The following is a 57,671-nucleotide window of genomic DNA, read 5'->3' as shown; positions in this document are numbered from 1 at the left end:
TCACCTCCTTAAAATATCCTATATTATTTTACCCCTTAGTTCATAAACATGCCACCATTTACGTGTAATGTCTGACCCGTGATATATTTTGCTTTATTACTAGCAAGGAAGCTCACTGCCTCGGCAATATCATTAACTTCACCAAGTGAACCAAGTGGAATTTGCTGTTTCATACTTTCAACTAAATCTGCACCTAATTTATCTGTCATATCACTTACAATAAAACCAGGAGCTACAGCATTGACACGTACACCACGACTGGCAAACTCACGTGCAAATGTTTTCGTTAAACCTTCAACACCTGCTTTACTTGCAACATAGTTCGCTTGTCCGGCATTCCCTAACGAACCAACCACACTACTCATATTGATAATGACGCCTGTTCGTTGTTTCAACATTTGACGTGTTACCGATTGCACAACGTTAAATACACCCTTTAAATTAGTAGCGATGACATCGTCAAAATCTTCAGCTTTCATACGCATTGTTAGATTGTCACGCGTTATACCTGCATTATTGACAACGACATCAATCGAACCAAAATTTTCAATTGCAATACGTATCATTTCTTTCACTTCTTCAGCATCACTGACATTCGCTTTTACAGCAATCGCTTTTTGTCCTATTGCTTCAATCTTAGCTACAACCGCTTCTGCACGTTCCTGATTACCTGAATAGTTTACGAGAACATCAAATCCATCCTCAGCAAGTTTAATTGCAGTTGCTTCACCTATTCCTCTTGAACTTCCTGTTACGATTGCTAATGCCATGACTTCACCTCATTGATTTGTTCAAGTGTATCCACTTGTATCGTATTTACATTTCGATCTATCTTACGCACTAATCCAGATAATACTTTTCCTGGACCTACCTCTATAAATGTATCTGCATTTTGAGCCACCAAATATGCTATAGAAGCGGTAAACTCAACTGGAGAATACAATTGTTTTACTAAATTTACTTTTATTTCATCTTTATCCGTCACAGGTAACGCTGTCACATTCTGGATAACTGGAATTGATGCATCACTAAAATCAAATGTATCTAAAAATGCACTAAACTCACTTTCAATAACTTTCATTAAGCTTGAGTGAAATGGACCTGTAACATTTAAAGGAATAATCTTCTTTATTTGATGTGCTGCTTTCGTTTCCACTAATTTATCAATCAATGTCTGATGACCTGCAACTACGATTTGACCTGGGCAATTTAAATTTGCAATATCTAGCTTTTCGCTGACATTTGATAATCTTTGACATGCTTTTTCGATAATATCTCGGTCAGTACCCATTATCGCTGCCATAGATCCTACGCCCGGAGGAAATGCTGACTGCATCAATTGACCACGTTTACGTACGATGCGCACAGCATCAATCGGTGAAATGACTTCTGCTGCAACAAGTGCTGCATATTCACCTAAACTATGTCCTATAACATAATCAGCGTTTAACTGCGCAAGTTTCATTGCTGCTATACTATGCATGACAATTGCAGGTTGTGTATTTTCTGTCTCAGCTAATTTTTCTCCACTTTCCATGATTGCAATAATATCCTCATCAAGAACTGCATTTAAGTCATTCAGTAATGACTTACCTGTATCATCATTATAAATATCTATCGCCATACCTGTGTACTGTGAGCCTTGTCCAGGGAACATCAATACTTTACTCATCTGTTCCCACCTCTTTCGCCAATGTTGATACGACATCTTCTTCAACGGCAAGTCGAGCCTGGCGCAGTGCATTGTAAATCGCAACTTTATCACTAGATCCATGCGCCTTTATTACAAGACCATTCACACCAAACAATACAGCTCCACCATACTCAGAATAATCCATCTTACCTTTTAGTTTTGCCAAATCGTTCTTTATAATTGCTGTTGCTAGTTTATTTTTAGTACTGCTTGTTAAAGTTTGTTTTAACATTTTAAAAATATTGTTAGCTGTACCTTCTAGTGTCTTTAATATAATATTTCCGGTAAAACCATCTGTTACGACGATATCTGCCGTACTATTCAATAGCGTTTTAGGCTCAACATTGCCGATAAAATTTATTGAAGTTTCTGCTTTTAATAATGCGAATGTTTCTTTCGTCAATGTATTTCCTTTTTTATCTTCAGTACCAATATTGGCTAATCCAATTGTCGGATTATCTATTTTACGATTTGCTTTCGCATAGATATTTGCCATCTTTGCATATTGTATTAGATGTTCAGGTTTTGCATCAGCATTTGCTCCCATATCAAGTAACATAAAGCCTTTATTATCAATCGTTGGCATAGTCATTGCTAAGGCTGGACGCTCTATACCTTTAATACGGCCGACAATAAATAATCCTGCTGACATTAATGCACCAGTATTACCTGCTGAAACACATGCATCAGCTGTTTTTAACTTAACGGCTTCTGCAGCACGTACCATCGATGCATCTTTCTTTCTGCGTACTGAACGTACCGGTTCATCGTCCATCGTAATTTGTTCTGAACAAGCAATAAATTTAAAATTATCATGTTTAATCGTGTTATATTCCGGTAAGCCATATCCCTGAATCTCAACATCACTAAACGCTTTTAAGAAAAGTTCAATACCCTCTAATACTACTTGAGGAGCATCGTCTCCACCCATCAAATCAACTGCTATTTTAATCATTTATCTCATCCTCACCTGTATAATACATTACAAATTGTCCAGTAAATACCGTCGTATGTTTAACTGTACTCACAACTTCGATTTTAGCACGTTTATTTACTTTCGAAATAACTGTAGCTTTCGTAATGACACGATCTCCTAGCTTTACAGGTTTCTTAAAATTAATTTCACTCTTAGCTGTAAGTGCTAATTCATCGTTAATAACAGCTACACATAGTGAATTAGCTTGTGCAAATAAGTAATGTCCACGTGCAATCTTATTTCTATAAAATACGTGTTCGTCTTTTATATCAAGTATAGAGATAGCAGATTTATCAAGTTCCAGATCAATGACTTCACCAATAATTTCATCTAATGGTAATGCACGTACCTCATCTCGCTGTTTTACTGCTACATCTTTAATACGTTCACGTAGTTCCGGAATATTTTGTTCTAATCGATCTAATCTGATTGTCTGGATACTCACATTGAGATCACGACTCAAGTCTTCATCGGTCAAAAAAGGATCTTCATTAAGTCGTTTCGTGAGTTCTGACTGACGTTCTTTTTTATTTAATTTTTTCATATATACAAATCCTTTTAGTAGTTGGTCTTAGTACTAGTAAATATAACATAATTGATATTTTAACTGCAACTTTTTATACAAAAAAGACCAGACTTGAATGTCTGGCCTACTTTAAGCTGCTTTTTGAGTCTTAGTTTTTTGAGGTGCTTTTACTTTTTCACCATTCTCTTCATATAACTTTGCTTTAAAAATCATACGTTCACTAAAAAGCATACGCTGTGGATCATAATTATCACACGTGATTAAAGTAAGTTCCTGTAGTGCGTTTTTCTTTTCATCTAACACACCAACTTGTGTCGGTTTTACGTTAAAGATTTTATAGATGCGGTACTTTTTAATTCCATCACGTGACTGCAAAATGACAGTATCTCCTACTTTTGCACGATCTAAATAATTGAATCGTATCCCTGCACCTTCCACTCTATGGCCAGCGATTGCGACATTTTGTTCAGATAGCTTTTCTCCTTCTTCAACAAGAGACACACCATTCTTCAAATTCTTTTGTGTTGCTGGCCCTTTAAGTAACGGTTCATTAATTTTAGCTGCCGGTACTTTTAAGTATCCTAACATATTTGACTTTAATTTTAATTTATCAGGTTCAGTTTTCGTAATCCATTTTTCCAATTCATTTACTTTAGGTTTATCTTCATTTTTTTCATATGCAGTAATAATTTTTTCGTTTACAATTTCAGTGTAATACTCACGGATATTCTGCCAGAAAAACATAACCAATGCAGCTACAATACATAGTACACCAATAACTCTCAGTAATATTCTTACCATCATGTTCTCCTTAATCAATTTCTTGTGAATGTATCTCGTCGGTTAAACGTTGTTTTAAAAACGATAATTCAGGTGAATCAATCATTCCGCTTAAAATAATTTCACTTGCTTCATCTCTTGCTACTTCTAACATTCTATAGTCTTCTACAATATTTGCGACTTTAAAATCTGGTAAACCACTTTGTTTCACCCCAAAGAAATCACCTGGTCCACGCATTTCCAGATCTTTTTCACTTAGAATAAAGCCATCTGTCGTCTGAGTCATTATTTGAAGACGTTCGATACCTGTTTCAGTTTCTGGATTACCTACTAGTATACAATAACTTTGATGACTACTTCTACCTACACGACCTCTTAATTGATGTAATGTTGATAATCCAAATCGCTCTGCATCATAGATAATCATCATTGTAGCATTCGGAACATTTACACCTACCTCAACTACGGTAGTTGATACGAGAACGTCAATTTCATGATTAGCAAACTGCTGCATAATGCTATCTTTATCTTCGGCTTTCATCTTACCATGCATGAGACCTACACGGTCTTTTCCAAAAATAGCTTGATAAGCCATATATATTTCAGTAGCATTCTTGACATCCAGATGCTCAGATGCTTCAATGAGTGGACATATGACATATACTTGATGTCCAATCTCTATCTGCCTTTTTGTTTTCTCATAGACAGTATCTATTGCTTCATGTTTTGCCCATTCAGTAATAATCGGTTTTCTACCTTTAGGCATTTGTTTAATCGTAGATACATCAAGTTGACCAAAGACAGAAATTGCTAACGTTCTAGGAATAGGTGTAGCTGTCATGAATAATACGTTAGCATTTTCACCTTTTTCGCGTAATAACTTCCTTTGATTCACACCGAAACGATGCTGTTCATCTGTAATAACGAGGCCAAGATGATTAAAATTTACCGGATCACTAATGAGTGCATGTGTACCGACTAAAACATCTATCTCACCTAAAGCTAATTGTTCAAGAATAATATTTCGACGTTTCCCTTTTATGGATGATGTTAATAGCGCAATATTAACCGTCTCACCGTATAATTCACTTAAACTTTCAGCATGTTGCTCTGCTAAAATTTCAGTTGGAACCATTAATGCACTTTGTAGACCACTTGTTTTAAGTGCATACATTGCTATTGCTGCAACAACCGTCTTCCCTGAACCAACATCTCCCTGCAATAACCGATTCATTCGCATCGATGATTTTAAATCACGGAATATTTCATTAACAACTTGTTTTTGAGCGTCAGTCAGTTCAAATGGCAACGTTTGAATAAATGTTTTGACTTCATCTATGTTATAGCGAATATCACTATTGCTTGATTGATGTTCCTTAAGATGCAACATACGCATCTTTAACTGGAACAATAATAATTCACAGAAAGCAAATGTTCGTTTTGCCTGTACCAGTCGGTCATGTGATCCTGGAAAATGAAGTTCAGCGACCGCTTCTTTAAAATCCCAAAGTTTATATTTTATTTTTAAATAATCCGGCAAGAATGGTGGCATATCCGCTGTTAATAATGCATTATGCAATATTTTCTGAAAAGTAGCGCGTTTAATAAGTCCTTTAAGACTATATTGAGGTACAAGATCATCATTTTGGTTGATCTCTGATAACTTCTTAAAACCAGTACCTTGAATAATTTGTTTACCTCTCATCCACTTACCTGTTATCTTTACTTGTTCACCGACGACAACCTGCGGCTTAATATATAGCTGATTGAAATATTCTACACGCACTGCAACATTATCAACCATAATATGAAAAGATACTTTAGATTTTTTTCTGCCGAAATGTGCAACAGTTGCCTGAGAATAAATTTCTCCGGCAACTGTTATCTTCTCACCATCAATAGCGTCATGAATATTAATAATCGTTTCATCATTGTATCGATAGGGTAAATATAATAATAAACTTTCCATATCATATATATTCAATGTATTTAAATGTTCAAGAGTTTTAGGTCCAACACCTTTTAATGTAGCAATCGACTGTTCTTTAAAGAGTTGTTGTTTTGCTTCCAAAAATTCTTTCCTTCATTTCCTGGCCAGTCTTAGTGCCTGCAAGACCACCTCTACCAGTCTCACGTAATGCACTTGGCATTGTTTGTCCAATTTTGTACATCGCTTCAATTACTTCATCTGTAGGAATTCTACTCTCAACACCTGCTAATGCCATATCTGCTGAAACGATAGCATTTGATGCACCCGCTGCATTACGTTTCACACAAGGCACTTCTACAAGACCTGCAACCGGATCACAAACAAGTCCTAACATATTTTTCAAACAGATACTAAATGCATGCGCACTCATTTCTGGTGTTCCACCAGCCATTTCAACAATCGCAGCGGCTGCCATTGCAGCGGCACTACCTACTTCGGCTTGACAACCACCAGCTGCACCAGAAATTGAAGCGTTATTAGCCACAATAAAACCAAATGCACCAGTAGTAAATAAAAACTCAATCATCTGTTCGCGAGTCGGATTCAGTCTCGTCTTCATAGCAAACAATGTACCCGGAACAACACCTGCACTACCAGCAGTAGGTGTCGCACAAATTAATCCCATCGCAGCGTTGACTTCATTTGTTGCAACAGCTTTACTTACAGCATCAAGTAATGTTTCACCACTTAATGTATTTCCTCGTGCTATATAATCACGTAATTTTACAGCATCCATTCCTGTAAGACCTGTCGGACTTTTTACACCATTTAATCCTCTTTCAACAGCTTGCTCCATAACAACAAGATTGCGTTCCATCTTTGCGAATACTTCTTCACGTGACGCACGAGATACTTCCATCTCCTGACGTATCATCGCTTCTGATATAGCAATATTTTCAGTTTTACACAGTTCTATTAATGCTTCTACACTATTAAACATATTATCCCCCTTAAGCTTCAGACATTAAAGTAACAGTAGAAATGCCATTACATTGTCTAATTTCTTCTATAATACTTTCATCAATTAAATCATCAAGTTCACATGTCATTAAGGCAATTTCACCTTTATTTTTTCGAGATACCTGCATTTGACCAACGTTTATCCTATTTGCCCCTAGAATTTGAGTCACATTTGCTATTGTACCAAATGAATCCTGATGGAAAACGAGTAATGCCGGATAATTACCTGAAATTGTAATCGGGAACCCGTTTAATGCAACGATTTCAATTTTCCCACCACCGATAGAAATACCTTCTATCGTTAATTCTTTTTCTCCATCTTTCATATGAATGATTGCAGTATTCGGATGACTTTTCTCTTCATCCTGCTCAATAAATGTTACGTTTAAACCAGATTGTTTAGCAAGTTCAAGACTTTCGGGAATACGACTGTCATCTGTATCAAAACCAAGCAATCCTGCAACTAATGCGACATCCGTACCATGACCTTTATATGTCTCCATAAATGAACCGTATAAATAGATGTCAGCTTGAGCAGGTGTTCCACCAAATAAATCTCTTGCAACTAGACCGATTCGAACAGCACCTGCAGTATGTGATGAGGATGGGCCAACCATAATCGGACCAATGATATCAAAAACACTTCTATATTTCATTTCCATTTCCCCTTTAATTTATATTCATGAATATTCAATGCTTCTTTATTGTGACAAAATCCGAACAAACTAATCATCCGCATGGATAAATAAGCTGCTCGGATTTTATTTTACAATATGATTTATTCTACAGCGAACATAAAGCTGTAAATCGGTTGTTTACCATCCTGAATTTCAACTTCAACATCTTCATAATGTTCTTCAAGAAATGACTCAATCACCTGAACATCCGCGTCAGAAGCATCTGTTCCTTTTATTACGGTAACAATTTCTGAATCTTCATCTAACATTGATTTTAATAATTCGATACAAACTTTTTGTTGATCTTTATCTGATACCGTAATTTTACTTTCATTGATTCCCATGAAAGCACCTTTTTCAATGTTCACACCATCAATTGAAGTATCTCTTACTGCATAAGTCACTGAACCAGATTTAACATTGGACAATGCTTCTGTCATATTTTGTGCATTTTCTTCAATTGTAGCATCAGTATTATATGATAACATTGCTGTTAAACCTTGTGGTATTGTTTTTGACGGTACAACTTTTACAGGTATATCTGTAACTTGAGCTGCTTGTTCAGCGGCCATGATGATATTCTTATTATTCGGTAAAACGATTGCTTCTTTACATCCGCTTTTCTCAATAATTTTAACGATATCCTCAGTCGATGGGTTCATTGTTTGTCCACCACTGATAACGTGTGTTGCACCAATTGATTTAAACAGTTCAGTGATACCGTCACCCATAGAAATAGTAATAATTGCTTTTTCTACTTTAACTGTTTCTTCCTGACGAATACCACGTTTACGCAATACTTCTCTGTGTTGTTCTCGCATATTTTCAATCTTAATCTTAATGATTTCACCATACTGACTACCATATGTTAACGCTTCACCAGGTGTTTCAGAATGGACATGCGTTTTAACAATTTCTTCATCAGAGATTACAAGTAATGAGTCACCGAATTCAGACATATCGTTTCTGAAATCATCTTCATTAAAGGGTTTCATACCTGGTTTGAAGCGAACCATAAATTCTGTACAGAATCCAGGAACGATGTCTTCAGTTTTTATAACATCACCAAAGTCATGGTCATCATTAATAAAATCATCATCCACTTTACGTGCAACAGGTGCGGCAATCGCTTCACCTTTCATTACGCTCAAGAAACCTTCATATACATACATTAATCCCTGACCACCACTATCTACAACGCCAACTTCTTTAAGTACTGGTAATAATTCAGGTGTACGTTGCAATGATGCATTACCTGCACGAACTACTTCTTCCATAACAGCGATACAATCGTCAGTTTCTTCAGCAACTTTCATTGCACCCTCACTTGCTTCACGCGCAACTGTTAAGATTGTACCTTCAACAGGTTTCATTACTGCTTTATAAGCAGTTTTCACGCCCGCTTTAAATGCCTTAGCAAATTTTTTCGCATCGATATCTTCATCTTGTTCAATATATTTTGAGAAGCCACGGAATAACTGTGAAAGAATTACACCTGAGTTTCCACGTGCTCCCATTAGTAAACCTTTAGAAAATGCGATCCCAACATTACCAATATGTGATTCAATATGTGCTTCAGTTTCTTGAGCACCTGATGTAATTGATAAATTCATATTTGTTCCTGTGTCACCATCTGGTACCGGGAAGACATTTAATGAATCTACATAATCTGCATTTTGAGATAAGTTATTTGCTCCTGTGATAATCATTTCAGCAAATAGCTTGCCGTCAATCGTTTTCATTATATTATCCTCCCTATTCTTCATCGTCCAGTTTAATAACACGTACACCTTGTATATAGATGTTTACTGAATTTACTTTTAAGTTTAATGTTTGTTCTAATGTATATTTAACAGATGATTGAACGTTATTTGCAATCTCAGAAATCTTTGTACCGTATGCAACGATGATATACATATCAACATCTAATACACCATCATTATTCGTTACAATGACACCTTTTGAATAATTATCTCTTCCAACGATATCTGCAATACCGTCTCTTACCTGATGTTTACTCGCCATTCCAATAATGCCATAGCATTCTACTGCAGTACCACCTGCAATTGTAGCAATGACATCACTTGAAATATCAATAGAGCCTAATTCGTTTGTTATCTCTAACGTCATAATCCATCCTCCTTATCGTTTTACATTCGTCACATTATTATAATCAATAATTTATGATAATTACAAGAATTCTATTGTATTCTGTGTAATTTATTATAAACGAATAGTAAATCATACACAAAATGACAAAATTATACTCAGAAATTTAACTTTTTGCTATAATTAATTTACTAAATATTCAAAAAATGAGGTAGATAAGATGAACACCGTAATACAGGAATGGGAAAAAGGATTTATCGGGTATACAGAAAGTTTAAAAATTATCTACTGTGCAATGCTCAGTAGAGGTCATATTTTACTGGAAGGTCCACCAGGTGTCGGAAAAACACAACTCGCGCATACAATCGCACAATCTTTAGGTCTACAATTTAATCGTATTCAGTTTACGCCTGATGTGCTACCGAGTGATGTTACAGGAATAAAGTTTTTCCACCCTGGATCGAAGCAATTTGAAATTAAATTTGGACCAGTATTTACAAATATATTACTTGCCGATGAAATTAACCGTGCGACACCGAGAACACAAAGTAGTTTGCTGGAAGCAATGCAGGAACATACTGTAACGATAGATGACACTACACACGTGTTGCCTGAACCTTTTTTTGTCGTCGGCACTCAAAATAATATTGAGACAAATCAAGGTACATACCCTTTACCGGAAGCACAATTAGATAGATTTATCGTCAAGATTAACGTAACTTATCCAGATATTGATGCAGAAAAAAATATATTGTTGAAACAATTTACCAATATACAAAATGTTCTGGATAAAGAAACGTTAATCGCTCATCAAAAAGAAATTGAAAAGATACATGTCGATGAAGATTTAACAACTTATATCGTACAAATATTGAATGAAACGAGAAATCACTATAATATCACTACAGGATTAAGTACCCGTGCAGGCATTCAAATAAGACAGATGGCACAAAGCTATGCTTATATGCATGACAGAAAATATGTCATACCTGACGATATACAGGCAGTACTACCTTATGTAGCACTTCATAAAATTCAGTTTAACAATCATGTTAGACATCATAATGAAAAGATTGATTGTCTTAATGAATGTTTAGGAAATATTCATGTTCCATTATAAAAATGATATCAATTTAAAGCCTGTATATAACCTTGCACCAGTCAATGCTTTACTAATGCTTGTATTAATTTCTAGTTTATTTTTAAGATTTTTCATCTTTTCTTATTTTATCGTATTAATCTATATTTTGTTTTTTTTAGATAGACGTTTCGCTTTAAAATACGCCATTTTAATTGAAGATGATCAGCAACACACTTTTCCATTCGTTGATTCAAACTTTAATTACAAAGTATTTATAACATCAAAATCATCACAAAAGTTAAAAATTCGCTTTGGGCTGGAACAAAATTATTTTGCAAATCAAAATCGCTCACAAATAATAAAAACTGTATTAAATCCTAATGAAATGACTGTTATTTCACTACCGATAACAGTCAATAAGCGCGGTAGATTCAAAGTTTATATATATGAAGTTGAAATAGAAGGATTCTTTAAATTATTGCGTTATAAAGTAGATCAACCATTCTCTTTATCAACATTATATGCAAGTTACGGTACCTATAATCAAAAAAATATTGAGCACGCACTTTCACTGGATGAAACAGGTCGTAAAGTCATAGGTCCTTCTAACGATAAATATAGTAATTCGCCTTATCAATATGACTTGCCTTTTCATCTTATTGACTTTAATGCATCATTAAAAGCTAATGAGCTGCTCGTTAAACAAACAGAAGTCTATGAAGCAAATCAAATTATGCTTAGCGCAAATGTATTAAGTAATCAGCACATCCATCATAAAACCGAAGAAATTCTAAAGTCACTTTCAGATTATGCCTATACTTATTTCGAACAGCACATCTCTTTTTTCATTGCGATTAATATAAAAACGAGTCTCATTTCAGATGAACCAGTTGTCATTGCAATAAAAAACACAGGTGATATGCATGCGATGCATCGGGCAATTGCTGAATTTAATCAGGATAGTTACACTTTTCAATTCAGCAACCTCGTTGATGAAGTGCTTCATTCTTATAAAGTAAACCGATGGATTCATTTCGGTGAAATAAAAGATAGTGAAGTTATGAAAATAAAGCATAATATGATTCATTTTGAGCGAGGTGAAATCGATGCAATATAAAAATATTTTTAATTATTTTATTTTCTTTATTGCTTTATCACCTTTAACGTTTATTCATTCTTCATTTTTTATCGTTCATGTTTTTTTGTTAATTATGCTGTATTATACGAAACATAATGTTTTATTAAGTTTTAGCATATCGATTATCATCGGAATCGTTGCAAGTATTTATCTTGATGTATCACATTTTTATTTGATGTTATTATACGGCTTAACTGCATTATATAATGTCACAGACGACATGCATCTAACATATTATGTTCAATCATTCTTTGTGGTGCATCTATTGTTATTTCTAAGTTATCATCAACATTTTTATGTGCTCGCTACAATCTATGCGTTATGTATGATTTTCATTTTATTCTTCCCGATATTTAACGATTATAAAAAGATTATCGCTTTGATAGGTATTATGATCACAACGTTTATAATCGGAACAGGTTTATTAATAGCATATCAAACGGTTGTGATGCATTTACCTTCTAATATTATGAAAAATATTGATTATAAGCAGATGAAAATCAATCCTAGGCAGATTGAGGATATAAAGCAGGAAGAATCACTTACAATAGAAACAAAATCGATGAGAAAAATTAAAAAGGAACCTGACAACTTCTTATGGTTTTATGCATTGGCAACGATAATACTTTCAATTATCGCGTTAATACTCTACAAAAGACGAAAAGTATTTCAAATACCACAAATGCAACAAGAGAGCAGAAGGATTCAATATGTCCATCAATTTAAAACTATAAATTCAGACTATAAACATCTACCACATTTTTATATGAAACATCTAAAAAAACTGGAATCATTTTATATTAAAAAGGGCTTTCCGATTAAGCCTAATAAAACCTTTGCTCAAAACTTCTGTCAGGTCAATGCTGCTGATCCATTAATAGATTTTATCTATGAAATGCGCTACTATAACCTGCAAGATACAAAAGTGAATAGAAAGCAATTTATAAGTCATTTAGAAGCAGTAAAAAATGTATTAATAGATAAATAAATCTTGCATTCAAAAGTCGATTGTGATAAATTGTTATAGTATGTAAGATCAAGTGTATCTCTATATTCTATTAAAGGAGGCAAAACAATGGCTAAAGTATGTCATGTTACAGGTCGTAAAGCAGTTTCAGGTAACAACCGTTCTCACGCAATGAACTACAGCAAACGTCGCTTTGGTGCTAACTTACAAAAAGTTAGAATCTTAGTTGATGGTAAGCCTAAACGTGTATGGGTTTCAGCTCGTGCATTAAAATCAGGTAAAGTGACTCGCGTTTAATTGAATATATAGATACAAAAAAGACCTTTGTGTGAAAGGTCTTTTTTTATTGAACTATTTAGCTTCACTACTTTGAATCATATAAACTATACCTTGTTCGACTGTTATTTCTGCTCGGTCCGTTATAAATTCATTGCTTACTGTACGGGTATACCCCATCTTTATCTCTAAACGGTCTGTCTCATATTTTAATCCTTCTATCGTTAACAGAACACCGTCGTTTACCGGAATAAACGATATATATTTTTTATCTTCGCTTCTTTCAATAATATGCGTTCCTGTTGATAATACCTGGATTTCATTATATGCATCTACAATAATAAATTCCGTTTCAGATAATAACAGATCTGGATGAACAAGAGTCTGTAAATTACCTAAAAAGTGATCCAGTCTTCCACCAGTTGCCCCATGAATATAAACTTTTTCATAACCTAATCCATTCGCATATTGTACGCCAACTTCAAGATCTGTTTCATTTTTCTCAGATGGTAGATATTCAATTTCAATTACTTCTTCAATCCTTAAACGTTCATCTTCAGACACAGAATCAAAATCACCAAATGCTGCGATAGGTCGAATACCTGCATCAACAAGCATAATTGTCCCGTAATCAATACCAATCCAATCTTCATCATGATATTTTTCTAAAAGGGAATCTGATACACCTAAATATGTACAAAGTATATGTAAGTCCATATTACTCACCTCTCAATACACTTGTTGGTATTGATAAATCTTTATGCTTAAAGAAGTATGATCCTGCTACTAATACATCAGCACCTGCATCAATACAAGTTTTAGCAGTAACTTCGTTTACCCCACCATCAACTTCGATCTCATAATTAAGATGATATTTTTCTTTATAATCTTTTAAGAATTTGACTTTCTCAATACCATTATCGATAAATTTCTGACCTCCAAAGCCTGGATTGACAGTCATAACAAGCACAAGGTCAACATCTTTTAGAACAGGTACAACGGATTCAATAGGTGTACCTGGATTTAATGTAACACCAGCTTTCTTCCCTGTGTCATGAATCATTTGTATTGCTCTATGAATATGATTTGTCGCTTCAACATGTACGGTAATAATATCGCTACCCGCTTCAGCAAAGGTTTGAATATATCGCTCAGGATCCTGAACCATTAAATGTGTATCGATCGTTAAATCAGTAACTTGTCTAATTTGATTTAAGATTGGAAAAGCAAAAGAAATATTTGGAACGAAATTGCCATCCATCACATCAAAATGTATATAATCTACTCCTGCTTCTTCCAGACGCTTGATTTCCTGCTGTATATTTAAAAAATTACAAGATAGTAAACTTGGTGCTACTTTCATCAGTATCTCACCTTTCTCGTGTCTATTTCATTTAGCATTTGCTGATAATGTAAATATCTTGTTTCTAAAATTTCTCCATTTTCAACACCAGCTTTAATTGCACAACCTGGTTCATTGATATGCATACATTCTCTGAATTTACATTCATCGGCACGTTCAGCAAATTCGATAAAGCAATATTTCAAAGTATTTCTATCAAGATTATCTAAATCAAGTGAACTAAAGCCCGGTGTATCAGCAATATAACCATAATCTAATGGAATTAATTCGACATGTCTTGTCGTATGTTTCCCACGATTAAGGGCATTACTGATGACTCCGGTATTCAAATTTGCATCTGGTATTAAAGCATTGATAAACGATGATTTACCTACGCCTGACTGTCCAGCAAGCACTGTGATACCTTTTATTAAATCATTAAAGTTTTGTTGTTCTAGATTTGAAACGAACATTACTCCATATCCAATACGTTCATAATAATCTAACTGCGTCGTAATAAAACTAATTTCCTGTTCATTTAATAAATCTTTCTTTGTCACGAGAAGGACAGGTTCTACATCATAAGATTCAATAATCGTAATAAATTTATCTACTAAATTTAAACTAAATTCAGGTTCTTTTGCACTCATCACAATTATTACGCGGTCTACATTTGCAACAGGCGGTCGCACCAGTGCATTTTTTCTTTCATGAACCTCAAGAATGTAACCATCGTTTTCGTTCTCTATTTGAAATGTCACGAAATCACCGACATATGGTGTTATACCTTTTTTTCTGAAATTTCCTCGTGCACGGCATTGATAAATTGCGCTATCATCTTCACTTTTCACATAATAAAAACCGCTTAATGCTTTAATAATTTGACCTTTAATAATATTCACCTCTTATATTAATGTCTTTTCGGAGCATTTAAATATGCATAGAATAAACCGATAAATAGACCTCCACCAACATAATTACCCAGTCCACTAAATAATAAATTTCTGAGCATAGGTAAGATGTTCTCCGAGTTAAATTGATAAAACAGGGAACAGATAAACATAACGCCATTAGCGATAACGTGTTCATATCCCATATATGCAAATATCGTCACACCGATAATCATAGCAACCATCTTTGGTAATGCTTCCTTAAAATGCATCGTTACGATTATAGAAATATTGATAAAAAAGTTGGCTAATATTCCGCGAATAAAAATATCAACACTTGATAAATGGAGCTTCTTATCAACAATCGTATGCATTAATCCAAGCATATCATTTGATACTACTGTACTAAATTTTAACAGACTAAACAACAATATACCACCTATCATATTACCAAGAAAACACAGCGTAAACACAAGCAATGCACGACGCACTGTCACTGATTTATAGAAAATACCAACTGTAAAATACATAAAATTACTCGTTAGCAGCTCCGAATAGGTAAATATAATAAAAATAAGTGCAAAACTAAAGGTGATCCCACCGATAAGACTTGCTAGTTCTGCGCCAATATAAGGCGTAAAATCAATGCGCGTTTTCCAGGTAAATATAATCATAAGTCCGATAATAAAACCTGCCATTATCGCTCTAAATATATATCTGGTAAAAAAATCTTTTACGAGGCTTTCTTTCGTTAATACTGTATCCTGTATCCCATCCATTAACTTTCTTCCGTAAAAAAATTTTTCAGTTTCCGGAAAGTTAAAATTATCTGGTTCAGATGATTGGTTATTATTCTTCATATCTTTTCTCCTTATGTGATATTTTTCACAAGATAATTTTAATGCATTATCACTAAATATACAATAACTATTTTTCATCAAAAAACAGCAAGACAATTTGTCTTACTGCTGTTCAAAATTATTAAATTAATCAATACGTTTCATCGGTATTGTTTTAGTCATTGGTGTAGTAAGTGGTATCGTTTCATACATCACTTCATTTGAAGGTAGTTCAAACCACTTCACCGGTGATGCGGTAAATCGTTTTATAGCAATCTTCCATTGAAGGATAAGACGCTCATACCATAACAGATCGCCATCCAGTAAAACTTCATCTTGAAGTACTACAAATTTAAAGTCACTTATAATACGCAAATTATTTGTACCATACGGTCTTCTTCATTCGTCGTTAAGTAAACTAAATTAGTCGCAAATTTTGGTACACTACGATCTTGTTTTAATGACTTTAATTGTCCTAAATATTCATCGATCGCAACATCATGTGACTGTTTGTCTTTTATCAGATAACCGTTATACCAAACAATCATGACAAAAATGATCAAACAAGAAATAAGTACTGCTACATAACCACCATGCATAAATTTTGCAAGGCTTGATATAAAGAATGCAAATTCTAAAATAAAGAAGAATCCAATCGTTAAAAATAATAACAATGTATTGACCTGTTTCTTTTTAAGATAATAAGAAAGTAAAATTGTTGTCATCATCATTGTGACTATAATACTTAGATCATAGGCTGCTTCCATATTTACACTTGTTTTAAAGTAGAGGACAACAAGTATACATAAAAACCAGATGACTGCTGTCACAGATGGAATATACATTTGACCTTTTACTGTCGAAGGATATTTAATATCCAGTTTAGGTATAAACTTTAAATGAATTGCCTCAGAAACTAAAGTGTATGCGCCGGTAATCAAAGCTTGCGATGCGCAATAAAATTTTTTATCACTTATAGATCACCCAGTTTCTCGTTTCTTCGTTCAATATTTTTATATGTTTTGCTAAGATTTTCTTTGTATTCCGACTTTATTTCTAAATCGTATTTTTTAAGTAACTCTCTTTCTACTTCCAGTTTTATTCTATCTAAATGTGACTGACTCGTTCGGCGATATATCTTATAGTTGAAGAATAATATCGATAACATCAAGATAACTAGACTAGAAAACCCTAGTATCATCATTAATTGAAGATGATCAATCATCGTCTGAAACTGATCCTGCTTTTCAATAATAAAATCTTCTAAGTTTTTAAATGGTTTCGTAAAATATATCATGAATAATCTCCCTTATTATTTTATAAATGTGCTAAATATATGTATGATATTACTATAAATGAGGAATGGAGTGAAACAAATGACAAAAACAATAACATTAGACGCAATACAAGATGCAATTAATACTGGAACAGATGCAGTTATACTAGATGTAAGAGAATTGGATGAATTTGTAGCCGGCCATATTCCGGAAGCGACTCATCTTCCACTATCAGATATTGAATCACAATCTGTTGGACTCGCTAAAGACGTAGAATATATTATTATTTGTAAAAAAGGTGGCCGAGCGATGCAAGCTGGTCAGTATTTGGAAGATAAAGGTTACAATGTCACTGTTGCAGAACAAGGTATGGATGACTGGACTGGCGAAGTAAAGATAGAAGATTAAAAATAACCGTGCTCAATCGAGCAGGTTTAAAATACTAATTTATTTAGTACGATCAATATTCAGACGAACATTATTTATCACCATACCTGATTTTACACGACCTGGTAACTTCGTACGGTCAACAGTAAAATCTTGTGGTGGCACATCATAATCAATTTCCTGAGCGAAGTATTTCATCGTTTCTTCCATAATGATGATTGTCATCCATTCCCCAGCACAGCGATGATTCGTATAATAATCTCCTCCACCTTGAGGAATCAAATCAAACGGACTACCATCCCAGTTATCAAAACGATATGGATTAAATCGTTCTGGTTCACTAAATGTATCTTCTCTATGCAACGTACCAAATACATCTAATATAATCATCGTGTCTTTCTTAATCTTATAGCCATCAAATTCTATATTCTTAGCAGCTTTACCCGGCAAGAAAGGTACGAAAGGATAATAACGACGAACTTCCTGTACAAACTTATACGCATAATCATTATCATCACGTGCAACACGCGTTCTCTCTCCTGGAAACTCATGCATAGCAAGTACTCCGTATGCAACAAATCGATTTATTGCAACAAGCGGTCGAATCACATTCATTAAATCTACAGAACAAAGTCTTGAATCCATAGGTTTACCGTTCATATCTTCCCAATGACTGAATTCATATAAAGCACTTCCCGGCTCTGGATGAATCTTACCTTTACGTGTCTTAATAATTTGCTCTTCTAAGAAATCTTCTACACGTGCGCGTGCTTTCTTAGCTTCACGATATCCTTTATAAGGTGAACCGATTGCTCCAAATGAATCAATCATCTTATCCATATCCATTGCATGCTGTTCAATATTTTCAGGTGTTTCAATAATACCTGCCCATCTAAATCCAACTTTTGTCAATAAAATAATAGATTCTTTATAGACATTAACTTCATCCATCAACTGCATACGTTGTGTATTCTGGAACCAGTAGTTACGTGTTAATTTACGTAAATATGTTAAATTTTCATCTGTCATTAATGACATAAATAAAGCTTTTCTATCAATGTGCTTTTTACCCGTAGTCGTATGTATCGCACCTTTACCAAATAACGTCTTTACTACACGTGGTGGTAAAGTACCGGATCTTTCAATTTTATCATTATCATAAAATAATTCTGCAGCTTGTTTACCGCTAATAACAACAGCTTGTTTACCCCCTAGAACACGCGTTTCAAATACATTTGAATTAAATTTTTTTGTACGATTCTGAATATATTCATATCCTTCTTTCATAATCGTTAAAGTATTGTCAAGACCTCTATCTTTTGGCATTCTTTTCGCCATGATGATTCCCCCTAATAAGTATTATTTATCTATACCCTAAATTACAAAATTTTAACTTAAAATAATTCGTTTTGCTTCTTCCATTATTGCATCACTTTCTGCGTTATTCGTTAAGCGTATATCTGGTTGCACTACAAATTCTTCCTCTGTGCCATATACGAATACAAAGTCATCAAATTCAATTGTATAAAAGATATTCGCTGCACCGAAAGAATGCTCACCTATCTTCTTTGCATCACTTTGTGATGCAAAGAACTCTGGACTTCCTTTCGTTAAAGCTGATATTAAGATAATATCAGCTTCATATTGATGCGACTTAATACCACGCGCATAACGAAGATCTAAAATAACAGGTAAATCATGAGGATATGTAACCGTTTCATCAAAATTATAAATCGTAACAATCTGATAACCGTTATAGCTTTTTACTGTATTTTCTGGAAAATGATTAAAGTGCTGGACATCAAATTTATATTCTTCTTCTCCACGTAAAAGCGTGAGATGTGATTGTTTCGCAATAATATGTGTCCAGTCCTGATTATTATCATCTTCATGAAATAACAGTTTCTTGTATCTTGATTCAAGAATATTTATTTCATCATCACTCATTTTTTTTATAACATCCCCTACAACAAGACGATTATCATCATTTACTTCTGTGACGATTAACACTTCACCTTGCTTTTTTACGTTAAAGCCATTATGTCCTACCATATCTTTGTGAAAGAAAAACAGGCTTTTTATTTGTAGTTCTGTTAAATATTCCAGCATAATCTGTTGAAAAGTGTAATCATTGTTCGGTGCTAGATTTTTGATAATATTAAAATATAATGTATTTGTAGCATCATCTGATAAATTAAATTGTGATGATATTTTATCTCTCACTCCAGAGAATATTTCATAGTAATGGTATGACATGTAGTGACCCCCTTGTGTGTATATTTAAAATATAGGTTTAAATAATAAATATTACAAATAAAAAGCATAAAAAAGACGGCATAAAGTGAATCTACTTAGCCGTCTTAAAAACTATTCAATTTCGTCATAATCGATTTGTTCCTGCAAATACGTCTTGCCATCAATTTTAATAATAATCGCTCCTTGTGTATCTGGTTCAACTGTAAGCACTAATCTTTTCTTACTTTCCTTTGTTGTTTCATAAGATTCATAGATTGTTGAAATATCATTGTTTTTATCTTTAATAAATATCTCAACAAGTTGAGGCATCTTTTCGGTAGCAGGTGGTTCCGTAGGTGGTTCTACAGTTTCGCCTTCTTCGTTTGTTTCAGGTGCTTCTGTTGATGGCGTTATTTCTTTGCCCTTATATGGAATATTAACTGTTCCAATGTACTTCTTATCTTTTTCTTCTGGTGTTTCAGTAGTGACTTTCTCTTCTGGTGTTTCAGTAGTGACTTTTTCTTCTGTATTCTTATTCTTTTTTCCTTTTGATACTTCAAAATTAATCGTTGATCCGTAAGGGAGCTTTATGTTACGGACATTCTGAGAAATAATATTACCATTTGATACGTCATCAGAATAAATTACTTGTACCACATTAACGACAAAGCCTACTTGTTCCAGTTCAGCTTTGGCTTTATCAAAAGAAAGCCCAGTATAATCCTGAACAAATATTTCCTCAACACCTTTTGATACTGTAAATACAACCGCAGTATCTTTAGGAATGACTTCTTTGTTTGCATTAATATTTTGTTTAATGATTGTACCTGATTTTTCATAATTATAAACGTGTTTTACTTTTATAGATTTAAAACCTTGTTTATCTAGTTTTTTCTTAACGATAGAAATATCCTGTCCGACAAATTCTTCAAAAGTAAACTTTTTAGAACCTTTCGATACTGTTAAGTTAATGCGTGATAATTCTTTAACTTTTTCACCTATCATCGGATCAGTTTCAATCACGGTCCCATCTTCAAATGTATCAGAAAATACGTAATTAACCTGTCCTTTACGTAAATTACTTTGTTCAAGTAAACTAGTTGCTTCTGAAATTGACTTACCATTGATATCTGGAACTACACTATAATTTGGTGCAAAAGTCATATAAGCAATAGCTGTTCCTAAACCTAAAATAAGTAACAGTGGTAATAACCATAACCACCATTTTCTTTTTTTCTTCTTTAGTTCATGATTATCCTGTTCATCATTATTTTGAACGTCAGCTGATTCTGTTGGCATCGTTGTAACAGGATGCATTTCAATCGTATCATTTGCTTGTATAACAGGAATCATTCTTGTTGCATCGTCAACAATCATCATTTTCGGTTCTTCTGAACGTTCTTCGTCAAGACAGGTGTTTAAATCATCATACATTTCCTGTGTTGTACGATAACGTTGATATTTCTCTTTCATCGTTGCTTTTAATATAATATTTTCTAGCGCTTGAGGTACTGCTGGGTTTTCTTCAATTACAGATGGTAGTTGCTCCTGAATATGCTTAATTGCTACACCGACTGCACTTTCACCTTCATGAGGAGGATGTCCGGTCAACATTTCAAATAAAACGATACCTATTGAATAAATATCACTTGCTTCATCCGTTTGTTTCCCTTTAGCTTGTTCTGGTGACAAATAATGCACACTTCCCATAATATGGTTCGTATGCGTCATCGCCGTCTCGCTCAATGCGCGTGCTATTCCAAAATCAGAGATTTTAAGTTCTTTTGATTGCGTCATCAAAATATTTTGAGGTTTAATATCACGATGAATTATACGATGTTGATGCGCATGTTCAATACCACGCAATATTTGTTTTGTGAAGAATACTGCCTCTTCAACATCTAACGGACCATTATCACGTATATATTCATGTAATGTAGGACCATTAATATACTCCATAATCATATAATAATGACGTTCATCTTCATCTACATCCAGGACTTTAACGATATTAGGATGAGATAATGTTGTTGCATTCTGTACTTCACGTTCAAAACGCTTAACCGCACGATCAACATCGACAGGAGGAATATTAATGATTTTTACAGCGACCTGTGCATCTAAAATAATATCATCGGCGAGGTATACACTACTCATTCCTCCACCGTCGATATATTTAACTAACTTATAGCGGTCACTAATAATTGTACCAATCATTTACTCGCCCCCTTTTAAAGGGACAAGTATTACAGAAATATTATCACGAGCTCCTGCCTCTACAGAAGCATTAATCAATGCTTCTCCAGCTGCTTTTACATTTTCACGCGTCTTGATAATTTCATGTATGTATGATTCTTCAAGATAATCAGTTAGACCATCCGAGGATAATAATAGATATTCATACCGATCGAAATCATATTCAAACATATCCGGATGAATACGTTTATCTGAACCCATTACTTTAGTGATAACATTGCGTTGAGGATGGTTACGTGCCTCTTCTTTCGTTATACCACCAGCCATTAGTAAATGATTTACAAATGTATGATCATGCGTTACCTGGCGCATTTCACGTTCATTGATAAGATATGCACGAGAATCTCCAACATTTGCAATGACGACTTGATGTTCAAACATTAATGCACAAACTAGAGTAGTACCCATGCCTTGATTTTCATTGTTCTCATGACTTCTCTGATAAAGCTGACGATTTATATCAGAGATATTACTTTTCAGCCAGCTCTCAGCATTTTGACGTTCAATGTAGTTTTCCTCTGTAAAACGTTCAGCAAGTAAATCATTAACAAAATTACTTGCTACATCCCCTGCATTATGTCCACCCATACCATCACAAATAACTACGAACAACTGTCCTGTGTGATTGTAATATACTCCGCCAGCATCTTCATTGCGTTGTCTGACTGGTCCCATATCCGTAAAAAAACGTGCGTGCATATGACTACCTCGTTTCTTCTGCTCTTTCTTTCGCGCGTAATTGTCCACATGCAGCATCAATATCTGCACCATGTTCACGTCTAATTGTAGCATTTATTCCATTTCTTTTTAATTCTTTTTCAAACTTAAAGATATCTTCTTTCGGTGTACGTACGTAATCACGTTCGGGTACATGGTTAACCGGAATTAAATTCACGTGACAATTTAGATGTTTAATTAATTTGGCAAGTTCTTTCGCATGATGTACCTGATCATTAACGCCACCAAATAGACCATATTCAAAAGTGATACGGCGTCCTGTCTTATTCACATAATATTCAATTGATTCCATTAACTTTTCAAGATCATATGCACGGTTAATCGGCATTAATCGACTTCTAATATCATTATTAGGACCGTGTAAACTCAGTGCAAAGTTAATTTGTAATTCTTCATCAGCGAAATCATAGATTCTAGGAATAATGCCTGATGTCGATACAGTAATATGACGTGCTCCAATGTTAAGTCCGTCATCATGATTGATAATCTTTAAAAAGTCCATCATTTCTTCGTAGTTTTCGAATGGTTCACCAATCCCCATAATAACTACGTGGCTCACACGCTCTTCTGTTAAATCCAGCGCTTGTTGCACTGCAAGTACTTGAGCCACTATTTCGCCTGCTTCTAAATTACGTTTTAAGCCACCTAACGTCGATGCACAGAAAGTACATCCGATACGGCAGCCAACTTGTGTCGTAACACAGACAGAATTACCGTAATCATGACGCATTAATACAGTTTCAATTGTATAACCGTCTTGTAACTCGAATAAGAACTTAATCGTTCCATCTTTACTTTCCTGTTTAACGACTGTTTTTAAAGTCGTCATCGTAAAGTTGCTTTCTAAAACTTCACGTAACTCTTTTGATAAATTTGTCATATCTTCAAAACTTGTTACACGTTTTACATATAACCAGTCAAAAATTTGTTTCGCTCTAAATGATTGCTGTTTGTGATCTGCCAACCAATCTTTCAACTCATCTAATTGTAACGAATAAATAGACGGTTTCTCAAAATTGGGCATAAATTTTTTATTCTTCTTTTCTAATAAAGCCATAATTATTCACTCTTCCTTCTTAATTTTGCAATAAAGAAACCATCAGACTTTAAGTCCTGTGGTAATATTTGCAATAGTTTATGTTCACCTAATACTGGTAATTTTATCGGTTCAATCTCGAAATCCGGGTTCTGTTTTATAAATGAGTAGACTACGTTATCATTTTCCATCTGTTCTATCGTACATGTTGAGTATACTAAGAGACCACCAGGCTTTACAACTTTACTGGCATTCGTAAGTATTTCTAATTGCATCGGCCATAGTGTATCTATATCTTTAGGTGTCTTTTCATATTTAATCTCAGGTTTACGCTTAATGACACCAAATCCTGAGCAAGGTGCATCGACTAGGACTCTATCATAAATGCCTTCAAAAGGTTCGAGCGCATCATGAACTGAAGGTTCTATATTGCGTAAACTTAAACGATTAATATTATATTTAATCAAATCAATCTTATGCGGATAGACATCGTGACTCACGACGCGCCCAGTACGATTCATCTTTTCAGCAATATGACAAGACTTACCACCAGGAGCACTACACGTATCAAGGATTGTTTCACCCTCTTGTGGATCCAACACATTTGCAACAAGCATACTTGAAGCATCCTGAACGCTTAAGTAACCATGTTTAAATAATGGATTCTGTACAATAGGTGGTCCATCAATTGCCAGACATTCTGGAATAATCTCTGACTGTTCAACAGTATAGCCTTCATCCTGTAATCGCTGAATTGCTTCTTCAATCGTAATTTTTGTCGTATTGACACGCACCGTTGTATCAGGATACGTCAGAAATTCTTCCGCCATCGCACATGTCTTATCGTAACCGAAATGTGTATTCCAGTGTTTAATTAACCAAAGCGGTGTACTTGTTTCAATACTTAAACGCTTTAAGTCATCTTTAATCTCAGCAAAATCACGTAATTCACTACGCTGAAAATTTCTTAAGATAGCATTCATTGTATTGGCTCCGCTAATAGAACCACGTTGCTTCGTAATTTCTACCGCTTCATTAATAATCGCGTGATCAGGTACTTTGTCTAAATATACAGCCTGATAAACACTCATTAATAGTAAACGACGCATCCACCCTTTAATATTTGCTTTTATAAATGGTTCAATATAGAACTCAAGTGTTAATTTATGTTGCAGTGTACCATACACTAGCTCTGTAAGTAACGCTCTATCAACAGGTTCTACGTAACCCTCTTTAATCGCTTCATTAATAAGTAAATTGCTATAGCCACCTTCAGTTAAAACCTGATCCAAAATTTCTAAGGCAATATATCTAACACTACGTTTATGCTCCATTAAATGTCTGCCCCACAATCGTTTGTTTTAATCCTGCGATATAACTACCTGCATTCATACGCTTTTTTCCAGCAGGCTGAACTTCAGTGAGCAACACTGCACCATCGTTCGTCGCTACTTTAATACCCTTATTATCAGCGCTTATTATTTCACCAGGTTGTCCTGAACCATCAACAATTTCAGACATCCATAGTTTCATGTTCTGACCATCAACTTTAGCAAAACCTACCGGCCATGGACTTAACCCACGGATATGGTCATGAACTGCCTGACTTGAGCGATCAAAAGTAACAAATTCTTCTTCGCGACTAACGTTTGATGCAAACGTTGCAGCGTCGTGTTCTTGCGGTATCCTATTATTTGTTTCAGCAAATATATCCGGTAACGTTTCAAGCAATAATTTCGTACCTGCTGTACTTAATTTATCATGTAATGTACCGACCGTATCATTTTGTTCAATTGGTACAACAACTTGAGCAATCATATCACCGGCATCTAGTTTTTTTGCCATGTACATAATAGTAACACCTGATTCTTTTTCACCATTGATGATGGCTTTATGAATCGGTGCACCCCCACGATATTTCGGTAGTAATGAAGCATGTACATTAATACAGCCAAGTCGAGGTATTTCAAGCACACGTTCAGGTAATAACTGACCATAAGCAGCTGTAATTATAAGATCTGGATTTAAGTTTTGAACATATTCATAAGCTTCATCACTTGTCATCTTTTCCGGTTGGTATACTTCGATACCAAGTTCTGTTGCCTGAACTTTTACAGGCGGTGCTGTAAGGACTCTTTTACGACCAACTGGTTTATCCGGTTGTGTGATGACATGCGTTACACCAAATGCATCGTGTACTGCTTTTAAAATAGGTGCTGAAAAGTCAGGTGTTCCCATAAAAATAATATTAGGCTTCTTCATCATACATCGCCTCCAGCTCTTCTTCAGATATGTAACGCGTTACTTTATCTGTAAACATTGTACCGTACAGGTGATCAACCTCATGTTGTATGATACGAGCGATATCATCATATGCCGTCATTTCAATTGCGTTACCCTCTAAATCATTTGCTTTTATAACAATTTCTGTTGAACGATCTACCATACCAAAGACATCTGGCACTGATAAACAACCCTCGACATCACTCTCTTTATCTTCCGAGTAATGAGTAATCACTGGATTTACGAGCTGTAAAATACCATCCTGTTCCATATCAACAAGTGCAACTTTTAAATCGACACCAATTTGAGGTGCAGCAATACCTACACCATTATAATGGTATAAACTATCTTCTAAATCCTGAATCAAAGCTTTTAGACTATCGTCAAAAGCCGTTACATCTTTAACTTCTCTATGCAGTAATGCATCATTTTTATCTATTAATGGTTTAATCAATGGACTTACTCCTTTTTTATTCAATCATTCTATTTTACTTTATTTTGCGTAAGATTGCGATATATTCGTTTGAATGATAAAACTCTCTTTAACTTTGGCTAAAGAGAGTGTTTAGTGTCATTTTACTACATTTTGCGGTCGTATACGAAATGTACGGGTGTGTGGGTTTGATTTTGCGATACGGAAGCGGCTGTATTTTGGAAATACTACCGTTTCCGTCACAACTTTACACATCACATCATCATATATGGATTAATATCTATATGCAGCGTAAACTTATCTTTTACAAACTGCTCATGATAATAATCGTCCAGATAGTTCAGAGCTTTCAATAATTCGGGTTCTGACTTAAACTTGATCATAATCTGGAAACGGTGCTGGTTGTTAATGCGTGCAATCGGACTCGGTGCTGGTCCTAATACGTAACTGCCCGGTGTCAAATGTTGTAATAATATTTGATGTATATGTTTGCTTTCCAGTAGTACTTTCCTTAAATCCTGATGACTAAAATTCAGATACACCATATAAAAATACGGTGGATACTTCCCAAGTCTACGATACGTCATTTCTTCTTTATAAAATCCATGGTAATTATTTGCTACTGCATATTGTATGGCATAATGTTCCGGGTTGTATGTCTGAATGACGACTTCACCGCTTTTCGTGCTTCTTCCCGCACGTCCCGATACTTGTGTAAGTAATTGATACGTTTTCTCGCTTGCACGGAAATCGGGTAGGTTCAGCATCGTGTCTGCATTTAATACCCCAACGAGTGTAATATCCGGAAAGTCTAATCCTTTCGCAATCATCTGGGTGCCGAGTAATATATTCGCTTCTTTTCGTTTAAACTGCTCAAGCAGCTTTTCATGAGTTCCTTTCTTCCTTGTCGTGTCATTATCCATTCGAATGACCTTTACATCACGAAATGTTTCGTAAATTATTTCTTCGACTTTCTGAGTTCCTACACCCATCTCGCGGATATGTTCACTCCCACAGCTTGGACATACGTTTACTGGAGGTTCTTTATATCCACAATAATGACATTTCAGTTCATCAGTAAACTTATGATATGTCAGACTGATATCACAGTTTGGACACATCGGTACATGACCACAATCACGACATAACATAAATTGTGCATGTCCTCGTCGGTTTAAAAATAGTACGACCTGTTCATCCTTATCGATTTTTTCCTGAATCTTTTCTTTCAAAATTTCAGAGAACATCGATCGATTGCCGTTTGCCAGTTCATCACGCATATTTGCGACAAACATTTCAGGCATCGCCTGTTGATTCGCGCGTGTTAACATTTCTAATTTGGTATAGACGCCCTTTTCAGCTCTTGCATAACTTTCCAGAGATGGTGTCGCACTTCCCAATACGAGTGGGCACTGATGATATTTCGCACGCCATTCTGCTATCTCTCGTGCATGATATCTTGGATAATCTTCTTGTTTATATGTCGTTTCGTGTTCTTCGTCGATGATGATTATACCGACATCTTTGAATGGTGCGAAGATACTACTTCGAGCACCAACTGACACACTTGCAGTCTGATTCTTAATTTTACGCCACTCATCATATCGTTCACCGCTTGATAGACCCGAGTGAAGTACTGCCACTTCATCTCCAAATCGTGATTTAAAGCGGTCAACCATTTGAGGTGTCAATGCAATTTCAGGGACAAGCACAATCGCCTGCTGATTATTGTCTAATACATCGCTAATGAGTTGTAAATATACTTCTGTCTTACCTGATCCTGTAACACCATGTAGTAAAAATGTCTCAGCTTTTTTATTTCCATAAGCTTCGTGAATTGCGTTATACGCAGCTTGCTGTTCAGGAAGCAGTTGTTTCTTATCATCTTCAAAAAATACTTTATGTGCAAATGGATCTCGTATTTGTTCTAGTTCGACTTTTTCGAACACACCGTTCTTTATAAGCGTGTTACATACCCCTTTTGAAATACCTCGCGCTTCTAATTCAACAAATGTTATTCCTTCACGGTTCGACAACACCTCTTCACATGCTGCAAGCTGCTTATCATTTTTTGCTAATGACGCATAATCAATGCCTTCAACTAATCTTACTCCGAGTAATTTTTTTACTTTATTTTTCTGTGTCACTTCAATATCTTCTACGATACTTCCGTCTTTAATAAATGGGGTAAGTCTCGGCATAATTTCTAATTCTTGTGCACGCTCTAAATATAGTTGATCATTGTTAAAATATGTTATTAAATCATGCGGTATATCAATATCATTACTGATACGTAATATTTTCTTATATTTACCTTTTAAAGCTGCTGGTAGCATAGCATCAAGTACTGCGATACGTTTCGACACATGCGTATAGCTCATCCATTCACTCAATTCAATCAGTTCCTGTGTCAATTCCGGTACATAATCCTGTACGCTGATGATAGGTTTTAATTTATCAAATTCAGCAGTCTCATTCAATGCGATCACATACCCCTGTACTTTCCGAGGACCAAAGGGAACGACGACACGCATGCCAGGAACAATTTGTGTTTCAAGATGATCGGGTATAAGATAATCAAATAATCTGTCAACCCGTTTGCTATTCACATCAACGATTACTTTAGCGATCAATTAAATCCCTTCTTTATCACTTGTGTTAATATTTCGTGAGAAACCCCTAATTTCGGCTGTTTTTCAATTGAAGCTTCACTTCCATCTTTAAAATACATCGTTACTGCATTATCATCTGACTTGAAACCAATCGTTTTGTCACCAACGTTATTTGCTATAATGACATCTGCATTTTTCTTAACGAGTTTGCCGCGTGCATACTTTTCGACTTGTTCGGTTTCGGCTGCAAATCCGATAACACATTGATGCGTTTTATGTGTCCCGATATACCTTAGAATGTCTTGTGTACGTTTAAATGTAATCGTTAAATCACCGTCTTTTTTCTTCAGTTTCTGTTCATACACTTCAACAGGCGTATAATCTGCAACTGCTGCTGCTTTGATAATAATATCAGCTTTATCCATGTTATCTTTTACTGCATTGAACATATCTTCAGCACTTTCAATTTTAATATGATTTACGCCTTGTGGCACATCCAGTGGTAAATCCGTTGAAATTAACGTGACATGAGCACCGCGTACACTTGCCGCTTCAGCTAAACTGTATCCCATTTTGCCAGAAGAACGATTTGTTAAATAACGCACTGGATCTATTTTCTCAATAGTAGGTCCAGCTGTAATCAGCACACTTTTACCTGATAAATCCTGTTCAACTTGTTTAATCTGTTGTTTAGTAGTGATAATGTTCATAATATCAATCGGTTCACTCATACGCCCCTTTGCAATATACCCACATGCAAGAAAACCTGCGCCTGGCTCAATAATTTGAACGCCTCTTTCATGTAACGTCTTTAAATTCTCTATCACAGCAGGATGATCATACATTTTAGCGTTCATCGCAGGTGCGATATATACAGGACCTGTATATGCTAAATACGTTGCAGTAAGCATATTATCACTGATACCATGTGCCATCTTACCAATGGTTGATGCGGTAATAGGTGCGATTACCATACAGTCTGCCCAATCAGTTAGACTAATATGTTGAATTTCATCTGGATGATGTTCATTAAAGATATCTGTATACACAGAATTTCGACTCAATGCCTGAAATGCCAGAGGTGTTACAAATTCCAGTGCACCCTCCGTCATAATAACACGTACTTCATGACCAGCCTGTGTCAGTTTGCTCGTTAAGTCGATCGCTTTATATGCTGCAATACCACCTGTTACACCTAATATTATTTTCATGATTTCCTCCTAGTAAAAAAAACTGACAAAAATTAATTTGTCAGTCTTAGTTTTAATTTGGTAATTCATTCGTAATTCTAATTTTATGCGCTGCAATTTCTTCTAAAGAACGGCCAACTGGTTTATATGAGGTATAATCATCTAATAATGCGCCTTCTGGATTATCCTGTAATTCACGTGCACGTTTAGCTGCAAGTGTTACGATTAAGTATTTAGAATTTACATTTTTCTTTAATTGATCTAACGGTGGGTTTAACATCTATTTCGCCTCCAATATCATTTTTCTAAAACGCGCTTCTATGCGTTCACGCTTTAAGTGTTCTGCTTCTACGATGGTCTGAACCTTTTGTTTCGCTTCCATTACTTCATCATTGATGACAACATAATCATATAGATTCATCATTTCTACTTCTTTACGCGCTTCATTAATGCGGTTTTGAATCACTTCCTGTGATTCAGTACCACGACCGATTAAACGCTGTTCTAAATGTTCTAAAGTAGGTGGTGCCAAAAAGATAAATAATGCTTCTGGAAACTTCTTACGTACTTGGCGTGCTCCCTGCACTTCTATTTCTAAAAATACATCCTTACCTGCATCCATCGTATCCCTAACATATTGTACAGGTGTTCCGTAATAATTACCAACATATTCTGCATATTCTATAAATGCATCATCTTTTATCAATGCTTCGAATTCTTCTCTTGATTTAAAGAAGTAATCCACGCCATCAACTTCTCCGACGCGCTGGTTGCGTGTCGTCATAGAAATTGAATACTCAAAATCAGTTTCCGGATCATCAAATATTGCCTTACGCACTGTACCTTTACCAACACCTGATGGACCTGATAGAACAATTAGTAACCCTTTTTCTTTCTCCATAATAACGACCTTTCATCTAAAAGTGATTATATTTAAATTTATCATAAAACTTAAGAAAAATACATGATAATATTAAGCATCCATGTTTTCTATTATAAATGTGCACATATATATGATGATGAATGAATTCATGATACACTAAAGGGACGAAAAAAAGAGGTGAGCATATGGCTTTTGATGGCTTATTTACACATCAAATGATTAAAGAAATATCATTTTTAGAAACAGCACGTATTAATAAAATTACACAACCTGATGATTATACAATAGTACTCGTCATCCGTGCGAATAGAAAGAATCAGAAACTTCTTTTATCAGCACATCCTAACTTTGCACGATTACAATTAACAACCGGTAACTTTGATAACCCGTTCGAGCCACCGATGTTCTTACGCGTATTACGTAAACATATTGAAGGCGGTATCGTCTCGACCATCAATCAAATTGGAAATGACCGAATTATAGAAATCATCATCAATAACACGAATGAAATTGGTGATCGTATCGTACGACATCTCTATATAGAGATAATGGGTAAGCATAGCAATATTATTCTTACTGATGAAAATAAAAAAATTCTCGATAGCTTAAAACATTTAACACCAAATACGAACAGTGCTAGAACGTTAATGCCGGGCTTTAGCTATGAATTCCCGCCAACATTAAAAAAACATAATCCATACGAAATTAATACAGTCAGTGATTTACTTAATCCAGAGCTGCCGATTAAAAAAGCATTACTCAACGCACTAGAGGGTTTCAGTCCGGTTGCCGTCAATGCACTGTTAGCTTCAGATAACGATATAGATGCTGCATTTAAAAACTTTATGACTGATCAGTATATCAGACCTGTTGCATTTACATTAAACGATAAAGAAGATTTCTATTATAAACCAGTACCATTTATTACAGATGTAGAATCTTTCGATAGTTTAAGTGAATTGTTAGATCACTTCTATAAAGATCGTGCAACACGTGAGCGCGTAAGAAACCAGACGAACGATCTTGCACGTCACTTAACCAGTTTACTTCAGAAAAACGAGAAGAAACTGGCAAAACTTGTTAATGAACTTGAAGAAACAAAACGAATGGATGAAATGAATTTATTCGGTGAATTAATCACAAGTAATATGTATATGCTAAAACAAGGCATGGAAGCATTTGAAACTGTGAATTATTATAACGATGAAACAGTAACAATACCTCTAAATCCAAGAAAATCCCCTGCTGAAAATGCACAATATTATTACAAGCAGTACAATCGTCTAAAAACGAGAAAACAGCATGCTATCGTTCAGATAGAAGAAACAAAAGATGAAATTGAATATATCCAGACCATTCAAATGCAACTTAATCATATTGAACTCGATGACATTGATGATATTCGTAATGAGCTGGCTGAACAAAATTTAATTAAGAAAAAGCATAAAAAGAATGATAAGAAGAAAAAGAAGACACAAGATATCGATCACTATTTATCGCGAGATAATCAAGTAATTGTAGTTGGAAGAAATAATCTGCAAAATGAATATATCACGCATAAGATGGGCAGAAATAATTATCTTTGGTTCCATACGAAAGATATTTCAGGCAGTCATGTCGTTATATTAGATGCACAACCGACTGATGGTACGATTGAAGATGCAGCCTTTTTAGCAGGACATTTCTCGAAAGCACAAGGATCATCTAAGATACCTGTGGATTACACAGAAATTCGTTATGTATATAAACCAAATGGTTCTAAACCAGGATTTGTCACATATACCGATCAATCGACAGTTGTTGTTACACCAGATGTGAAATATATTCAGCAGATGAAAGAAGATTACAGAGAAAATGAATCGTAGGGCTTTTTAGTCTTGCGATTTCTTTATTATTATGTCATTACTTTGGCAAACTACAATAATAAAAGAATTTGTTATTATTGCAGTGATAAATGAAAAGGATGTTAAGAAGTAGATATCAGACAACTAAAATATTTCATTTAACCGATGAAAATAACTATTATCCAATAGGCATATTATTAAGAAAAGGCTACGTATGTACTCAGGAAATGACTGAATTCATCTCTTTAATAAAGACAAATTAAAAGTGCGGGTACATTTTGTACCCGCACTTTTTATGCTACCTTAATATCTGTTTTATCATTATTTAACGTTAAATGAACATTTTTAACTTCCGGATGTTCTAAATAGTAATCAGTTATATTATCTCTAACATGTTGCTCTACAACACGGCGTAACGGTCTCGCACCTAGTAATTCATCATAACCATTATCAATTAACCAGTTTTTCGCTTCATCTGTAATTGTCATTGTGATTTCCTTTTTAGCTAATGTTCGTTCAACATCATCTAACATAAGATCAACAATTTGAAGTAAACTTGCTTTATCTAAAGATTTAAATTCTATAATACCATTAAATCGATTTAAGAATTCAGGTCTGAAATAATCTTTAATGATTGCCATAATGTCAGTACCTTCAGTCTTCTTACTGTCCAAACTAAATCCTGCATTGCTTGTAGCAATGATAATCGTGTTTTTAAAGTTGATCACATTACCTTGACCATCAGTCAATTTTCCATCATCTAATACTTGTAATAACAATGTTAATATTTGTGGATTTGCTTTTTCAATTTCATCGAACAGAATCACTGAATAAGGATTACGGCGAACACGTTCTGTTAATGTATTTGAGTTATCATCGTATCCTACGTAACCAGCAGTAGTACCGATCATTTTAGAAACAGCTGTTAAATCACTATATTCACTCATGTCCAGACGAATTAATGCTTCTTTATTACCAAATAAATCAACAGCTAACTGTTTTGCGAGTTCTGTTTTACCTACGCCAGTCGGACCAACAAACAAGAAGCTACCGATTGGTCGGTTGCCTTCGTCAAATCCAGCACGATTTCTACGGATTGCTTTTGCCACCGCCTGTACCGCTTCATCTTGACCGATAATTTTTTCTGATAATCTATCTTTAATATTTTTCAGACGTTCAAGATCGTTACTATCCATCTGCGAAACAGGAATTCCAGTTAATCTCTCAACTGTTCCTGCTACATCATCAACTGTTAACGTATTTGTTTCGACGCTTTTCTCTAGACTATCCTTTATTGATTTAATCTCCATTTGTAGTGCATTTGCCTGTTCATAATCTTCTCTATCTACTGCTTTTAATTTTTCTTGTTCAAGCTGTTCGATTTGTTTTTCTGATTGAACAGTATCAACAACTGTATGATTAGAAGAAACATGTGCTGCAGTGATATCCAGTAAATCTATCGCTTTATCCGGTAATAATCTTTGCGGAATATACTGAATCGATAACTCAACACAAGCTTTAATCACATTATCAGGTATTTCTATTGCATGATGTTGTTCATATTTTTCTTTTATACCTTCCAATATTGCAATTGTATCCTCTGCACTTGGCTCATTCACGACAACTTCATTGAATCGACGAGATAAAGCTGGATCTTTTAAAATATTGTTACGATATTCATCTTGAGTAGTAGCACCGATAATTGTAATATCTCCTCTGCTTAATGCTGGTTTTAAAATATCAGATAAGCCTTTACTACCAGAATCAGCACCAGTTGCTCCGCTACCGATCATTTGATGAATCTCATCTAAGAATAATACGATATTATCTTGTGCTTTCACTTCATCAATTAATTTTTGAACATTTTCTTCAAAAGCACCACGATATTGTGTCCCTGCTTCAAGCGCAGAAATATCTATTGAAATTATTTCTTTATCTTTAATTGCCTGTGGTACATCTCCGTCAATAATAGCTTGAGCTAAACCTTCGACAATCGCAGTCTTACCAACCCCTGCTTCACCAACTAAGATTGGATTATTCTTTATTCTTCTACTTAATACTTCTGCTGTATTACGTATTTCTTTTGAACGTCCAATCACTGGATCTAGTTTTCCATTACGTGCTTCTTCAGTTAAATTTCTACCAATCTTTGATAAAAACTCACCTTGCACATTGTTATTTTGATCTTTTAATCGTTGTGCCTGATTATCATTAAATTGCTTATTTTGAATATCTTGAATGTCTTCAGGTGTTACTTCCTGCCCATTAATATAAAATTTGCGCTTCACTTGACCTTGTCCTAATTCATTAAACATTCTATTGAACATTGCATCAAAGTTACTGTCAAAAATTCCGTTATTCATAAATAATCACTCCTATTTAGTTGTAAGTATTACTACAAAGGGTATTATGTTCCTTTGATACTCTTATTATACTAAATTAGTCAAAGAAGGTCAAACATTATTTTGACTTTCTTTGCCCTTTATTTTTATTTTATTACTTTAATTATTTCTTATAAATTCTGTAGCAAAATAATCAACATTTATAACCAACTATTATAATAGAAGAAACTCAAATTAATATATGGTAATTAAACGTTCATTTTTCTTTGCAAATTATAATAAATAAATTAGAAGTATAGTATCCTTTTAAAAAATTTTTATTTGTGACCATTTTTTGACAAACATATTAGTTGCAAAATGTTTATATATATTTAATCCCTTTCATCTCCTATATTTAATCAGCATCAGTGATAATAAAAAAATTATTCTACTTTTACATAAAATGTAAGATAATTGAATAAAATCATCTTTTTCTTACTCAAAATTTTTGAACTTAAAGAATATATATGGTCTAATATGAACCGTTACAGAAAAATAAACTTTGCATTTTAGTTTGTTTATCCAGAAAAAACATTATTCTAATTAATCTGTAACTTATAAAAATATATTTTTTAAATTACTTCTTCTTGTCGAAATACACATCATTATCGACAAAGAAAGACGAGAAACATTGAATTTTTAAATTACTGGAGGATTATATATTATGAAAAAAGCATTATTAACATCATCATTAGCATTAACGTTAGGCGTAACAGGATTATCAGGAGTAAATGGTTCACACGAAGCACAAGCATCAGAAACGACACAAACAGCTAAAGTGGATTTCAATGAACTGGCAAACTTAGCGAGAAACAATTCAGAAACATTAAATGAACGCCCAATGCATGCTGGAGCTTACAATTATTCATTTAATAAAGATGGATATTCTTATAACTTTGAATCAGATGGCGTTTACTGGACATGGGAATATAAATACACTGGAGCAGCAGATACGATTGTAAATAAAACATCTACTCAACCTCAAGCTGTACAACAATTTGATAGTGTTAAAGAACAAATACCAATTCACAAAACAACTTATCAAGCACCAGCAAAACAATTTAAACAAGTGAGTTATCAAGCACCAGTTCAACAAAAAGCACCAGTGCAACAAAGTGCTTACAAAGCACCCGTTTCACAAACATCAACATCAAACGTAAGTGTTAATACACATTTACAGTTAATTGCACAACGTGAATCAGGTGGTAATATCCGTGCGATCAACACTACTTCTGGTGCAGCAGGTAAATATCAATTCTTACAAAGTACATGGGATACCGTTGCTCCAGCTTCATGGAAAGGAAAATCACCAGCTTCAGCACCTGAATCAGTTCAAGATGCAGCAGCCGTAAAATTATATAATGAGTACGGTGCACAACACTGGGTTACAGCTTAATCTTTAAAATATTACATGGGAATAATGCTCTAGATAGCATTCTTCACTTTTTATATTACAAAAACATTTCGACATTGTAATGAATTGTTATTTTACTGTAACGTATGTAATGATTTTATGTGTTACATTATTAATGTCGAAAGAGAGAAAATTATCGACAGTCACTTTGACAACCGATAACGAAAATAACAAAACGTAAATTAATGGAGGACTTATATATTATGAAAAAAGCAATCTTAACATCATCATTAGCTTTAGCTTTAGGTACAACGTCGGTAGCAACTGCTGGTCAAGCATACGCTTCAGAAACTGAAAATACTCAAAAAGAAACTGTAGACTTCGCTCAATTAGCTGAATTAGCTAAAGCTGAATCTGCATCATTAAACGAAAAACCAGTTCATGCTGGACCATACCACTACGCATTCAGCAAAGATGGATTCTCTTATGAATTCAAATCAGATGGTATCTACTGGACTTGGGAATATAAATACACTGGTGCTGCTGATACTGTAGTTAATAAATCAGTAGAAGTTGCATCTGTAGCTGCTCCAAAAGCAGAAGTACAATCTGTTGTAAGTGCACCAGTTACGAAAACTGCTACTCAAACTGCTGTTAAACCAGCCGTTCAACAAACAGCTTATACAGCTCCTGTAGCAAAACCTGCAACAGTTAAAACTTACAAAGCACCTGTTCAACAAACAGCTACTGTATCTAACACTGGCGGAGTTAACTGGTCAGCATTAGCACAATGTGAATCTGGTGGAAATTCAAGTATCGTAGATGCTTCTGGAACTTACCACGGTTTATACCAATTTGACGTACAAACATGGCAGTCAGTTGGAGGATCTGGTGTTCCTTCACAAGCATCAGCTGCTGAGCAAACTAAACGTGCACAAATCCTTTACAGCAAACGTGGATCTCAACCATGGCCGGTATGTGGAGCTCGTTTATAATAACAAATACTATATATCCAAGAAGAATCATATATGTGATTCTTCTTTTTTATTGAAATTTTACTCTTGCATATACATGTTAAGTGTATTATGATTGTTATTGTCACTATTATTAGGAGGAAATTTTAAAATGAAAAAATATTTATCTGAATTACTAGGCACATTCGTACTAGTATTCTTTGGTACTGGAACAGCAGTTATGGCTACTTTAAATCCAGACGCTAGCGTTGGTATCTTCGGAATCGCATTCGCATTCGGTTTAACTGTTATTGCTGCAGCATATGCAATCGGTGATATTTCTGGAGGACATTTAAATCCTGCAATATCTTTTGCAATGTTTCTAGATAAGCGTTTATCTTTCAAAGACTTCGCAATCTATTCAGTATTCCAAATTATCGGAGCGTTTATTGCGACATCATTAATCTGGGCGATCCTAAGCTCATTTACGAAAAAAGTTGATTTCATCTATGGTGCTAACGTGCCAAATAACATCAACAATATGGGCGCTTTCTTAGTTGAAGTAATTCTTACTTTCGTATTTGTATTTGTCGTATTATCTGTAACAAAAACTAAATTTATCGCACCAAGTTTAGCAGTGCTTGTAATCGGTTTAACATTAACAATGGTACATTTAATCGGTATTCCATTAACAGGAACTTCAGTAAACCCAGCAAGAAGTATTGCACCAGCAATCTTTACAGGTGGAGATGCTTTATCAACATTATGGATCTTTATCGTAGCACCATTAGTAGGTGCAGCAATCGCTACATTTACACATAACTTCTTAGAATCATAAAAAATAAGCCTATTCAGTAAAGCTACTGAATAGGCTTTTTCTATTGATTTACCTTATCAAAATCTTCTTCGTAAAAGTCAGTCTCAAAATCTTTGAACGGCCAGATACGTACTGAAACTTTACCTACTACATTCTTGCTATTGATTAAACCAAGCTCAGGTTTACGGCTATCAAGGCTGATTTCACGATTATCTCCAAGCACTAAGTATTTACCTGCAGGAATAGTATCTTTACCACCTGAATGTGCTAATGTTTTCACTGAGAAATTTTCAGTAAGCATCGGGTTAACATTGATTTCACGATTTGCTTGCAAATAATTCTCTTCTACAACCTTACCATTAACATATAATAGATCATCCTTATATTCTACCTTGTCACCAGGAAGACCAACTAAACGTTTAATATAATCACTCTTATCATTCGCATGAAATACGATAACGTCTCCCCTATCAAGACCGTTTGTCCATGTTGCCATTTTGTTGATGATGACACGATCCTTATCTTCAAAAGTTGGTGCCATAGAGTCACCACTTACTTGATATTGTACAAAGAAAAATGATCGGATAATAAACAATGCAATTAATGCTAATCCAATCGATATAATCCATTCTCTTAATTCTTTTTTCATTTTTTCACACTCCTGCATTCATGATACATGATTATACATTAAATTACAAAAACTATATTATTATATTAGATTATTAAGTAAATTAAGTTAATTTTGACTATCATACTTTTTATTTTGACTAATATAATTGTCAAAATGATAAATATAGATTACACTACTTATAAAGAATATAGAAAGGAGTTAAGAGATGAAAAACCGACTCAAAGAACTAAGAGCACGCGATGGCTATAATCAGACGCAACTCGCTAAACTCGCTAAAGTATCCCGACAAACCATTTCTCTCATAGAGCGAGATGATTTCATGCCATCCATACTTACAGCAGTACGTATTGCTAGAATATTTGATGAACCCGTAGAAAATGTATTTATATTTGAGGAGGAAGAGCTGTGAAAAAAGATAAAAAGTTAGGAAGAAGCTTATATCTAATATTAATCGGTGCTATTTTTGGTGGTGTTATCGGAGGCGCATTACCTTTAGTAAATGACTTTATAACTTACTTTACAGATAAATATCAAATTGATTTTATGATATATATCGTTCCATTGTTAATGATCGTCTCTGTATTATTATATTTAAAATCTAAGCACCAATATAATGCCATGTCTAAACCACAAAATAAAAGTGAAGATGAACAATATATCTATCAGCTTAATCAATATAATAAATCTTCTAAAAATATTGTAAATGCTAGTAATATTCTTATTCTGGCAATTGCTTTAGCAACCGCAGATTTTATATTGAAGCCTTCAAATCAATACTTAATTTATTATGCAATAATTGTTGTTATATTTTTATTTCTAGTACTAATATACTCAAAACATAATCGAACTGTATTATTAGCCTTTCCTTCAATCACTAATAGTGGGTTCGAATTAGATTATGAAGATAGACAAATCATGACAACGCTTATTAATAATGTAGATGAAGGTGAAAGACTTGTGATGTTACATGCATTATCAAAGACATATATCGTAATGATATATATGTTAAGCGGATTATTATTATTGCTGGCTTTCTATCATGCTGCAAGTGGTGAAAATCAATATTTAGCAATGATTGGAATTACATCAGTGCTCATCTATTCTACTATTGCATATTATAAAAAATCAGAAGAATTTAATAAATAGACTATAAAACCCAGATGCTAAATAATGAGGATTAGCATCTGGGTTTTACTTTGGATACTAGTATTACGATCCATTTTTCTTCTATTAAATGTCATCATATTTAAACGCGTTGTGAGACTGATGTAGAGTATAAATATCACTATTATAAACATCCATCTCATATCATCACCTCTTGAATTAAATGTACCATTATTATTGTTAAATAGTGCTAATTATTTTGATATTTAAGGTAATTTTAACGTAAGAAACTAAGTGTTTTATATACAATATTACTTATACTTAATCTAGCTTCTGGATCAATACCCAACTGTCCATCTATATATGTACAAATCGTCCATATTGACAATATGATAATGATATTCACTACCATCGGAAACCAGTATTCTTTACGTGATGAGCGACCTGAGAAATCTAAAGCGCGTTTCCAGAAATCCACATAAGCACCTTTAAAAGATATATTTCTTACCATATTTACCTCCGTTAGTTCTTATATTATCCTTTCCCTCTCGTATTATTGATCACTTTCATCACGAAATAAGAAATTGCATGTATGAATAAAAATACCATTGAAGACAGCAGAATGTATAAATTTACGCCGAGCGGCATTAATGCATAGCTGTCATTTCTAGCATTTACTGTAACAGGTGCAATATAGCTCACGCCTAAACTTACTAAGTAACTCAGAAAAATACCAAGCAAGACAAATCCAAAGTTTAATTTCTTTTTGTGTATTATGCTGTTCATTATGACAACAAATAGCAGCATCGGAATAAATGCAACCATATCCCCTCTGACAATTTCTGCCCATGCATCAAAAAATGCAAATGGTATCAAATAAAGCAGCATAAATTTATAATCTTTAATATTAATTTTTTCTTTCATATACAACACCCTTTCTATGAGTACAACTTAAATTTACCACTAAAATTAAAAAAATTGGATAAAAATACTAAATATTTAAGTTAAATTTAAGGTATAGAAGAACATTTCTTTATGTATATAGCGGAATCGTAACTTTCTATAAACCGATACCGCTGAAAATATCGCAGTGAAGCGGTATCGAATAAATTTATAATTCGATTTCGCCATAACTCATGACGATTAGCGCTATCTTCAATTTGAAAGAGATAATACAGCTATATTATCAAGACTGCAAATAAAAAAAGCATAGCTTCTGCTATGCCTGACTAGGAATTTAATAAGGCTATAAATCGTTCAAAATCAAATGCCACCATGTTAGTTGGATCCTCATCCCAAAATCCATCTGATTCATATCGCGGTATAATATGTTCGTGAAAATGTGTTCCATCGTCCATTACTCGCCCATTATTTCTTATTAATGAAATGCCAAATATATTCATATCACTTTCTAATATTTGAATTAGTTTTCTTTCTAGTTGAATTAAATCTAAAACCACTTCATCCGGTAGTTCTAGATAATTCAAATAATGTTTCTTTGATATCAACAGTATATGCCCTTCTTGTTCTGGATTGATATCAAATACAACCTTAAAATGATGCGTCTCATATATAATTTGGTTTGGTTTAATTTCATCGCAAAATATGCACATATATACACCTACTTAAACATTATAAAAACAATAATAACAAAAAAAGACACCTCTCGGTATCTTAAATATCTTTATAATAAAAACGATTATCCTGTGGAACAATACTGAAATCGCTTGGCAGTTCTTCTTTCGGTATTAAATGAAACCCATTCTTCCTATAGAAATGCTGAGCTGCTTCAAACTTATCAATTGTTCCTAGATAGATAGATTTAATACCATCGTCATGTGCGTGTTGTGTAACATGATCTAATAGTTTTTTACCTATCTTCATATTCCTTGTATTTGAATCAACATATACTCTCTTCAAAGCACTGTTGTTATCTTTTAATTTTAATAAAGCGATAGTACCAACGACTTTACCTTCATAGAGTGCTAACCAGAACTGACCACCTGTATTAATATAGGTTCCTAATATGTTCTTTAAATCTGGTTGGTTATCATACGTTACGTTTTCAATATCAAATTCATGGAGTTTGATATTTATGATAAACTCATTTACCTCTTGCTTATAGTCGTCTGTGTATTGGATGATTTCGATATCTTTCATATGCGCCTCCTCTAAGTTAGTAATGTAATATCTTAAAGTTAATAAATACCCAGAGAAGCTCGATATAAACTTTACTTCCAATTTTCCGAATATTATGTATAATAAATGAAAAAACTGAAATGAGTTGATATTAATGAGTCTGTCACCAGAGGATCAAAGGGATCAGTTAAGAAGAAAAGAAATTGAACGAAATAGTATCGGTAATCTTAAAGACAGTTCACAAAATGCATATACCGGTAATTTTTTAAGTTGTATGAATAATAAAACTTTAGGCATATTTATTTTAGTATTAGTAATAGTAGCATTTATCGGGTGGTTAATTGTTCATTAATTTAAACACCCGATATTATTAGTGAAGTCATATTATATGTATTTAATATGGCTTCGAATTCTTTAACGATAGGTTCATGTTCAGGATTATACTGTTTATTTCTAATATCTTTTAATATTTGTAACTTTAGTTTTTCATCTATTATTGTTTCACCATAAATCGAATAATTTTTATTATGATGCGCTACTAAATCATCAATTAAAGCAAAAGTTTCTTCGTAAATCTCAACGTGATCAATTACCGCCTCATTTGCTTTCATGATTAAATCAACCACAGGACCTCGTTCTTCAACTTCTCTATCTTTAAAAAATTTACGACTCTTATGTTCTAAAAGTTTAATAAATTTTTTATTAGAATTATTTTTTTCACTAAAAACATCTATTACTTCTATCAACTTTTCTCCGATGACATAAATCGAATGACCAAACCATGGAATCCAAATCATATTATCATCATCTATATAATATAAGACATCATCACTATTTGGAAATGCTGGATAATCAACATTTAAATCAGGTGAATACTGTACTTCAAAACTTTCTGTATGGTAACTTAAAGTTAGTAAAAGTTTATCAGGAAAAGCAGCGATAATATTTTTTACAAAAAAGTAAGCATAAAGGTCGATTGCTTCATTCACACCACGAAGGAACTTGTCCTCACTATGTATGAATAATATATCGTATCTCTTATGAGGAATTCGGTTAATTTGATGTAAACCTAGATATGCTATTCCATATGGAGATACTTTTTTAATGAATTTTTTAAATATTTGATTTACTAGTTTATCATCTATTTCAATATGTTTCATTTCTATCCCCTATATTCATTTTTCAATATACTATACATAAAACTATCTCTATATCGCCCACGTATTATTTTATCCTGACGCATTAATCCTTCTCTTTGGAGCCCTGTTTTCTCTAGAACACGAATCGAACCTGTATTTTTAATATCTGTTACTGCATAAATTCTATTTAACCCCTGATCGTTAAAACCATATTGAACTAAATATTTCGCAGCATGTGTCGCAAAACCATTCCCCCAATAATCTGGATGAATCATATATCCAATCTCACCTTTTTGATGTTTATGATTTAATGTGATTCTGCAAATTCCAATTAATTTATTTGAATCTTTATCTTCAATTACTCGATAATGCATCTTATCAGAGAGTGATAGCATTTGATGGATATACGCCTCGGTATCTTCCATGGTTTCTATAACCCATGATTGATAACGTGATACATCATCATTCGTTAATAGATTAAAAATTGCTTCTTTATCTTCTATGAATAATGGTCTGTATGCAAAGTTCATAAATACTCCTTTATTTTTGTATTTGATATACTATCTTTCTTAAAAGTTTAATTGTTTTATCAATCTCTAATTCATCGAGATAAGCATAAGATAGGCGCAATGCATATTTTTGCTTTTCATCATATATTTCACCAGGATGTATCAGTATATTATTTTCAATACTAGTTTCAAATAATTTATTCATATTTATTTTTTCTTTGAATTTTAACCATATATAGAACGAGCCTTGTGGTTCATTCCATATTGCAATATCTGAAAAATATCTATCTAGTGATTGAAGCATTATTTTACTTTTATGATTTAACTTTTTTATTAATTGTTTAATATGTTCGTCATGATGATATTGTAGCCACTTAGAAGCAACATACTGAGCTATGGAACTTGCTCCATAATCTGATTGCATTTTTAACTCTGCTAAATGTTTTACTACATTATGATTTGCAATTACCCATCCGATACGTAAACCGGGACTCACAGTTTTAGACAAACTTCCTAAATAAATAATATTATTATTTAAATCGTACGATTTCATAGGTAATGGTGGTTCATTATCAAACCAAATCTCACTATAAATATCGTCCTCTATGATTGGTAGCCCTAAATCATTACTTTCTTTAATAAGTCGTTCCATTACTTCTTTTGAATAAGTATGACCAGTTGGATTATGTAAAATTGGATTCAAGTATAACAAACTATTAGATTGATATTTATCTTCTATCATCAGTTTTCTTTCTATTTGATTTATATCAATTGGTATTATCGTTGAAGAATAATTTTTCCACGTTTTCACAGAATGCATAAATGAAGGTGACTCAATATATAATTTTGAAGAAGGTAATAAAAAACCTTCTGCAATTAATTTTAGTCCTTGAAGTGCGCCTGATGTAACACATATTTCATTTATTTCACATTTGATTCCTCTTTTAAGTACATGCTTTTGAATTGCTTTTCGTAAATGAATATTTCCAAGTGGTTCTTCATAATTTGATGTGAAAGGATGTAAAGAATCATCTTCCATAATCTCTTTAAATATATTTATTGGAACTAAATCCGGTGATAATTCACCAGTACCCAGTCTAACTATATTTTCATCAAATTCGAGTTCATTGATTCGTTTTATATAATATTGATTTTGTTTTTCTAAATGTGGTTGAATACGATTCTTCCATTTTACATGGTTATGGACCATTACATTTAATGAATCACTAACAAATATTCCTTTCTTTTCTATCGTTGTTATAACACCAAACGATTTCAGTTTATCCATCACATCCACTATTGTTGAACGATTAACATTAAAACGTTGTGATAAAGCCCTTTGGGATGGTAATTTATCACCGACTTCATAAATTCCTTTATTAATTTCATCTACAATGATATTTATTATTTCATCTGTCTTCTTCAATTAATCACCTCTGGTTGATTTAAAAATATCAATCTGGTTGGTTATTAAAATAATAATATAATTTAAAATTTAAGTAAAATAACAATTAACTAACTATATTGGTTGGTTTGAAAGGAGAAACAATGTTACAAGCAATTTTTCATGGCATTCTACTCGCCTTCGGATTAATTCTTCCGTTAGGTGCACAAAATGTCTTTGTATTTAATCAAGGTGCGAACCATAAAAGTTTGAAGAAATCTTTACCTGTTATCATCACGGCAAGTTTATGTGATACCTTATTAATTTTGTTAGCAGTGCTTGGTGTTACTTTATTCTTAAATGCATTTCCTACTTTGAAGCTCATCATTTATATCATCGGATTATTATTCCTATTATATATGGCATATTCAATATGGAATGAAAGGCCAGCAAATCAAGATAAGTCAGATGCAATGTCAGCGAAAAAACAAATTGGATTTGCAATGAGTGTGTCCTTACTAAATCCACATGCGATAATGGATACAATTGGTGTCATTGGTACAAGTGCAACTGCATATGTTGGTCATAACAGAATCGCATTTACAATAGCCTGTATCGTAGTATCCTGGTTATGGTTCATGTCACTTGCCTATACCGGAAAAATTATTGGATCTATTGATAAGCAAGGTAATATTATTGTAATCCTTAATAAAGTTTCAGCGATTATTATCCTAATCGTTGTTTGTATTATTATTAAAAATATCATCGATATGTTTTGATTTATACTAATTTTGTAAATAGTGTATAATCATTGTAAGAGGTGATTATATGCAATTGAAATGGATAAGTATATTTTTTACATCAACTAGTTTAATCGCTTTCGCCCTATCCTTTATACTTCCATACGATATAATGAGCGATTATGATACTCAAGGTATTTGTATGAATATCTTTATGTTATCAGGATTCATCGGATTTATATTATCTATTATTTCAAAAGCAAAACATCAAATACTTTTATTGTTATTTAGTCTTGTTCCAATATTATTAATGGGCGCACTTTTACTTTTAGCCTACTACATTTCAGGGTGGTAAGATGATGAAAAGAAGAATCATTTCAAACATATTTATCTTTTGCGTTGTCGCATATTTTATCTGGCTCATTTCTAGACCTGAGTTGTACTTAAGTGACATATCAATGCATGCTAAGAATCCATTATCGATTTCATGGCACTATTTTACAATTGATACGAATATTATTGGAAAAAATCATAGCGAAGATGATTATATAATATCATTGTATCCATTTTACTTGATGTTATTTTTAGCTTTTATAATAAGGTTCATACCTTTAAAGAAAAACTACAAGGAGTGACATTATGATATTCATTATTCTTTTATTTGCGCTTATAGGCATTTACATGTTAACAGGTCGTGGCAGCTTTTTAATTGCAGGTTATAATTTAATGAGTGAAGCGGATAAAGCGAAGTATAATAAGAAACGCTTATGTCAGTTTGTTGGTGTATTGCTACTTTTCACTGCCTGTTTTATCACTTTGATGGAGTATACAGATTTAGGTGAACATATTTTAATGATATCTTTCATTCTTATTATCTTTGTATCGTTACTGTTAATGAATTTTTCAAAGGTATTCAGATCAGACCGTTAGGAGTGTTTATATGAAATTGTTTGGTGATTTAAAATGTATTAACTGCGGTAAACTTATTGAAAAAAACGAAGTATTTTATCCTGAAATTAAAAATACAGGTCTTAATGGTATCACCAATTTAAAAAGCTGGTTAAGCCAACATAAAATCTATTGTTCATCTTGTTTTAAAAACTGATTAATCTAAACTGCTTATTAAGGCAGTTTTTTTATTTTTCATTATGTTATAATGATTTAAATTTGTTTTGTGGGAGGATATATATGAAACGTTTCTCACCGATTATCTTAGCTTTACTTGCAGCAACATTCATTGCACGGTTTAGTATGCTGATGGTTATGCCGTTCTTATCTATCTATTTAATCAATACATATCATTATTCAGGTTTTCAGATTGGAATCATTTTATCAGTGGCAGGTATCGTAGCGATTATATTAAGCATGACGTCAGGTAGTGTCATAGACCGCTTCAATAAAAGACACGTCATATATTTCGGTCTCCTTATCGGTATACTGAGTTATCTCTCATTTCCAATGATACATAGCTTTCCTGGTTTCATTCTTTTCTCTATTACTTCCACTATCGGTAATACACTAGTTGAACCAACATATCGTGTACTCATTACACAATTTACTGCAGATGAGCACAAGAAACTGATATTCAATATCAGATATTATTTAATCAACGTTGCTGCTGCAATGGGTCCTTATATTTCAAGTCAAATTCAGTGGGTGGGTATTGAAAAGCTTTTCTATATCGTGGTAGCTGCTTTACTGATTAATTTAGTCATGTTTATTGTTATCTTCAATAAATATGATATCGATCTTAAAAATAAACAATCCATGACACATATCCCTTTCTTCAATATGATGTTTATCTTCAAACAGGATAAAGCTTTCCTGTATTTAATACTCGGTAATATATTTATCGTTTTTGGTTATACGCAGATGATGACGTCACTGAGCATCTATTTAAGTAAGATCTATCCTTATGCAACTGCCATTCATCATTATGCAATGCTTACATTAGTCAATGCGATTGCTGTTATCTGTCTACAGATTGTCGTCTATAAAATTGGACAGCATATTAAGACAAGTACTTCGATCATCATTGGAGCAATATTATTACCTTTAGGTTTGATGCTTGTTGGTATCTCTCCTGAATTATTTAATCTTTGTATCGCAATGTTTATTCTGACGATCGGAGAAATCTTTGTCTTCACGATGTGGGATTTGAGAATTGATGAGCTTTCACCTCCATCAATGAAAGGTTCATATTATGCGTTAACAGGACTTACTGGTATATCACGTATCATTGCACCACTTGTCGGAGGTTTATTAATCGATAATTTATCTAACGGTTTTCTTATCTGGTTGATTTTAGGCGGTGTTACGTATTTATCTGTAATCTTCTTTATCAAGAGTGCAAAAATAACACCTGTAAAATTATAGTTTACAGGTGTTATTTTTATTAAATATCTTTTTAATGACAGTTTAAATTAATTCACTCACGATGCAGAAGTATTTATCACTGTATGGAATAAACATCTGCTTTGTAATTTCAAATTTTTCATCGTCTTTGAATGTCTTTCCCGATAAAACCTTCTGTTTATTTTGGAGTAATGATTTAAAGTCCAGGATATTCATCAAAATTAAATCCTCAACCTCGTAATCATCTATGACAATCTTATCCAATAGTTCACGTGAGATTTCACAAGTGAATATATTGATAAATTCCTTATCCATTATACCTTCATTATCAATACTTTCAGGAATGACACATAGCATTTTTAAATCATCAAATGATACATCTATTCCTAACTCTTCTTTAATTTCTCGCACACAATCTGCCATCGTCTCATCATGACGAATATGCCCACCGATTGAAACGTCTAACATACCAGTATAATCACTTAATTCCTGACTGCGTTTTTGTAAAATAACGAAGTCTTTATAAGTGAAGATACATTGAAAAGTCTCATGCCATTCTTCATTTCGATGCGCCTCTTCATAAGTCATAACCCCTTTTGAAGTATAGTTGCTATTAAAAATATTAATTTTTTCCATTATAAAATCCCCTTATCCCTTATAAATTTTAATTAATATTTAAACTATCCAAAAATTTTGAAACAAGCTACTTTTTCAGAATTTTTAGTCATTTATATTATACATTAAATTATAAAAAAATAGACCTCTTTTAGAGATCTATTAAATATTTCTTTTTATTTTATTGAAACGCTACAAACACTATTTATAAAAGTACCTTTATTAATCATTTCTATCGTTATATGTGAATTCGCTTCAGCTAGAGCTTGAGGTATGCTTTGTTCTGTCCAAAAATAATACGAAAATGTCGTAAAATAATCGAAAGAAACATCCCCCATAACTTCTCCTACTTCTTCATCCATTAAATAAAAGAACATCTTATTCTTGAGTGATATATTGAATAACAGCTTTATTTACTGCTTCTAACCTGTATTTTATTGACATTGCGATGCTTCTTATCTTCAATTAATACTATTTTATCAATAAGCAATTTATTAATAAATAATAGATTAAGGAAAAAATCACTTTGCACTCATAACATCTAAACGTTGATAAACATACTGACAAATAAACAACATATAGATTATTGCAAATAATGGCGAATAGAATGTCCACCAAGCAACTTGTAAATCATAGAAATGAAATCCAAGTAAACTGCTTAGTTCTGGTATCGTTGGTTGCTCATTAATTAAACAACCTGGTCCATAACATACATCTGTTCCTCCAAAGAATATTTTAAAAAATGCGAGGTGTGATATGACTACTAGCGTCTGAAACATAATTCTAAAAAATACAATGACATATTGTATCAGCATATTTGGTAATAAATGCTTTAAAAAGATATAAACTTTAGATGGACTCATTGTCTTCGCACTACTGATAAATTCTTTTTCTAATATCATTTGTGTTGCTGATCTCACTAATACTATCGTTGTTGGTAACATGAGTATAATTAGAATAATTAAATTAAATATTATTCGAAAACTTTGTGTTGTCGTAAATTGATCGATTGGTTCATAAAGTATAGGTTTTAGTAATAAATAACCTAATATCGACTGTGGTATATAAAAAAACGGATGCATGAATTGATCAATTAACGCCAATTTACTTTTCTTAAAGGCTAAATAAGTTCCTATGATGATCGCTATGATGAGTGTCATTAAAGCAACAACGATAAGTAGTGTCAATGTGATTCTGTACCCAGATAATACTTCATAAGCCATATGTCTAGAGTTCCTATCAACGCCAAATATATAATCTTTTCCGGGCGGAAATGGTGAACTCGCCAACATATTCCCATCTTTATCATATAAGAAATTGGTCTTTTTCACCTTCCCCTTTAATATATCAAAGTAAATAAATCCAATAATCGCAGGAATGATGAGCAAACAAATAGAAAGATAAATGCGTTTCATTATGATATGCTCCTTCCGGTTGTTTGTTTAGTATATAATTCAGCAAAGAAAAATAATAATCGAATTGGAATATACATCAATAGAAATGAGATAAACAAGACAATTGGTGTATTATAATCAAATATAAATACAGAAATTCCAAATACATTTAATAATCGTTCTAAAAATAATAAACTTGATAAAGTCATCCAGACAATTTGTTTAAAGTTAATAAAATAGCCTGTTAGTATATTCTTTAAAATGTGACGATAAAAAATTTCTTTGTTATTTAAACCCTTACTTCTTGCAAAAGATACATAGCTTTCTTCCCTTTCTGCAATTAATAATTGATTAATGACAGTAATACTATTTGTTATAGGGATAATTAGCAGTAATAAAATCGGGAATATAACAGCGTTTTGTTCATGACTTGATGCAACATCAAATATCAACACTTGTGTTTTAAGATAAATGAATATAATAATTGAAATAAATACAGGGATATAAAAAATATCAGGCACAATACTTAATACGCGGTTAATATGCATTACAATGCTGTGAAACACTTGAGATTGATACATCAAGAATGCGATTATTAATGAGAATAATAAAGAGATAATAAGCGCACTAAATAATATCGTCATTGAATTTACCCAAGGTTCAATAATAAAAGGGAAAATATCATGCTTGACACCTGACTTTAAATTCTCAAATACGATTGTATTAGGTTGTATTAATGAATGAAACGTGTCTTTAATTGCAATGAATAAATTAGGAACATCTATTCTTTGATCGTGAAAAAGTGATGGTAAACAAGCAATAAAAAAGAGCATGAGAATGGTGATGGAAATATTTATTATGTTTTTCATATATACTCCTTTTTCAGAATTTTTAGTTATTTATATTATATATGAAAAAAAAAAAATAGACCTCTTTTAGAGATCTATATATTTTTTTTATATTTCTAAATGTTCTCTCAATGTGAAAGTATGATAATCCTCTCTGAACAAAGCTCTTGATTGTAATTCTGGTATGATGAGTTCAACAAAATCATCCAAACTATTAGGTAAAGTTGGTGGCATGAAATTAAATCCGTCTGCTACACCTTCTTTCAACCATTTTTCCAATTCATCTACTATCATTTCCGGCGTACCGATTAAAGTCAAATGTCCACCACCTGCTGCTAAATATCCTAAAAGTTCTCTTACCGTTGGATCTTTATCTTTGATAATTTCAAGTACTGTTTCATATCTTCCTTTCGCTCCAGTAAACGATGCTAAAGGTGGTAAGTCAGGTACTTTCGCATCTAAATCCCATCCTGAAGTGTCCTGATGAATAAAAAATTCCAGCATTTTTAATGAACTTACAATATCCAGCATATTATCTAAGGCTTGTTTCTTTGCATAAGCTTCTTCTTCAGTTTCAGCAACGTATGTAACTAAACCTGGTAGAACTTTAATTTTATTCTTTCTTCCTTCTTTTTCATCCCATGATTCAAATAATTTATCTATTATTGTTCCAAATTCTCTAGCTTTTTCATATCTTTGTGCATGAGCAGGTAAATACTCCATACTATGATTTTTTGCTTCTTCATCTGTCATGGAAGTAACCAGATTCCACCCCATACGACCTTTCGATATATGCTGTAAAGATTGAATTTGTCTGGCTACATGATATGGATTCATAAATGTTCCTGATATCGTACATACTAAACCAACATTGTTAGTTACTTGTGATATTGCTGAAAGTTTTACGATTGGATCTAGCCACATCGCTGGCATTACATTTTCATGTGTTGCATTAAATGCTTGATTATCAGCAAAGAAAATCATATCAAACTTTCCACGTTCACAAGTTTGAGCAAGAGATTGATAATAACTGATATCACCTAAACGATGTATTTGAGAATCATGTGCTTTCCATGCCGCCAAATGATGTCCTACACCATAAATCAATATGCCGATATGCATATTTAACATTTAAAACTCCCCCTAGTTCATCGTTAACCCACCATCAACAGTGATATTTTGACCTGTAATTCCTTTCGCTCTATCAGACGCTAAGTAGACAACCATATTTGCAACATCTTGAGGTGTTGTAACTTTTCTAAGTGGTGTAGAATTAGCGATTAATTCAAATACTTCATCTGTCGTTACACTAGAAGCATCAGTTGTTTTCAGTAAACCACCGGAAATCATATTTGCACGAATGCCATATTGTCCTAATTCACTTGCGATATTGCGCATCATCCCTAGTAAACCTGCTTTAGCAGTCGTATATTCATGATAAGGTACAACCGGATTTTGGAATAAATTTGTACCAATACTGATAATCGTTCCATCTCTTTGCTCAATAAAACCATCGATTACACTTTGACTTATGTTGAATGCAGCTTTCATCGTTCCATCAATTTGTTGTTGATAATCTTCCCACGATAAATCTTTAAATGACTTTTGTGCTACTGGATCAAACTTAAATCCAACAAGTGCATTATTTACAACTACGTCAATTTTGCCAAACTTCTCTATCCCTGCTTTCACCATTGCATCTACTTCTGCACGTTTTGTAACGTCAGCATTAAAAGCTAACGCTTTATCTTCTCCAAATGATGCTACTAATGAATTTGCAGCATCTTCACTTTGAAAATAATTAATAATCACATTATAACCTTCAGCATTGAGACCTTTCACGATTGCTTCTCCTAAACCTCTAGCTCCGCCAGTAACCATTACAGTTTTCAACAAATATTCTCCTCTATGATTTTATTCATAAAAAATACACCTTTCCTGATAGAAAGGTGCATGAAAAAGACATAATAAATAGACCAGTTCATTAGCACACTTCCCTACGCTAGTTTGAACTAGATCAGGTTCAAAGGGTCTGAGGACTACCTCATCTCAATTTATCGTTAAATGCCCCTAGTGTATTTCTTAAGTTGACTTCAATATACAAATAATTGTATGTTTTGTCAATACATGATGATTATTATGTTGTTTATATTTAATATATTATTAAATATACTTTTCTAATACTAATTCATCTAATATTTGGATTCCATTCTCAGCAACCATTGGTATTTGTGGTTTAATTAGTCTCGCTTCGTTTACGGCATCGGGAATTATTCCTTTTATTCTGTACCCCAATTTTTGATAGAACTTCAATGCATTCATATTATCATTAGTTGTTATTACCCTAAAATTAAACATACAATTTTTATACGCTAATCGTTCCATGAAAGTCATTAATTGTGTACCGATACCTCTATTTTCAATTACAATATCCAAAGAAATGATTTCGATCGTTTTATCCATAATAATATATGTTAATAGCCCAGTAATCTTTTCATCTTCCAAATAAATTAGACCAGGTAAATCAGCACAATTATATCTCCCAGATGAAACAATCATTTCTGAAGATCTCCAATGTTCATTAAAGAATTCAATAACCAATGCTCTATTCTGTTTGTTAATAGCTTCAATCATAAATTACTTCCTATTTTTTGAATTTGTATAAAGATAATTTATCACTAATTTCTGCTTCACCGTACTTTTCAAATCCTAATTTTTCATAAAATTGATGATTTAACACATTACCATGCGGTGTATACACCGTCCATTGCGGAACATCTTGATAAAGATTAAAGATTCTATTAATTGCAGCCGTACCATAACCTGAACCTTGTATTTCAGGATCTATAAATAATTTATAAATATGAATTCTCTCTTTCGGAACTACTTTTAAAACAACAGCACCGACTATTTTTTCTTTATCGTAAATCGTATAAAATTCATCGTTCTTAATGCTATACAATAATATTTGTTCAGTTTCACAATACGGGTTCGTTTCATGATCCTGGTATTTATCAAAATCATTTATAAATGCTCTCTTTTGAATATTTAATAATAAATCTACTTCTGTATGCTTTGTTCGCTCCAGCCTAACCATATAAATCATCCTTTCTTAAGTAATATAGCATAAATTATTAGAATATTCCCATAAATCATTTGCGATTTTTTATATTTAGGGTTAAAATAAATTAACCGGTTTATTTCAACTAACTTAGGAGGCAGCTATGACACAATTTCAAGTTAATACGTTCGAACAATTAAAATGTATTTCAGATGAGTTACGTATGAGAATTTCTATTTTATTGATTGAAAAAGAAATGACAGTTACTGATATATCTAAACAGTTAAATATTCCTAAAGCAAAAATCTTTTATCACATGAAAGAATTAGAGAAACACAACATGATTGAAATGACACAACAAATTCCTGAAGGCAGCAACATACTAAAATATTACCGAGCCACACACAACGGATTTAATGTCAATCCTGCATTAATTAATAGCGATAATATACATCCATCCAAAAAAATCATAACAGAACAACTAAATAGAACGGTTCAAGTATTAAATCAATTTGGAATAATTGAAGATAATCAATATGTTATCTCAACTACACAGCAAATTAGAATTGATAAAAGTAACGTTACAGCATTTAAGGATGCATTTAATCTCTTGGTTAAAAAATACAGTAAACCAATTGATAATGAGGATAAACTGGAGGGAAAAGAAGAAAATTTATCAAAAAACTATTATATTAATCTCACAGCATTTGAAATAACGAAAGATATATTTGAATAAAATGAGGTGATTCAATGACTTTAAGTCCTTTTCATCGATTATTAATAGGACGAATTTTTACAAATGCAGCAGATAGTATATATTTTATTATTTCATCACTTTATATATTTGAAATTACACAAAGTCCATTGATATCAGGTTTTACAACATCTGCAATGTTAGCGGTGAAATTCATTCAATTATTATATGGACCAATAATAGATCACTTTAATGTAAAAAGAATATTAATTTTCTCTCAGTGTTCACAATCAATCTTAATGATGATATTAGGTATTTTTGTGATGAATCAGAACAATCACTGGCTATTAATCATTACATTAGTAGTTCTTTCAATGTTATGTGGTGAAATATCATATCCAATTAGTAATAAACTCGTACCACAATTGTTATCTAAAGAAGAATTGGTAAAAGGAAATGCACAGATGACGTTTGCGAATAATACCTTAGATATCGTTTTAAATACTGTAATAGCTGGGTTGTTTATCACAATGAGTGCTGATATCTTCTATTTGATTAGTGCCATGTTATTCTTATTTGCTGCACTTTCATATTTTCAGATACCAATGGTTAAACAAACAAAAATATATGATAATACAAAGTTTAATTATTTCAAATCATTACGCTCTGGCATTAGAATAGTAACATCATCATTCATTTGGATATTTATTATTGGTGCTTTTTCTGTGAATATTGGTATTGGTATCGTTTACGGTGCGTTACCAACATTAGCTCATGAAATTGAAGATCCAGTCTATTATGGTCTATTTTTAGCAACAATGAGTATTGGTATGATACTCTCAACTTTTATAACAGGTCAATTTAAGTCTAAACCACTCGGGAAATTAATGATATTTCTATTTGTAACAGCTGGGTTAACTATACTGACCGGATTATTCATTTCTTTACCTTTTTATTTAATTTTTTACTGTATAAGTTGGATTATTGTTGGCATTGCTAATATTTTACTCGTTTCTGTTAACCAAAGTATTATTCCGAATGAATATTTAGCGAGAGTTAGTTCTGTCTCTAATAGTGTAGGTATATTAGGTTTACCCTTAGGTTCCATACTTGCTGGTATACTATTGGAGTATGTAAGTGCTATACAACTTATTTCATTGTCTGGCACATGTTATTTTGCACTTTCATTACTCTGGTTATTGATTCCAACACTTCGCAATCAGAAAGAAATAAAGTATATTGCGAGTACTGACTTTGGGATAAATATAACAAAATAACCAGAACATCAGTTCTGATTATTTTATTTACTCTTTATAATAGTATTTGTAGATAAGTTTATAGTGGTGGCTAGCCCTAGGAGGTGATGCCTTTGATTTTGTTTATTAGGTGTTTCTCCTGGAAAGGAAAGCATGACTGATTTTGACTTATTGAGTATAATGTTGATGATGTTTGCAATCATTATACCGCTCATTATTAGACTAAATGACAAAGACAAAAAATAACCACTCATAAGCTTGACAGAGCTGAGTGGTTATTGAGTAAAAAAATAACATTGGCTAGTCACCGTATAAACGGATCTACAGGAGGAGTGTTACCGCGCTCCTCTTTTCATTTACATTTTACAATGGATAGCTTATAAATACAAATATATTATAATACTCTTGAGTACTGCAATACTTCATTATCTACTGACATACCCATTTTTTCATATAACCCTTGTACTTTCACGTTATCTACACCAGTTTATAAACATACATATCTTGCATTATTTTCTTTTACGTATTCTAATGATTTTTCAATTAATTTCTTACCTGCTCCACTTGAACGATTATTTGATTGCACAAATAAAATCATTATTATTTTATCAAAAATTATGGAAGTGAGTTGCATTTTTATACCTTAATAATAGTAAACAGATAATACGTTATATATGCATAAAGTAATACTAAATCTTAAAAGGATATTATATTTGGTTCTGTTGCAAAGTAAAAAAATATAGCTAACCACTAATTTATCATGTCAGTGTTCGCTTAACTTGCTAGCATGATGCTAATTTCGTGGCATGGCGAAAATCCGTAGATCTGAAGAGACCTGCGGTTCTTTTTATATAGAGCGTAAATACATTCAATACCTTT

66 protein-coding genes, 1 pseudogene and 1 riboswitch are annotated in these 57,671 nt (G+C 33.2%); of the genes and pseudogenes, 19 read left to right on the top strand and 48 right to left on the bottom strand.

The genetic code is table 11. The annotated features are described in order from the left end of the window. Positions 1–35 precede the first annotated feature (35 nt). The 10 genes from fabG to BHX94_RS08905 all read right to left on the bottom strand — a co-directional run bounded on the left by fabG (position 36) and on the right by BHX94_RS08905 (position 9,732). Positions 36–770, bottom strand: a complete 735-nt coding sequence (gene fabG, locus BHX94_RS08950; RefSeq protein ID WP_111746018.1) for a 3-oxoacyl-[acyl-carrier-protein] reductase — start codon at positions 768–770, stop codon at positions 36–38. Continuing rightward, the gene (gene fabD / locus BHX94_RS08945; RefSeq protein ID WP_111746016.1) at positions 761–1,672 is read right to left on the bottom strand and encodes an ACP S-malonyltransferase; all 912 of its coding nucleotides are present in this window, start codon (positions 1,670–1,672) and stop codon (positions 761–763) included. Before fabD ends, fabG begins: the two co-directional genes overlap by 10 nt. After that, positions 1,665–2,648: a phosphate acyltransferase PlsX gene (gene plsX / locus BHX94_RS08940; RefSeq protein WP_111746014.1), complete on the bottom strand. Its 984-nt coding sequence runs from the start codon at positions 2,646–2,648 to the stop codon at positions 1,665–1,667. The genes fabD and plsX overlap by 8 nt, the downstream gene beginning before the upstream one ends. Beyond that, the gene (fapR, locus tag BHX94_RS08935) at positions 2,641–3,213 is read right to left on the bottom strand and encodes a transcription factor FapR (protein WP_111746012.1); all 573 of its coding nucleotides are present in this window, start codon (positions 3,211–3,213) and stop codon (positions 2,641–2,643) included. The genes plsX and fapR overlap by 8 nt, the downstream gene beginning before the upstream one ends. Positions 3,214–3,324: 111 nt before the next feature. Then, entirely contained in the window at positions 3,325–3,996 is a 672-nt protein-coding gene (locus tag BHX94_RS08930) for a class A sortase (protein WP_111746010.1), read from the bottom strand. 10 nt (positions 3,997–4,006) lie between these two features. Next, positions 4,007–6,046, bottom strand: coding sequence for an ATP-dependent DNA helicase RecG (gene recG / locus BHX94_RS08925; protein ID WP_111746008.1), 2,040 nt, complete (start codon positions 6,044–6,046; stop codon positions 4,007–4,009). Next, on the bottom strand, positions 6,021–6,905 hold the full coding sequence (gene sdaAA, locus BHX94_RS08920) for an L-serine ammonia-lyase, iron-sulfur-dependent, subunit alpha (protein WP_111746006.1): 885 nt from the start codon (positions 6,903–6,905) through the stop codon (positions 6,021–6,023). Before sdaAA ends, recG begins: the two co-directional genes overlap by 26 nt. 10 nt (positions 6,906–6,915) lie before the next feature. Continuing rightward, entirely contained in the window at positions 6,916–7,581 is a 666-nt protein-coding gene (gene sdaAB, locus BHX94_RS08915) for an L-serine ammonia-lyase, iron-sulfur-dependent subunit beta (RefSeq protein WP_111746004.1), read from the bottom strand. Positions 7,582–7,703: 122 nt separating this feature from the next. Beyond that, a complete protein-coding gene (locus BHX94_RS08910; protein ID WP_170120818.1) occupies positions 7,704–9,347 on the bottom strand; it encodes a DAK2 domain-containing protein in 1,644 nt (547 codons plus the stop codon). Positions 9,348–9,357: 10 nt separating this feature from the next. Then, the gene (locus BHX94_RS08905) at positions 9,358–9,732 is read right to left on the bottom strand and encodes an Asp23/Gls24 family envelope stress response protein (protein ID WP_111746000.1); all 375 of its coding nucleotides are present in this window, start codon (positions 9,730–9,732) and stop codon (positions 9,358–9,360) included. Between the two features lie 199 nt (positions 9,733–9,931). On the opposite strand from BHX94_RS08905, the gene BHX94_RS08900 reads away from it, so the two are divergent. From BHX94_RS08900 to rpmB, 4 genes are all read left to right on the top strand, one after another. Next, entirely contained in the window at positions 9,932–10,831 is a 900-nt protein-coding gene (locus BHX94_RS08900) for an AAA family ATPase (protein WP_111745998.1), read from the top strand. Further along, positions 10,818–11,909 carry a hypothetical protein gene (locus BHX94_RS08895; RefSeq protein ID WP_111745996.1) on the top strand — a complete coding sequence of 364 codons (1,092 nt, stop codon included), beginning with the start codon at positions 10,818–10,820 and terminating at the stop codon, positions 11,907–11,909. Before BHX94_RS08900 ends, BHX94_RS08895 begins: the two co-directional genes overlap by 14 nt. After that, on the top strand, positions 11,899–12,918 hold the full coding sequence (locus tag BHX94_RS08890) for a hypothetical protein (RefSeq protein WP_111745994.1): 1,020 nt from the start codon (positions 11,899–11,901) through the stop codon (positions 12,916–12,918). The genes BHX94_RS08895 and BHX94_RS08890 overlap by 11 nt, the downstream gene beginning before the upstream one ends. 87 nt (positions 12,919–13,005) lie before the next feature. Further along, on the top strand, positions 13,006–13,194 hold the full coding sequence (rpmB, locus tag BHX94_RS08885; protein WP_096076757.1) for a 50S ribosomal protein L28: 189 nt from the start codon (positions 13,006–13,008) through the stop codon (positions 13,192–13,194). A gap of 54 nt (positions 13,195–13,248) precedes the next feature. On the opposite strand, the gene BHX94_RS08880 is transcribed toward rpmB, so the two are convergent. The 7 genes from BHX94_RS08880 to BHX94_RS08850 form a co-directional block, all read right to left on the bottom strand. Further along, positions 13,249–13,890, bottom strand: a complete 642-nt coding sequence (locus tag BHX94_RS08880; protein ID WP_111745992.1) for a thiamine diphosphokinase — start codon at positions 13,888–13,890, stop codon at positions 13,249–13,251. Between the two features lies 1 nt (position 13,891). After that, a complete protein-coding gene (rpe, locus tag BHX94_RS08875) occupies positions 13,892–14,539 on the bottom strand; it encodes a ribulose-phosphate 3-epimerase (protein ID WP_111745990.1) in 648 nt (215 codons plus the stop codon). Beyond that, entirely contained in the window at positions 14,536–15,411 is an 876-nt protein-coding gene (gene rsgA, locus BHX94_RS08870; RefSeq protein ID WP_111746192.1) for a ribosome small subunit-dependent GTPase A, read from the bottom strand. Before rsgA ends, rpe begins: the two co-directional genes overlap by 4 nt. 14 nt (positions 15,412–15,425) lie before the next feature. After that, positions 15,426–16,265: a formate/nitrite transporter family protein gene (locus tag BHX94_RS08865; RefSeq protein WP_111745988.1), complete on the bottom strand. Its 840-nt coding sequence runs from the start codon at positions 16,263–16,265 to the stop codon at positions 15,426–15,428. 126 nt (positions 16,266–16,391) lie between these two features. Then, positions 16,392–16,619 (bottom strand): hypothetical protein, encoded by a 228-nt coding sequence (locus BHX94_RS08860; protein ID WP_111745986.1) that lies wholly within the window; start codon positions 16,617–16,619, stop codon positions 16,392–16,394. Next, entirely contained in the window at positions 16,607–17,185 is a 579-nt protein-coding gene (locus tag BHX94_RS08855) for a KUP/HAK/KT family potassium transporter (protein WP_170120813.1), read from the bottom strand. The genes BHX94_RS08860 and BHX94_RS08855 overlap by 13 nt, the downstream gene beginning before the upstream one ends. A gap of 32 nt (positions 17,186–17,217) precedes the next feature. Next, positions 17,218–17,541, bottom strand: coding sequence for a hypothetical protein (locus BHX94_RS08850; RefSeq protein ID WP_111745982.1), 324 nt, complete (start codon positions 17,539–17,541; stop codon positions 17,218–17,220). A gap of 79 nt (positions 17,542–17,620) precedes the next feature. On the opposite strand from BHX94_RS08850, the gene BHX94_RS08845 reads away from it, so the two are divergent. Next, positions 17,621–17,929 carry a rhodanese-like domain-containing protein gene (locus BHX94_RS08845; RefSeq protein WP_111745980.1) on the top strand — a complete coding sequence of 103 codons (309 nt, stop codon included), beginning with the start codon at positions 17,621–17,623 and terminating at the stop codon, positions 17,927–17,929. Positions 17,930–17,968: 39 nt separating this feature from the next. On the opposite strand, the gene BHX94_RS08840 is transcribed toward BHX94_RS08845, so the two are convergent. The 12 genes from BHX94_RS08840 to gmk form a co-directional block, all read right to left on the bottom strand. Beyond that, positions 17,969–19,246, bottom strand: a complete 1,278-nt coding sequence (locus tag BHX94_RS08840) for a cytochrome P450 (RefSeq protein WP_096076764.1) — start codon at positions 19,244–19,246, stop codon at positions 17,969–17,971. Positions 19,247–19,297: 51 nt separating this feature from the next. Continuing rightward, positions 19,298–20,164 (bottom strand): hypothetical protein, encoded by an 867-nt coding sequence (locus BHX94_RS08835; protein ID WP_111745978.1) that lies wholly within the window; start codon positions 20,162–20,164, stop codon positions 19,298–19,300. Between the two features lie 111 nt (positions 20,165–20,275). Then, a complete protein-coding gene (gene pknB, locus BHX94_RS08830) occupies positions 20,276–22,360 on the bottom strand; it encodes a Stk1 family PASTA domain-containing Ser/Thr kinase (protein WP_111745976.1) in 2,085 nt (694 codons plus the stop codon). Continuing rightward, on the bottom strand, positions 22,361–23,098 hold the full coding sequence (locus BHX94_RS08825; RefSeq protein WP_111745974.1) for a Stp1/IreP family PP2C-type Ser/Thr phosphatase: 738 nt from the start codon (positions 23,096–23,098) through the stop codon (positions 22,361–22,363). It abuts the gene before it with no gap. 4 nt (positions 23,099–23,102) lie between these two features. Further along, positions 23,103–24,194 (bottom strand): dual-specificity RNA methyltransferase RlmN, encoded by a 1,092-nt coding sequence (gene rlmN / locus BHX94_RS08820; RefSeq protein ID WP_096076768.1) that lies wholly within the window; start codon positions 24,192–24,194, stop codon positions 23,103–23,105. 2 nt (positions 24,195–24,196) lie between these two features. After that, positions 24,197–25,507, bottom strand: a complete 1,311-nt coding sequence (gene rsmB, locus BHX94_RS08815) for a 16S rRNA (cytosine(967)-C(5))-methyltransferase RsmB (protein ID WP_111745972.1) — start codon at positions 25,505–25,507, stop codon at positions 24,197–24,199. After that, positions 25,497–26,435: a methionyl-tRNA formyltransferase gene (gene fmt / locus BHX94_RS08810; RefSeq protein ID WP_111746190.1), complete on the bottom strand. Its 939-nt coding sequence runs from the start codon at positions 26,433–26,435 to the stop codon at positions 25,497–25,499. Before fmt ends, rsmB begins: the two co-directional genes overlap by 11 nt. Further along, positions 26,422–26,910 (bottom strand): peptide deformylase, encoded by a 489-nt coding sequence (gene def / locus BHX94_RS08805; protein WP_111745970.1) that lies wholly within the window; start codon positions 26,908–26,910, stop codon positions 26,422–26,424. Before def ends, fmt begins: the two co-directional genes overlap by 14 nt. Before the next feature lie 233 nt (positions 26,911–27,143). Further along, positions 27,144–29,522, bottom strand: coding sequence for a primosomal protein N' (gene priA / locus BHX94_RS08800; protein WP_111745968.1), 2,379 nt, complete (start codon positions 29,520–29,522; stop codon positions 27,144–27,146). After that, complete coding sequence (coaBC, locus tag BHX94_RS08795) at positions 29,519–30,715, bottom strand: bifunctional phosphopantothenoylcysteine decarboxylase/phosphopantothenate--cysteine ligase CoaBC (RefSeq protein ID WP_170120817.1); 1,197 nt, start codon at positions 30,713–30,715, stop codon at positions 29,519–29,521. Before coaBC ends, priA begins: the two co-directional genes overlap by 4 nt. A 49-nt stretch (positions 30,716–30,764) precedes the next feature. Further along, positions 30,765–30,971 (bottom strand): DNA-directed RNA polymerase subunit omega, encoded by a 207-nt coding sequence (gene rpoZ, locus BHX94_RS08790; protein WP_096076773.1) that lies wholly within the window; start codon positions 30,969–30,971, stop codon positions 30,765–30,767. Further along, positions 30,972–31,592, bottom strand: a complete 621-nt coding sequence (gmk, locus tag BHX94_RS08785; protein WP_111745964.1) for a guanylate kinase — start codon at positions 31,590–31,592, stop codon at positions 30,972–30,974. It lies immediately after the preceding gene. A gap of 167 nt (positions 31,593–31,759) precedes the next feature. On the opposite strand from gmk, the gene BHX94_RS08780 reads away from it, so the two are divergent. After that, positions 31,760–33,439 carry an Rqc2 family fibronectin-binding protein gene (locus tag BHX94_RS08780; protein ID WP_111745962.1) on the top strand — a complete coding sequence of 560 codons (1,680 nt, stop codon included), beginning with the start codon at positions 31,760–31,762 and terminating at the stop codon, positions 33,437–33,439. Positions 33,440–33,711: 272 nt separating this feature from the next. On the opposite strand, the gene BHX94_RS08775 is transcribed toward BHX94_RS08780, so the two are convergent. Further along, entirely contained in the window at positions 33,712–35,781 is a 2,070-nt protein-coding gene (locus BHX94_RS08775; RefSeq protein ID WP_111745960.1) for an ATP-dependent Clp protease ATP-binding subunit, read from the bottom strand. A gap of 682 nt (positions 35,782–36,463) precedes the next feature. Here BHX94_RS08775 and BHX94_RS08770 point away from each other — a divergent pair. From BHX94_RS08770 to BHX94_RS08760, 3 genes are all read left to right on the top strand, one after another. Then, positions 36,464–37,195, top strand: coding sequence for a transglycosylase family protein (locus tag BHX94_RS08770; RefSeq protein WP_111745958.1), 732 nt, complete (start codon positions 36,464–36,466; stop codon positions 37,193–37,195). 221 nt (positions 37,196–37,416) lie between these two features. After that, entirely contained in the window at positions 37,417–38,148 is a 732-nt protein-coding gene (locus BHX94_RS13105) for a transglycosylase family protein (RefSeq protein WP_275068274.1), read from the top strand. A 130-nt stretch (positions 38,149–38,278) separates the two neighbouring features. Continuing rightward, entirely contained in the window at positions 38,279–38,944 is a 666-nt protein-coding gene (locus tag BHX94_RS08760) for an MIP/aquaporin family protein (protein ID WP_111714582.1), read from the top strand. Positions 38,945–38,984: 40 nt separating this feature from the next. Here the strand turns inward: BHX94_RS08760 and lepB are convergent, their stop codons facing one another. Then, positions 38,985–39,572 carry a signal peptidase I gene (lepB, locus tag BHX94_RS08755; protein ID WP_096076780.1) on the bottom strand — a complete coding sequence of 196 codons (588 nt, stop codon included), beginning with the start codon at positions 39,570–39,572 and terminating at the stop codon, positions 38,985–38,987. A 187-nt stretch (positions 39,573–39,759) separates the two neighbouring features. Between lepB and BHX94_RS08750 the strand changes: the two genes are divergently transcribed. Together BHX94_RS08750 and BHX94_RS08745 are read left to right on the top strand one after the other, a co-directional pair. Next, positions 39,760–39,963, top strand: a complete 204-nt coding sequence (locus BHX94_RS08750; RefSeq protein ID WP_096076781.1) for a helix-turn-helix transcriptional regulator — start codon at positions 39,760–39,762, stop codon at positions 39,961–39,963. Beyond that, positions 39,960–40,700 carry a DUF3169 family protein gene (locus tag BHX94_RS08745; protein ID WP_111745954.1) on the top strand — a complete coding sequence of 247 codons (741 nt, stop codon included), beginning with the start codon at positions 39,960–39,962 and terminating at the stop codon, positions 40,698–40,700. Before BHX94_RS08750 ends, BHX94_RS08745 begins: the two co-directional genes overlap by 4 nt. A gap of 235 nt (positions 40,701–40,935) precedes the next feature. On the opposite strand, the gene BHX94_RS08740 is transcribed toward BHX94_RS08745, so the two are convergent. The 4 genes from BHX94_RS08740 to BHX94_RS08725 form a co-directional block, all read right to left on the bottom strand. Beyond that, complete coding sequence (locus tag BHX94_RS08740; protein WP_111745952.1) at positions 40,936–41,169, bottom strand: DUF805 domain-containing protein; 234 nt, start codon at positions 41,167–41,169, stop codon at positions 40,936–40,938. Positions 41,170–41,192: 23 nt separating this feature from the next. After that, complete coding sequence (locus BHX94_RS08735) at positions 41,193–41,582, bottom strand: hypothetical protein (protein WP_111745950.1); 390 nt, start codon at positions 41,580–41,582, stop codon at positions 41,193–41,195. A 305-nt stretch (positions 41,583–41,887) separates the two neighbouring features. Beyond that, a complete protein-coding gene (locus BHX94_RS08730; protein ID WP_111745948.1) occupies positions 41,888–42,271 on the bottom strand; it encodes an HIT family protein in 384 nt (127 codons plus the stop codon). Between the two features lie 61 nt (positions 42,272–42,332). Continuing rightward, positions 42,333–42,818: a GNAT family N-acetyltransferase gene (locus BHX94_RS08725; RefSeq protein ID WP_111714570.1), complete on the bottom strand. Its 486-nt coding sequence runs from the start codon at positions 42,816–42,818 to the stop codon at positions 42,333–42,335. A gap of 133 nt (positions 42,819–42,951) precedes the next feature. Here BHX94_RS08725 and BHX94_RS08720 point away from each other — a divergent pair, with 133 nt between their 5' ends. Then, on the top strand, positions 42,952–43,149 hold the full coding sequence (locus BHX94_RS08720) for a DUF6366 family protein (protein WP_111745946.1): 198 nt from the start codon (positions 42,952–42,954) through the stop codon (positions 43,147–43,149). A 1-nt stretch (position 43,150) separates the two neighbouring features. Here BHX94_RS08720 and BHX94_RS08715 read toward each other — a convergent pair whose 3' ends face one another. The 3 genes from BHX94_RS08715 to BHX94_RS08705 are packed head-to-tail and all read right to left on the bottom strand — an operon-like array spanning position 43,151 to position 45,871. Further along, positions 43,151–43,957, bottom strand: a complete 807-nt coding sequence (locus tag BHX94_RS08715; protein WP_111745944.1) for a hypothetical protein — start codon at positions 43,955–43,957, stop codon at positions 43,151–43,153. Positions 43,958–43,959: 2 nt separating this feature from the next. Beyond that, positions 43,960–44,466, bottom strand: coding sequence for a GNAT family N-acetyltransferase (locus BHX94_RS08710; protein WP_111745942.1), 507 nt, complete (start codon positions 44,464–44,466; stop codon positions 43,960–43,962). Between the two features lie 10 nt (positions 44,467–44,476). Next, positions 44,477–45,871 carry an aminotransferase-like domain-containing protein gene (locus BHX94_RS08705; RefSeq protein ID WP_111745940.1) on the bottom strand — a complete coding sequence of 465 codons (1,395 nt, stop codon included), beginning with the start codon at positions 45,869–45,871 and terminating at the stop codon, positions 44,477–44,479. A gap of 122 nt (positions 45,872–45,993) precedes the next feature. Between BHX94_RS08705 and BHX94_RS08700 the strand changes: the two genes are divergently transcribed. The 5 genes from BHX94_RS08700 to BHX94_RS08685 all read left to right on the top strand — a co-directional run bounded on the left by BHX94_RS08700 (position 45,994) and on the right by BHX94_RS08685 (position 48,945). Then, positions 45,994–46,608 (top strand): LysE/ArgO family amino acid transporter, encoded by a 615-nt coding sequence (locus BHX94_RS08700; RefSeq protein WP_111745938.1) that lies wholly within the window; start codon positions 45,994–45,996, stop codon positions 46,606–46,608. Between the two features lie 49 nt (positions 46,609–46,657). Then, complete coding sequence (locus BHX94_RS08695) at positions 46,658–46,924, top strand: hypothetical protein (protein WP_111745937.1); 267 nt, start codon at positions 46,658–46,660, stop codon at positions 46,922–46,924. Positions 46,925–47,208: 284 nt separating this feature from the next. Continuing rightward, positions 47,209–47,499, top strand: a complete 291-nt coding sequence (locus BHX94_RS08690) for a DUF3784 domain-containing protein (protein WP_096076792.1) — start codon at positions 47,209–47,211, stop codon at positions 47,497–47,499. 10 nt (positions 47,500–47,509) lie between these two features. After that, positions 47,510–47,674: a hypothetical protein gene (locus tag BHX94_RS12865; protein ID WP_170120812.1), complete on the top strand. Its 165-nt coding sequence runs from the start codon at positions 47,510–47,512 to the stop codon at positions 47,672–47,674. An 83-nt stretch (positions 47,675–47,757) separates the two neighbouring features. After that, positions 47,758–48,945, top strand: a complete 1,188-nt coding sequence (locus BHX94_RS08685; RefSeq protein WP_111745935.1) for an MFS transporter — start codon at positions 47,758–47,760, stop codon at positions 48,943–48,945. 42 nt (positions 48,946–48,987) lie between these two features. On the opposite strand, the gene BHX94_RS08680 is transcribed toward BHX94_RS08685, so the two are convergent. The 8 genes from BHX94_RS08680 to BHX94_RS08650 form a co-directional block, all read right to left on the bottom strand. Further along, the gene (locus BHX94_RS08680) at positions 48,988–49,560 is read right to left on the bottom strand and encodes an NUDIX hydrolase (RefSeq protein ID WP_111745933.1); all 573 of its coding nucleotides are present in this window, start codon (positions 49,558–49,560) and stop codon (positions 48,988–48,990) included. Between the two features lie 155 nt (positions 49,561–49,715). Beyond that, on the bottom strand, positions 49,716–49,901 hold the full coding sequence (locus BHX94_RS12705) for a hypothetical protein (protein WP_146606917.1): 186 nt from the start codon (positions 49,899–49,901) through the stop codon (positions 49,716–49,718). Positions 49,902–50,060: 159 nt separating this feature from the next. Continuing rightward, positions 50,061–50,954 carry an ABC transporter permease subunit gene (locus BHX94_RS08675; protein WP_111745931.1) on the bottom strand — a complete coding sequence of 298 codons (894 nt, stop codon included), beginning with the start codon at positions 50,952–50,954 and terminating at the stop codon, positions 50,061–50,063. Beyond that, a complete protein-coding gene (locus tag BHX94_RS08670) occupies positions 50,954–51,802 on the bottom strand; it encodes an ABC transporter permease subunit (protein ID WP_111745929.1) in 849 nt (282 codons plus the stop codon). Before BHX94_RS08670 ends, BHX94_RS08675 begins: the two co-directional genes overlap by 1 nt. 87 nt (positions 51,803–51,889) lie before the next feature. Continuing rightward, positions 51,890–52,912: an LLM class flavin-dependent oxidoreductase gene (locus BHX94_RS08665; protein ID WP_111745927.1), complete on the bottom strand. Its 1,023-nt coding sequence runs from the start codon at positions 52,910–52,912 to the stop codon at positions 51,890–51,892. Between the two features lie 12 nt (positions 52,913–52,924). Beyond that, complete coding sequence (locus BHX94_RS08660; RefSeq protein ID WP_111745925.1) at positions 52,925–53,677, bottom strand: 3-oxoacyl-ACP reductase; 753 nt, start codon at positions 53,675–53,677, stop codon at positions 52,925–52,927. A gap of 81 nt (positions 53,678–53,758) precedes the next feature. Further along, positions 53,759–53,863: riboswitch (TPP riboswitch) on the bottom strand. Positions 53,864–53,944: 81 nt separating this feature from the next. Further along, positions 53,945–54,415 carry a GNAT family N-acetyltransferase gene (locus BHX94_RS08655; RefSeq protein WP_111745923.1) on the bottom strand — a complete coding sequence of 157 codons (471 nt, stop codon included), beginning with the start codon at positions 54,413–54,415 and terminating at the stop codon, positions 53,945–53,947. Positions 54,416–54,425: 10 nt separating this feature from the next. After that, positions 54,426–54,878 carry a GNAT family N-acetyltransferase gene (locus BHX94_RS08650; RefSeq protein ID WP_170120811.1) on the bottom strand — a complete coding sequence of 151 codons (453 nt, stop codon included), beginning with the start codon at positions 54,876–54,878 and terminating at the stop codon, positions 54,426–54,428. A 127-nt stretch (positions 54,879–55,005) separates the two neighbouring features. Between BHX94_RS08650 and BHX94_RS08645 the strand changes: the two genes are divergently transcribed. Continuing rightward, positions 55,006–55,578 carry an ArsR/SmtB family transcription factor gene (locus BHX94_RS08645; protein WP_111745919.1) on the top strand — a complete coding sequence of 191 codons (573 nt, stop codon included), beginning with the start codon at positions 55,006–55,008 and terminating at the stop codon, positions 55,576–55,578. A gap of 14 nt (positions 55,579–55,592) precedes the next feature. Continuing rightward, positions 55,593–56,813 carry an MFS transporter gene (locus BHX94_RS08640; protein ID WP_111745918.1) on the top strand — a complete coding sequence of 407 codons (1,221 nt, stop codon included), beginning with the start codon at positions 55,593–55,595 and terminating at the stop codon, positions 56,811–56,813. Between the two features lie 466 nt (positions 56,814–57,279). Here the strand turns inward: BHX94_RS08640 and BHX94_RS12700 are convergent, their stop codons facing one another. Then, positions 57,280–57,390 (bottom strand): GNAT family N-acetyltransferase, encoded by a 111-nt coding sequence (locus tag BHX94_RS12700; protein WP_133353990.1) that lies wholly within the window; start codon positions 57,388–57,390, stop codon positions 57,280–57,282. A gap of 176 nt (positions 57,391–57,566) precedes the next feature. Continuing rightward, positions 57,567–57,671: pseudogene (locus tag BHX94_RS08635) on the bottom strand (IS6 family transposase); the annotation flags it as partial.

The sequence above is a fragment of the Macrococcoides bohemicum genome (genome assembly GCF_003259675.1).
Classification (GTDB): domain Bacteria; phylum Bacillota; class Bacilli; order Staphylococcales; family Staphylococcaceae; genus Macrococcoides; species Macrococcoides bohemicum.
This window is presented reverse-complemented; position numbering and strand designations above follow the sequence as displayed.

Bases quoted from the DNA above. Each gene is read 5' to 3' on its own strand.
- fabG (WP_111746018.1), bottom strand. From the start codon at position 770: ATGGCATTAGCAATCGTAACAGGAAGTTCAAGAGGAATAGGTGAAGCA.
- fabD (WP_111746016.1), bottom strand. From the start codon at position 1,672: ATGAGTAAAGTATTGATGTTCCCTGGACAAGGCTCACAGTACACAGGT.
- plsX (WP_111746014.1), bottom strand. From the start codon at position 2,648: ATGATTAAAATAGCAGTTGATTTGATGGGTGGAGACGATGCTCCTCAA.
- fapR (WP_111746012.1), bottom strand. From the start codon at position 3,213: ATGAAAAAATTAAATAAAAAAGAACGTCAGTCAGAACTCACGAAACGA.
- BHX94_RS08930 (WP_111746010.1), bottom strand. From the start codon at position 3,996: ATGGTAAGAATATTACTGAGAGTTATTGGTGTACTATGTATTGTAGCT.
- sdaAA (WP_111746006.1), bottom strand. From the start codon at position 6,905: ATGTTTAATAGTGTAGAAGCATTAATAGAACTGTGTAAAACTGAAAAT.
- sdaAB (WP_111746004.1), bottom strand. From the start codon at position 7,581: ATGAAATATAGAAGTGTTTTTGATATCATTGGTCCGATTATGGTTGGC.
- BHX94_RS08905 (WP_111746000.1), bottom strand. From the start codon at position 9,732: ATGACGTTAGAGATAACAAACGAATTAGGCTCTATTGATATTTCAAGT.
- BHX94_RS08900 (WP_111745998.1), top strand. From the start codon at position 9,932: ATGAACACCGTAATACAGGAATGGGAAAAAGGATTTATCGGGTATACA.
- BHX94_RS08895 (WP_111745996.1), top strand. From the start codon at position 10,818: ATGTTCCATTATAAAAATGATATCAATTTAAAGCCTGTATATAACCTT.
- BHX94_RS08890 (WP_111745994.1), top strand. From the start codon at position 11,899: ATGCAATATAAAAATATTTTTAATTATTTTATTTTCTTTATTGCTTTA.
- rpmB (WP_096076757.1), top strand. From the start codon at position 13,006: ATGGCTAAAGTATGTCATGTTACAGGTCGTAAAGCAGTTTCAGGTAAC.
- BHX94_RS08880 (WP_111745992.1), bottom strand. From the start codon at position 13,890: ATGGACTTACATATACTTTGTACATATTTAGGTGTATCAGATTCCCTT.
- BHX94_RS08865 (WP_111745988.1), bottom strand. From the start codon at position 16,265: ATGAAGAATAATAACCAATCATCTGAACCAGATAATTTTAACTTTCCG.
- BHX94_RS08850 (WP_111745982.1), bottom strand. From the start codon at position 17,541: ATGATATATTTTACGAAACCATTTAAAAACTTAGAAGATTTTATTATT.
- BHX94_RS08845 (WP_111745980.1), top strand. From the start codon at position 17,621: ATGACAAAAACAATAACATTAGACGCAATACAAGATGCAATTAATACT.
- BHX94_RS08840 (WP_096076764.1), bottom strand. From the start codon at position 19,246: ATGGCGAAAAGAATGCCAAAAGATAGAGGTCTTGACAATACTTTAACG.
- BHX94_RS08835 (WP_111745978.1), bottom strand. From the start codon at position 20,164: ATGTCATACCATTACTATGAAATATTCTCTGGAGTGAGAGATAAAATA.
- pknB (WP_111745976.1), bottom strand. From the start codon at position 22,360: ATGATTGGTACAATTATTAGTGACCGCTATAAGTTAGTTAAATATATC.
- BHX94_RS08825 (WP_111745974.1), bottom strand. From the start codon at position 23,098: ATGCACGCACGTTTTTTTACGGATATGGGACCAGTCAGACAACGCAAT.
- rlmN (WP_096076768.1), bottom strand. From the start codon at position 24,194: ATGGCTTTATTAGAAAAGAAGAATAAAAAATTTATGCCCAATTTTGAG.
- rsmB (WP_111745972.1), bottom strand. From the start codon at position 25,507: ATGGAGCATAAACGTAGTGTTAGATATATTGCCTTAGAAATTTTGGAT.
- fmt (WP_111746190.1), bottom strand. From the start codon at position 26,435: ATGAAGAAGCCTAATATTATTTTTATGGGAACACCTGACTTTTCAGCA.
- rpoZ (WP_096076773.1), bottom strand. From the start codon at position 30,971: ATGTTAAACCCACCGTTAGATCAATTAAAGAAAAATGTAAATTCTAAA.
- gmk (WP_111745964.1), bottom strand. From the start codon at position 31,592: ATGGAGAAAGAAAAAGGGTTACTAATTGTTCTATCAGGTCCATCAGGT.
- BHX94_RS08780 (WP_111745962.1), top strand. From the start codon at position 31,760: ATGGCTTTTGATGGCTTATTTACACATCAAATGATTAAAGAAATATCA.
- BHX94_RS08775 (WP_111745960.1), bottom strand. From the start codon at position 35,781: ATGAATAACGGAATTTTTGACAGTAACTTTGATGCAATGTTCAATAGA.
- BHX94_RS08770 (WP_111745958.1), top strand. From the start codon at position 36,464: ATGAAAAAAGCATTATTAACATCATCATTAGCATTAACGTTAGGCGTA.
- BHX94_RS13105 (WP_275068274.1), top strand. From the start codon at position 37,417: ATGAAAAAAGCAATCTTAACATCATCATTAGCTTTAGCTTTAGGTACA.
- BHX94_RS08760 (WP_111714582.1), top strand. From the start codon at position 38,279: ATGAAAAAATATTTATCTGAATTACTAGGCACATTCGTACTAGTATTC.
- lepB (WP_096076780.1), bottom strand. From the start codon at position 39,572: ATGAAAAAAGAATTAAGAGAATGGATTATATCGATTGGATTAGCATTA.
- BHX94_RS08750 (WP_096076781.1), top strand. From the start codon at position 39,760: ATGAAAAACCGACTCAAAGAACTAAGAGCACGCGATGGCTATAATCAG.
- BHX94_RS08740 (WP_111745952.1), bottom strand. From the start codon at position 41,169: ATGGTAAGAAATATATCTTTTAAAGGTGCTTATGTGGATTTCTGGAAA.
- BHX94_RS08735 (WP_111745950.1), bottom strand. From the start codon at position 41,582: ATGAAAGAAAAAATTAATATTAAAGATTATAAATTTATGCTGCTTTAT.
- BHX94_RS08730 (WP_111745948.1), bottom strand. From the start codon at position 42,271: ATGTGCATATTTTGCGATGAAATTAAACCAAACCAAATTATATATGAG.
- BHX94_RS08725 (WP_111714570.1), bottom strand. From the start codon at position 42,818: ATGAAAGATATCGAAATCATCCAATACACAGACGACTATAAGCAAGAG.
- BHX94_RS08720 (WP_111745946.1), top strand. From the start codon at position 42,952: ATGAGTCTGTCACCAGAGGATCAAAGGGATCAGTTAAGAAGAAAAGAA.
- BHX94_RS08715 (WP_111745944.1), bottom strand. From the start codon at position 43,957: ATGAAACATATTGAAATAGATGATAAACTAGTAAATCAAATATTTAAA.
- BHX94_RS08710 (WP_111745942.1), bottom strand. From the start codon at position 44,466: ATGAACTTTGCATACAGACCATTATTCATAGAAGATAAAGAAGCAATT.
- BHX94_RS08700 (WP_111745938.1), top strand. From the start codon at position 45,994: ATGTTACAAGCAATTTTTCATGGCATTCTACTCGCCTTCGGATTAATT.
- BHX94_RS08695 (WP_111745937.1), top strand. From the start codon at position 46,658: ATGCAATTGAAATGGATAAGTATATTTTTTACATCAACTAGTTTAATC.
- BHX94_RS08690 (WP_096076792.1), top strand. From the start codon at position 47,209: ATGATATTCATTATTCTTTTATTTGCGCTTATAGGCATTTACATGTTA.
- BHX94_RS12865 (WP_170120812.1), top strand. From the start codon at position 47,510: ATGAAATTGTTTGGTGATTTAAAATGTATTAACTGCGGTAAACTTATT.
- BHX94_RS08685 (WP_111745935.1), top strand. From the start codon at position 47,758: ATGAAACGTTTCTCACCGATTATCTTAGCTTTACTTGCAGCAACATTC.
- BHX94_RS08680 (WP_111745933.1), bottom strand. From the start codon at position 49,560: ATGGAAAAAATTAATATTTTTAATAGCAACTATACTTCAAAAGGGGTT.
- BHX94_RS12705 (WP_146606917.1), bottom strand. From the start codon at position 49,901: ATGGATGAAGAAGTAGGAGAAGTTATGGGGGATGTTTCTTTCGATTAT.
- BHX94_RS08675 (WP_111745931.1), bottom strand. From the start codon at position 50,954: ATGAAACGCATTTATCTTTCTATTTGTTTGCTCATCATTCCTGCGATT.
- BHX94_RS08670 (WP_111745929.1), bottom strand. From the start codon at position 51,802: ATGAAAAACATAATAAATATTTCCATCACCATTCTCATGCTCTTTTTT.
- BHX94_RS08665 (WP_111745927.1), bottom strand. From the start codon at position 52,912: ATGTTAAATATGCATATCGGCATATTGATTTATGGTGTAGGACATCAT.
- BHX94_RS08655 (WP_111745923.1), bottom strand. From the start codon at position 54,415: ATGATTGAAGCTATTAACAAACAGAATAGAGCATTGGTTATTGAATTC.
- BHX94_RS08650 (WP_170120811.1), bottom strand. From the start codon at position 54,878: ATGGTTAGGCTGGAGCGAACAAAGCATACAGAAGTAGATTTATTATTA.
- BHX94_RS08645 (WP_111745919.1), top strand. From the start codon at position 55,006: ATGACACAATTTCAAGTTAATACGTTCGAACAATTAAAATGTATTTCA.
- BHX94_RS08640 (WP_111745918.1), top strand. From the start codon at position 55,593: ATGACTTTAAGTCCTTTTCATCGATTATTAATAGGACGAATTTTTACA.
- BHX94_RS12700 (WP_133353990.1), bottom strand. From the start codon at position 57,390: ATGATTTTATTTGTGCAATCAAATAATCGTTCAAGTGGAGCAGGTAAG.